General features: G+C 70.9%; 45 protein-coding genes (2 of these 45 only partly in view). 20 read left to right on the top strand and 25 right to left on the bottom strand.

Annotation, left to right across the window (positions count from 1 at the left end; genetic code table 11):
* The 3 genes from ACN469_RS33165 to ACN469_RS33175 all read left to right on the top strand — a co-directional run.
* Window positions 1-3,806, top strand: partial view of an nSTAND1 domain-containing NTPase gene (locus tag ACN469_RS33165; RefSeq protein ID WP_498774532.1) — the 3' portion only. 445 nt of this gene lie to the left of the window's left edge; only the last 3,806 of its 4,251 coding nucleotides appear in the window; its start codon lies off the left edge, out of view; it ends in the stop codon at window positions 3,804-3,806.
* 170 nt (window positions 3,807-3,976) lie between these two features.
* On the top strand, window positions 3,977-5,470 hold the full coding sequence (locus tag ACN469_RS33170; RefSeq protein WP_498774534.1) for an ADYC domain-containing protein: 1,494 nt from the start codon (window positions 3,977-3,979) through the stop codon (window positions 5,468-5,470).
* Between the two features lie 33 nt (window positions 5,471-5,503).
* On the top strand, window positions 5,504-6,583 hold the full coding sequence (locus ACN469_RS33175) for a WD40/YVTN/BNR-like repeat-containing protein (RefSeq protein WP_498774536.1): 1,080 nt from the start codon (window positions 5,504-5,506) through the stop codon (window positions 6,581-6,583).
* On the opposite strand, the gene ACN469_RS33180 is transcribed toward ACN469_RS33175, so the two are convergent.
* The 11 genes from ACN469_RS33180 to ACN469_RS33230 form a co-directional block, all read right to left on the bottom strand.
* Complete coding sequence (locus ACN469_RS33180) at window positions 6,543-7,442, bottom strand: MerR family transcriptional regulator (RefSeq protein WP_498774538.1); 900 nt, start codon at window positions 7,440-7,442, stop codon at window positions 6,543-6,545. The two genes, ACN469_RS33175 and ACN469_RS33180, sit on opposite strands and share 41 nt — an antisense overlap.
* A gap of 12 nt (window positions 7,443-7,454) precedes the next feature.
* Window positions 7,455-8,321 carry a MerR family transcriptional regulator gene (locus ACN469_RS33185; RefSeq protein ID WP_498774540.1) on the bottom strand — a complete coding sequence of 289 codons (867 nt, stop codon included), beginning with the start codon at window positions 8,319-8,321 and terminating at the stop codon, window positions 7,455-7,457.
* Window positions 8,318-8,995 (bottom strand): lysophospholipid acyltransferase family protein, encoded by a 678-nt coding sequence (locus ACN469_RS33190; RefSeq protein WP_498774542.1) that lies wholly within the window; start codon window positions 8,993-8,995, stop codon window positions 8,318-8,320. Before ACN469_RS33190 ends, ACN469_RS33185 begins: the two co-directional genes overlap by 4 nt.
* A complete protein-coding gene (locus ACN469_RS33195) occupies window positions 8,992-9,348 on the bottom strand; it encodes a lycopene cyclase domain-containing protein (protein WP_498774544.1) in 357 nt (118 codons plus the stop codon). Before ACN469_RS33195 ends, ACN469_RS33190 begins: the two co-directional genes overlap by 4 nt.
* Entirely contained in the window at window positions 9,345-9,731 is a 387-nt protein-coding gene (locus tag ACN469_RS33200; protein WP_498774545.1) for a lycopene cyclase domain-containing protein, read from the bottom strand. The genes ACN469_RS33195 and ACN469_RS33200 overlap by 4 nt, the downstream gene beginning before the upstream one ends.
* Entirely contained in the window at window positions 9,728-10,903 is a 1,176-nt protein-coding gene (locus tag ACN469_RS33205) for a glycosyltransferase (RefSeq protein ID WP_498774547.1), read from the bottom strand. The genes ACN469_RS33200 and ACN469_RS33205 overlap by 4 nt, the downstream gene beginning before the upstream one ends.
* Complete coding sequence (locus ACN469_RS33210; protein ID WP_498774549.1) at window positions 10,900-11,826, bottom strand: carotenoid 1,2-hydratase family protein; 927 nt, start codon at window positions 11,824-11,826, stop codon at window positions 10,900-10,902. The genes ACN469_RS33205 and ACN469_RS33210 overlap by 4 nt, the downstream gene beginning before the upstream one ends.
* A complete protein-coding gene (locus ACN469_RS33215) occupies window positions 11,823-13,280 on the bottom strand; it encodes a phytoene desaturase family protein (protein ID WP_498774551.1) in 1,458 nt (485 codons plus the stop codon). Before ACN469_RS33215 ends, ACN469_RS33210 begins: the two co-directional genes overlap by 4 nt.
* Window positions 13,281-13,376: 96 nt before the next feature.
* Entirely contained in the window at window positions 13,377-14,393 is a 1,017-nt protein-coding gene (locus ACN469_RS33220) for a phytoene/squalene synthase family protein (protein WP_498774553.1), read from the bottom strand.
* A complete protein-coding gene (locus ACN469_RS33225; RefSeq protein WP_498774555.1) occupies window positions 14,390-15,946 on the bottom strand; it encodes a phytoene desaturase family protein in 1,557 nt (518 codons plus the stop codon). Before ACN469_RS33225 ends, ACN469_RS33220 begins: the two co-directional genes overlap by 4 nt.
* Window positions 15,947-15,953: 7 nt before the next feature.
* Entirely contained in the window at window positions 15,954-17,033 is a 1,080-nt protein-coding gene (locus ACN469_RS33230) for a polyprenyl synthetase family protein (protein WP_498774557.1), read from the bottom strand.
* Between the two features lie 115 nt (window positions 17,034-17,148).
* On the opposite strand from ACN469_RS33230, the gene ACN469_RS33235 reads away from it, so the two are divergent.
* From ACN469_RS33235 to ACN469_RS33250, 4 genes are all read left to right on the top strand, one after another.
* Window positions 17,149-17,721, top strand: coding sequence for a peroxiredoxin family protein (locus ACN469_RS33235; protein WP_498774559.1), 573 nt, complete (start codon window positions 17,149-17,151; stop codon window positions 17,719-17,721).
* Window positions 17,718-18,623, top strand: coding sequence for a TIGR01777 family oxidoreductase (locus tag ACN469_RS33240; protein ID WP_498774561.1), 906 nt, complete (start codon window positions 17,718-17,720; stop codon window positions 18,621-18,623). Before ACN469_RS33235 ends, ACN469_RS33240 begins: the two co-directional genes overlap by 4 nt.
* A 10-nt stretch (window positions 18,624-18,633) precedes the next feature.
* Window positions 18,634-19,698: an alpha/beta hydrolase-fold protein gene (locus ACN469_RS33245; RefSeq protein ID WP_498774563.1), complete on the top strand. Its 1,065-nt coding sequence runs from the start codon at window positions 18,634-18,636 to the stop codon at window positions 19,696-19,698.
* 167 nt (window positions 19,699-19,865) lie between these two features.
* The gene (locus ACN469_RS33250; protein WP_498774565.1) at window positions 19,866-20,471 is read left to right on the top strand and encodes a hypothetical protein; all 606 of its coding nucleotides are present in this window, start codon (window positions 19,866-19,868) and stop codon (window positions 20,469-20,471) included.
* 48 nt (window positions 20,472-20,519) lie between these two features.
* On the opposite strand, the gene ACN469_RS33255 is transcribed toward ACN469_RS33250, so the two are convergent.
* On the bottom strand, window positions 20,520-21,152 hold the full coding sequence (locus ACN469_RS33255) for a hypothetical protein (protein ID WP_498774567.1): 633 nt from the start codon (window positions 21,150-21,152) through the stop codon (window positions 20,520-20,522).
* Between the two features lie 36 nt (window positions 21,153-21,188).
* Here ACN469_RS33255 and ACN469_RS33260 point away from each other — a divergent pair, with 36 nt between their 5' ends.
* From ACN469_RS33260 to ACN469_RS33270, 3 genes are all read left to right on the top strand, one after another.
* Complete coding sequence (locus ACN469_RS33260) at window positions 21,189-24,125, top strand: aldo/keto reductase (RefSeq protein ID WP_498774569.1); 2,937 nt, start codon at window positions 21,189-21,191, stop codon at window positions 24,123-24,125.
* A 215-nt stretch (window positions 24,126-24,340) separates the two neighbouring features.
* Window positions 24,341-25,759, top strand: coding sequence for a reverse transcriptase family protein (locus tag ACN469_RS33265; RefSeq protein ID WP_498774571.1), 1,419 nt, complete (start codon window positions 24,341-24,343; stop codon window positions 25,757-25,759).
* Window positions 25,756-26,730, top strand: a complete 975-nt coding sequence (locus ACN469_RS33270) for a TIGR02996 domain-containing protein (RefSeq protein WP_498774573.1) — start codon at window positions 25,756-25,758, stop codon at window positions 26,728-26,730. The genes ACN469_RS33265 and ACN469_RS33270 overlap by 4 nt, the downstream gene beginning before the upstream one ends.
* A 53-nt stretch (window positions 26,731-26,783) precedes the next feature.
* Here the strand turns inward: ACN469_RS33270 and ACN469_RS33275 are convergent, their stop codons facing one another.
* On the bottom strand, window positions 26,784-31,151 hold the full coding sequence (locus tag ACN469_RS33275; protein ID WP_498774575.1) for an RCC1 domain-containing protein: 4,368 nt from the start codon (window positions 31,149-31,151) through the stop codon (window positions 26,784-26,786).
* Window positions 31,152-31,402: 251 nt separating this feature from the next.
* Between ACN469_RS33275 and ACN469_RS33280 the strand changes: the two genes are divergently transcribed.
* From ACN469_RS33280 to ACN469_RS33295, 4 genes are all read left to right on the top strand, one after another.
* The gene (locus ACN469_RS33280) at window positions 31,403-32,692 is read left to right on the top strand and encodes a metallophosphoesterase (protein WP_498774577.1); all 1,290 of its coding nucleotides are present in this window, start codon (window positions 31,403-31,405) and stop codon (window positions 32,690-32,692) included.
* A 34-nt stretch (window positions 32,693-32,726) separates the two neighbouring features.
* The gene (sitA6, locus tag ACN469_RS33285) at window positions 32,727-33,398 is read left to right on the top strand and encodes a SitA6 family polymorphic toxin lipoprotein (protein ID WP_498774579.1); all 672 of its coding nucleotides are present in this window, start codon (window positions 32,727-32,729) and stop codon (window positions 33,396-33,398) included.
* A gap of 8 nt (window positions 33,399-33,406) precedes the next feature.
* Window positions 33,407-34,126 (top strand): SitI6 family double-CXXCG motif immunity protein, encoded by a 720-nt coding sequence (gene sitI6 / locus ACN469_RS33290; RefSeq protein ID WP_498774581.1) that lies wholly within the window; start codon window positions 33,407-33,409, stop codon window positions 34,124-34,126.
* 109 nt (window positions 34,127-34,235) lie between these two features.
* Window positions 34,236-34,877 (top strand): TetR/AcrR family transcriptional regulator, encoded by a 642-nt coding sequence (locus ACN469_RS33295; RefSeq protein WP_498774583.1) that lies wholly within the window; start codon window positions 34,236-34,238, stop codon window positions 34,875-34,877.
* Window positions 34,878-34,987: 110 nt separating this feature from the next.
* On the opposite strand, the gene ACN469_RS33300 is transcribed toward ACN469_RS33295, so the two are convergent.
* Window positions 34,988-39,505: a lamin tail domain-containing protein gene (locus tag ACN469_RS33300; protein WP_498774585.1), complete on the bottom strand. Its 4,518-nt coding sequence runs from the start codon at window positions 39,503-39,505 to the stop codon at window positions 34,988-34,990.
* A gap of 209 nt (window positions 39,506-39,714) precedes the next feature.
* Here ACN469_RS33300 and ACN469_RS33305 point away from each other — a divergent pair, with 209 nt between their 5' ends.
* Window positions 39,715-41,334, top strand: a complete 1,620-nt coding sequence (locus ACN469_RS33305) for a serine/threonine-protein kinase (protein WP_498774587.1) — start codon at window positions 39,715-39,717, stop codon at window positions 41,332-41,334.
* Between the two features lie 82 nt (window positions 41,335-41,416).
* Window positions 41,417-42,268: an ATP-grasp domain-containing protein gene (locus ACN469_RS33310; protein WP_498774589.1), complete on the top strand. Its 852-nt coding sequence runs from the start codon at window positions 41,417-41,419 to the stop codon at window positions 42,266-42,268.
* A 4-nt stretch (window positions 42,269-42,272) separates the two neighbouring features.
* Here the strand turns inward: ACN469_RS33310 and ACN469_RS33315 are convergent, their stop codons facing one another.
* Together ACN469_RS33315 and ACN469_RS33320 are read right to left on the bottom strand one after the other, a co-directional pair.
* The gene (locus ACN469_RS33315; protein ID WP_498774591.1) at window positions 42,273-43,697 is read right to left on the bottom strand and encodes an alpha/beta hydrolase; all 1,425 of its coding nucleotides are present in this window, start codon (window positions 43,695-43,697) and stop codon (window positions 42,273-42,275) included.
* A 30-nt stretch (window positions 43,698-43,727) separates the two neighbouring features.
* Window positions 43,728-44,273, bottom strand: coding sequence for a hypothetical protein (locus tag ACN469_RS33320; protein WP_498774593.1), 546 nt, complete (start codon window positions 44,271-44,273; stop codon window positions 43,728-43,730).
* 149 nt (window positions 44,274-44,422) lie between these two features.
* Here ACN469_RS33320 and ACN469_RS33325 point away from each other — a divergent pair, with 149 nt between their 5' ends.
* Window positions 44,423-44,956, top strand: coding sequence for an FHA domain-containing protein (locus ACN469_RS33325; protein WP_498774595.1), 534 nt, complete (start codon window positions 44,423-44,425; stop codon window positions 44,954-44,956).
* 26 nt (window positions 44,957-44,982) lie between these two features.
* On the opposite strand, the gene ACN469_RS33330 is transcribed toward ACN469_RS33325, so the two are convergent.
* From ACN469_RS33330 to ACN469_RS33340, 3 genes are all read right to left on the bottom strand, one after another.
* Window positions 44,983-46,518 carry a serine/threonine-protein kinase gene (locus ACN469_RS33330; RefSeq protein ID WP_498774597.1) on the bottom strand — a complete coding sequence of 512 codons (1,536 nt, stop codon included), beginning with the start codon at window positions 46,516-46,518 and terminating at the stop codon, window positions 44,983-44,985.
* 223 nt (window positions 46,519-46,741) lie between these two features.
* On the bottom strand, window positions 46,742-47,095 hold the full coding sequence (locus ACN469_RS33335; RefSeq protein WP_498774599.1) for a hypothetical protein: 354 nt from the start codon (window positions 47,093-47,095) through the stop codon (window positions 46,742-46,744).
* Window positions 47,096-47,099: 4 nt separating this feature from the next.
* A complete protein-coding gene (locus ACN469_RS33340; protein WP_498774601.1) occupies window positions 47,100-48,299 on the bottom strand; it encodes a PEGA domain-containing protein in 1,200 nt (399 codons plus the stop codon).
* A gap of 192 nt (window positions 48,300-48,491) precedes the next feature.
* Between ACN469_RS33340 and ACN469_RS33345 the strand changes: the two genes are divergently transcribed.
* From ACN469_RS33345 to ACN469_RS33355, 3 genes are all read left to right on the top strand, one after another.
* Complete coding sequence (locus ACN469_RS33345) at window positions 48,492-48,932, top strand: host attachment protein (RefSeq protein WP_498774603.1); 441 nt, start codon at window positions 48,492-48,494, stop codon at window positions 48,930-48,932.
* A gap of 97 nt (window positions 48,933-49,029) precedes the next feature.
* Window positions 49,030-49,629 carry an HAD family hydrolase gene (locus tag ACN469_RS33350; RefSeq protein ID WP_498774605.1) on the top strand — a complete coding sequence of 200 codons (600 nt, stop codon included), beginning with the start codon at window positions 49,030-49,032 and terminating at the stop codon, window positions 49,627-49,629.
* Window positions 49,626-50,450 carry a glycosyltransferase family 2 protein gene (locus ACN469_RS33355; protein ID WP_498774607.1) on the top strand — a complete coding sequence of 275 codons (825 nt, stop codon included), beginning with the start codon at window positions 49,626-49,628 and terminating at the stop codon, window positions 50,448-50,450. Before ACN469_RS33350 ends, ACN469_RS33355 begins: the two co-directional genes overlap by 4 nt.
* A 10-nt stretch (window positions 50,451-50,460) precedes the next feature.
* Here the strand turns inward: ACN469_RS33355 and ACN469_RS33360 are convergent, their stop codons facing one another.
* The 6 genes from ACN469_RS33360 to ACN469_RS33385 all read right to left on the bottom strand — a co-directional run.
* Complete coding sequence (locus tag ACN469_RS33360; protein WP_498774780.1) at window positions 50,461-51,111, bottom strand: glutathione S-transferase family protein; 651 nt, start codon at window positions 51,109-51,111, stop codon at window positions 50,461-50,463.
* 41 nt (window positions 51,112-51,152) lie between these two features.
* A complete protein-coding gene (locus tag ACN469_RS33365) occupies window positions 51,153-51,752 on the bottom strand; it encodes an adenylate/guanylate cyclase domain-containing protein (protein ID WP_498774609.1) in 600 nt (199 codons plus the stop codon).
* A 271-nt stretch (window positions 51,753-52,023) separates the two neighbouring features.
* On the bottom strand, window positions 52,024-52,842 hold the full coding sequence (locus ACN469_RS33370; RefSeq protein ID WP_498774611.1) for a hypothetical protein: 819 nt from the start codon (window positions 52,840-52,842) through the stop codon (window positions 52,024-52,026).
* A gap of 11 nt (window positions 52,843-52,853) precedes the next feature.
* On the bottom strand, window positions 52,854-53,678 hold the full coding sequence (locus ACN469_RS33375) for a hypothetical protein (RefSeq protein ID WP_498774613.1): 825 nt from the start codon (window positions 53,676-53,678) through the stop codon (window positions 52,854-52,856).
* Window positions 53,679-53,731: 53 nt separating this feature from the next.
* The gene (locus tag ACN469_RS33380) at window positions 53,732-55,879 is read right to left on the bottom strand and encodes a serine/threonine-protein kinase (RefSeq protein ID WP_498774615.1); all 2,148 of its coding nucleotides are present in this window, start codon (window positions 55,877-55,879) and stop codon (window positions 53,732-53,734) included.
* Window positions 55,880-56,078: 199 nt separating this feature from the next.
* A protein-coding gene (locus ACN469_RS33385) for a S46 family peptidase (protein ID WP_498774617.1) crosses the window boundary here: on the bottom strand, window positions 56,079-56,976 show its 3' end. Its footprint extends 1,181 nt past the window's final position; the window shows 898 of its 2,079 coding nt (coding positions 1,182-2,079); its start codon lies beyond the right edge, outside the window; its stop codon occupies window positions 56,079-56,081.

Below are 56,976 nucleotides of genomic sequence, written 5' to 3' on the forward strand. Positions count from 1 at the left end.
AAGAGGGCGAGGTGAAGCTGCTCGACTTCGGGCTCGCGGAGTCGTGGACGGAGGAGGACGGTCCGCGCGCGCTGGCGTGGACGGGCGCGACGAGTCCTCGGGAAGTACGTGACTCGGGACGGGAGGCACCGCGCGCTACGCTCGACACGGGGCGAGGAGATGACGCGGAGGGCGCTCGCGGAGTCACCGCGCCGAAGGCACAGGTGCAGACGCGTCCCATGTCGCCATCGGGCGATGCCGCCTCGACCCCTCGGCAGGCAGAGACACGTCCCAGCTCACCTCCTGGCGTTGATGATGTGACGCGCGAGCCACGGGGAGAAACTCATCCCTTCGAGGCACGCGCTGGCGAGGACACTGCGCGAGGGCCACGGGCGGAGACGCGCCCCCTGCCCTCCCCGGGTGACGCAGCGTCCTCCGAGCACGAGGCCAGCAGCGGCGCACCGAATCCACGGACGGGCCCCGGCGAGGTCGCGAGTCCCCGCGATGAATCGGCTCCCGGTGGTGCCTGGGACGGAGTGCCCACCGCGCACCGTGGGGCTGCAACCCTCACGCTCACCGTGCCGGGCACGCCGCTCTATCTCGCGCCCGAGCTCTGGCGCGGTGAGTCCGCCAGTCGGGCCAGCGACATCTACGCGCTGGGCGTGCTCCTCCACGAGCTGTGCACCGGCAGCGCGCCCCACGAGCACGTGCCCCTGTCCGAGCTCAAGCGCGCCGTGCTGGAGCAGCGCCCGCGCCCTCTCGTCGAGCAGGACCTGGACCTTCTTCCTGGACTGGCCGCCGTCGTGGACCGCTGCCTGGCGCTGGCCCCCGAGCAACGCTTCGAGTCTGGAGACGCGCTGCGCGAGGCGCTGGAGGCACTGGCCCACTCGACGCACACCAGTCCCCTGCCCTCCGGCAATCCCTATCGCGGACTGCGCGCCTTCGAGGCCGAGCACCGTGGCGTCTTCTTCGGCCGCGAGGCCGAGCTGCGCGAGGTGATGGACCGGCTGCGCGGCGAGCGCTTCGTCCTGCTCGCGGGTGACTCGGGCGTCGGCAAGTCGTCGCTGTGTCGCGCCGGAGTGCTGCCCACCATCGCCAGCGCGGGACGCGGCGACGACGGCCCCGCGTGGAACATCGTCTCGTGGACTCCTGGGCGACAGCCTCTGGAAGCGCTGGTGGAGGCGCTCGCTCCCGTGCTCGACGAGGGCCCCGATGCGCTCCTCGCGCAGCTCGCCACCGAGGAACCCGGCGCGCTCGCGCGAGCCCTGCGCCGTCGTCCCTCGGGCGCTGCTCCGGTGCTCCTCTTCATCGACCAGCTCGAGGAGCTCGTCACCTTCTCCGAGCCCGCCCAGGCCTCGCGACTCGCCGAGGAGCTGGCCCTGGCGCTGCACCGCGTTCCTCGCATCCGCGTGCTGGCCACCGCGCGCAGCGACTGCCTCACGCGGCTGGTCGCCTTGCCGGGCCTGGGGGACGAGCTTCCTCGCGCGCTGTACCTCGTGCGCGCCCTGTCCGAGCGAGGCCTGCGCGAGGCCGTGGAGGGCCCCGCCCGCGCGCTGGGCGTTCGCTTCGAGTCCCCTGCCCTGGTCGACGCGCTCGTCACGTCCGCCGCGCGCGCCGACGGTGGACTCCCGATGTTGCAGTTCGCGTTGGAAGCGCTGTGGGAAGCCCGCGATGTCGCCCGGGGCGTCATTCCCTCAGAGGCGCTGACTTCACTCGGGGGTGTCGAGGGCGCGCTGGCTCGCCACGCGGACGCGGTGGTGGACAAGCTCCGACCGGAACAACGTCCCCGCGCGCGAGAGCTGCTGTTGGAGCTGGTCACCCCCGAGGGCACGCGCCTGCGCCGCACCCGTGAGGAGCTGCTGCGAGGGCCTCACGATGAAAACGGTCGCGCGGTGCTGGATGGACTGGTGCGCGGTCGACTGCTCACGGCGGGCGAGGCAGAGAGCGGCGAGGGCGTCTACACGCTCGCGCACGAGAGCCTGCTGACGGGCTGGGACACGCTGCGCGGGTGGCTGGGGCAGGACGAGCAGCGCCGCGCCATCCGTCACCGACTCGCTCGCGCCGCCGCGGAGTGGGAGCGACTGGGCCACCCCGCCGAGCTGCTCTACGCGGAGCGGCAGCTCACGGAGACTCGCGTCGCCGGAGTGCTCCCCGAGGGAGCGCGGCAGGAGGACTTCCTCGCCCGCTCGCACCAGACGGTCCGCCGTCGTCGGGCCGGGCGCTGGACGGTGGCCATCGCCGCGCCGCTCGCGCTGCTGGCCGTGGTGGCTGTCACCCGGGTGCAGTCGCGCGCGCAGCTCGAAGCGCGCATCGCCCACCATCTGGACGAGGCACGAAGGCACCGCGACGAGGCGCGCGAGAAGGACTCCACAACACAGCGACTGCGCCAGGAGTCGCTCACCCTCTTCGACACGCCAGGCCCCGAGCGCCGCGAGGCCGCCGAGGCGCTGTGGACGCGCGTCCAGGAGGAAGAGCAGGCGGTGGAGACCCTCTCGCTGCGAGCCCAGGCCGCGCTGGAGACGGCCTGGGGCCTGGACCCGGGGAGCCCTCGGGTGAACGAGCCGCTCGCGGACCTGCTCGCCGAGCGCGCGGAGCGGGCCGACCGACAACGACAGCCCGAGCTTCGCGCCCAGTTGCTCGCACGCCTCGCCGCTTACGACACGTCCGGATTGCGCCAGCGGAAGCTGGTGGCTCCCGCGCGCATCTCCATCATCACCTCGCCGCCCGGTGCACGGGTGCGGCTGCTGAAGGCCACCGCCGGTGACGAGGACGCCGCCGGCCAGCTCCTTGGCCAGACGCACGACACAGCGCGACCCTCCGCATCACCTTCGCCATCGACCAACTCCGGCCAGGACCTGGGCCAGACGCCGCTGCGTGAGGTGGAGCTGGCCGAGGGCTCCCATCTGTTGTTGGTCGAGGCCCCGGGTCGCTTCCCCGTGCGAGCCCCCATCATGGTGCGCACAGGCGAGTCCCTCACGCTGGACCTCGCCCTGCCCGAGGCCTCCGCCGTCCCCGAGGGCTTCGTGTACGTGCCTCCCGGCCGCTTCCTCCAGGGCGCGTCCGAGAGCGAATACCTGCGCCGGGCCTTCTTCTTCTCCCCGCCCCTGCACGAACTGGAGACCGGCGCGTATCTCATCGCCCGGCACGAGGTGACGTTCGGCCAGTACATCGCCTTCCTGGAGACGCTGTCGCCCGAGGAGCGCGCCGCGCGCATGCCGGGCTCACGACGGCGGCTCACCGTGGTGGACCTGAACCGGGAACCGAACGGACGCTGGCGCTTCAACCTGCGGCCCGCCTCCGCCAGCTACAGCGTCCTCAATGGAGAACGGCTGCGCTACGACACACGAGACCGCCGCCGTGAGCAGGACTGGCTGCGCTTCCCGGTGTCCGCCATCTCCTTCGAAGACTCGGAGGCCTACGTGGCCTGGCTGGACCGCACCGGCCAGGTCCCCGGGGCTCGCATCTGCACGGAGCACGAGTGGGAGCGCGCGGCCCGGGGCGCGGACGGACGACGCTACCCGGCGGGTGACTGGCTGTCCCCGGACGACGCCAACCACGACGTGACGTACGGCCGAGAACCCGGAGGCTTCGGGCCCGATGAGGTCGGCAGCCACCCGCGCTCGCGCAGCCCCTTCGGCGTGGACGACCTGGCGGGCAACGTCTGGGAGTGGACCCGCTCCAGCGTGGACCCCTCCAAGCCCTCCGCGCAGGGCGGAAGCTGGTACCAGAGCGACCTCACCGCCCACACCGCCAACCGGGACCGCGTGGAGCCCACACAGCGCGAAGCCCTCATCGGCCTGCGCGTCTGCGCCACGCCGCGCCCCTGAACCGGCAACCCTCGCCGGACCCCGGCAAGTCTTGCCGGCCAGAATCGCCACCTCCCACCGCCACCCGGGGCTTCGCCCACCCTCCACCCGAGGTGTGCGCGGAAGTGTCCGTGGCATACGACATGCTCTAGGGACGCCGGTCTGCCTTGAACGAAACCGAGGTCCCCTTCATGAGCGCCATCTCGCGACTGTTGCAATCGAGTGTCTGTCTCTGTCTCCTCGCCGCATGCGGGCCCCTGGCCCCCGAGGACACGACGTCCCCGCTGGAGTCCCAGGCCTTCCTTGCTGGGAACGACGACTCCCACTCCCAGGGCACGCAACTGCACGGCTCGTCCATCGCGTCCGCCGCCTACACGGGAGCGTCCGTGGTGAACGCCGGCGTCCGCCGCGACGCGACGCTGCGAATCTTTCAGGGCGAGCTGGTCGCCCGCATCAACCTGGAGTTGTCGGGCACCACGCCCAGCCTCTCGCAGTGCATCCCGCGTGGAACAGGCCCCGAGCGAAGCTGTGGCTTCCGCGTGGAGGGCCTGGGCACCTGTTCGCCGAACACGTCGGTCATCATCTCCAGTGGTGAGTGCTCGGGCACGGCGGGGAGCTGCACGGGCCGCCCCATCCTGCGCGTCTGCTCGGGAGAGAAGCCCTGCGAGTTCGAGCAGTCGGGCTACCTGGGCACGGGCGTGGGCGGCGTCGGGCCCGACCTCCAGTGCCTCTCCGGGAGCTGTCCCTCGGTGAAGTTCACCTGCCCCAGGAGCGGCATCTTCACCGTGCTGGCCGGGGCCTATACGACGACCCAGGGCGCCACCGTGTCGGTGCGCGCCAGCGGAGGCCGCTTCCCGACGACGTACAAGGACCTGCGCGGTGAGCAGCTCATCGGCGCGCGGATGTTGAGCTCATCGCCGTCCACCTACGGCGCCGTCATCGAGGTCAAGAACGCGACCAACGCGGCCAACGTCACCATCCCCGAGTCTCCCGGCATCTGGGATGACAGCGGCGACACCTTCCTCTATCGCCTGCAGGTCAGGTCCTCCTCCGGGACGTACTCGGACCTGTGCACGACGGGCGCGGACCCCGCCGTGGGCTGGGCCTGGACGGTGCCCCTGGAGGGCTCCTTCTCGAAGGCGGGCGACCGCACGGAGAGCACCACCCTCTTCACGCTCGCGTGCGACCCGGGCGTGCTCGCCAAGTGCTACCGCTGGGGCTACAAGCCGTGGCTGGATGGCGTCAACCCCGGCTCGGTGACGAAGGCCCACTGGGCCTGCACCCGCATGGCCCGCGCCGACTACTGCGGCAACGGCCAGCCCTTCACCCAGGACGGCACCCTCATCCAGCCGTGGGACGCGCTGACGCCGAACATCATCCCTCCGCCCACCCAGGGCTCCGGCCCGGCGGGAATGCAGTTCGAGGCGGGCTGGAACACCAGCGGTCCGGCGTGTCTGAGCCACTGGCGCTGGAAGCACCTGCAGGCAGGCTGCGTGGAGCTGCAACCGCCCATCGAGGACTCCAACGGCCACGTCACCAACGACTGCCGGGACCCGAACAACGTCGCGGGTCCGTACAAGTGCTCGCGCATCTGCGACAACGCCCAGGAGGCGCGGCAGTTCTACAACAGCTCCGTCTTCAACAACTCCCTGGCCAACGAGCAGCTCGCCAACCCCCAGCCCTGAGCTAGCCTCCCGGGCCGCGAGGAGGACGCGGGCATGATGACGGGAGCCATTGGGTTGGCGACGCTGCTGTCGCTGGGGAACGTGGGCATGAAGTGGGAGCCCCAGGACAGCCACACCACCGTGCGCCTGCGCGGCGTCAGCGCGGTCGACGGGCAGGTGGCCTGGGCCAGCGGGGACAAGGGGACCTTCGTCCGGACTGTTGACGGAGGTCTCACGTGGAAGGCAGGCACCGTGCCTGGCGCGGAGGCCCTGGACTTCCGCGACGTGGATGCCTTCAGCGCCTCCACCGCGTACCTGCTCTCCATCGGCGAGGGCGACAAGTCCCGCATCTACAAGACGGTGGACGGGGGCGAGCGCTGGGCGCTCCAGTTCACCAACGCCACGCCCGGCGCCTTCTTCGACGGCATGGCGTTCTGGGACGAGCAGCACGGCGTGGCCTTCAGCGACCCGGTGGCGGGCCGCCTCCTCGTCATCTCCACGTCCGACGGCGGCGCCACCTGGACTCCGCTCCCCGCCAGCGCGTTTCCTCCCGCGCTCCCCGGCGAGGCGGGCTTCGCGGCCAGCGGCACCAGCATCGCCGTGCGAAAGCCGGGGCAGGCCTGGTTCGGCATGGGAGGCGCCGCGGCGCGCGTGCTCCGCACGAAGGACGGAGGCAAGTCGTGGAGTGCCGCGACGACGCCCCTGTCCAAGGGTGAGGGCGGCGGCGTCTTCTCGCTCGTCTTCTGGAGCGACACCGACGGCATCGCCGTGGGCGGCAACCACCAGCGTCACGACGACGCCACCGGCAACCTGGCCCTCACGCGGGACGGAGGCAAGACGTGGAGCGTGCCCGGAGGCGCGAGGCCCGCGGGCTACCGCTCCTGCGTCGCGCTGGTGCACGGGGCGCCGGGGCCCACGCTCATCACCGTGGGGCCCTCCGGCTCGGAGCTGTCCGTGGACGGCGCGAAGAGCTGGATATCGCTGGGCACCCAGGGCTTCCACGCCGTGTCCACGTCGTCCACCGGCAAGCGCGCGTGGGCCGTCGGAGACGAGGGCCGCATCGCGCTGCTCCAGCGCTCGCGGGCGCCCATCCCTAGTCCTCCAGGAGCTTCGCCCAGTCGTCCCCGCCGCTGAACAGCCGCGCGCCCAGTCGGACGACGATGTCCGAGTGGGCCACCGCCGCCGCGCCGCCCACCCACACGGGCACGTCCCGAGGCAGCGCCCGTACGAGCTGGGACAGCGTGTCGCGGAACGGCCCCTCGCCCCGGTTGTTGATGGCGGACAGGCCCACCAGCTCCGGCTTCAGCTCCGCCACCGCCCGCCCCAAATCCAGCGCGGGCACCCGCTGTCCCAGGAGCGTCACCCGGAAGCCCGCGTGGCGCATGCGCAGCGCCACGCCCAGGAGCCCCAGCTCGTGCTCCTCGTCCGGGAAGCACGCCAGCACCGCGTGGCGCCGTCCGCTGTCCGGCGCCGCGTGCAGCAGGTTCACCAGCCGGGCGCGCACCACCTGCGTCACCAGGTGCTCCTGCGCCACGCTCAACTCGCCCGCGTGCCAGCGCTCGCCCACCTCGCGCTGGAGCGGCGCCAGCACGCCCTCGAACGCCTTGAGCGGGGGCAGCGCGGACAGCACCTCGTCCACCACCGCGGACACGCCGCCCTGGTCATACGCCTGGGCCGCGAGCAGCGCGGCGTCGCGCCAGAACTCCAGGCCCGCGCCGGAGCCCTGGACGTCCTCGGCGGCGGCGGGAGCGGCGTCCAGCTCCGCGAGCAGCTGGGGCAGCATCCTCGCCGCCTCGCTGATGGCGACGCCCTCGTCCGTCAGCTTCTTGAGACGCTTGAGGAGCGCGACGTCCCGCTCGGTGTAGACGCGGTAGCCAGCGGGCGTGCGCAAGGGCTGGAGCACCCCGTACCGACGCTCCCAGGCCCGGATGAGCTCCACCCGAACCCCTGACAGCTCCGCGGCGACATGGATTCGGTAGGTACGCTCGGCCATGGGCGATACGGGTCAGGGGCGATTCTGCGCGGTTCGCACCTGGCTCCAGAGGGCAATCAGCTCCTGAGAAGACTCCGCATACTGCGCGCCCAGCGTGAAGGTGGCCTTCAGGTGCTCCCGAGCGCCGGGCCCTCCTACCACGACGGGCGCGGGGGCGCAGGCTCGCAGCGCATCCGATAGCAGCGTCATGAATTCGTCCGGTTCGCGCCCCTGAACGAAGGACAGCGCCACCATGTCCGGGTGGAGCTGCTCGCAGGCGGAGCGCAGCGCCTCCGCCGGGGTGTCCGCCCCCAGCATCGTCACCCGCCACCCCTTGCGCTTGAGCTGCACGCCCAGGCCCAGGAGGCCCCCTTCGTGGAAGTCCTTGGGCGGGCACGCCAGGAGCGCGCGCGGCCCGTTCGCCGGGCTCTCCAGGCTCGTCATCACCTGCCGCAGCCGCTGGCGGACGAACCCAGACGCCAGGTGCTCACGGGCGACGTCCAGCCGCGCGCTCATCTCCCGCAGGAGCGGCATCAAGAAGCCGTCGCAGTAGGTATCCACGTCCATGGCCTCCTGCGCCTCGTCGAGCACGCGCGACACCTCGTCGCCATCCAGCAGCATGACGGCGGCCCAGAAGCGCTCCTGGAACCGCTCCGCGCGGGGCATCGACTTCACGGGCGTGGCGAGCACCTGGGCGATGGCCTCGCTCACCGCCATGCCGTCCAACTGGATGAGCCGCGTCACGCGGCGGATGGACTCCACCTCCTCGCGCGAATAGACGCGGTAGTTGTTGCCCTCCGAGCGCAGGGGGCGCGGGAAGCCGTAGCGCCGCTCCCACGCGCGCAGCGTCGCCTCGCGGATGCCCGTCAGCCGGGCGATGGTGCGGATGCGCAGCATCATGGCCCCGCACCTCGGGCGGCATCCCAGCGCTCCGCCACGCCCCGCGCGCCGGACACCCTGCGCGAGAAGCCCTCCAGGGTCGTCACCGCCGCGAGCCGGCGCACCACCGACTCCAGTCCCTGCTGGAAGACGGCCAGCGAGCCGGGCGGGTGCGGCGTGCCCACCTCCAGCAGGACGTCCGGACGCTCGTGCTCGAAGAAGGCGTAGCGCACGCCAATGGGCACGCACTCCACCTTGGCCACGCGCGCCAGCAACTCCACGCCGCGCTCCAACCGCAGCGGCAGCTCGCCGAAGGGACGGTGCTCGCCCTCGGGGAAGACATACAGCGCGGCGCGAGGACGCTTGAGCAGGTCCTTCGCGTAGCGCAGCGACTGCACCGACGACACCGCGTCCTTGCGACGGATGCTGAAGGCGCCGATGCGCGCCAGGAAGGGGTAGCGGCGCAGGTTCTCCTCATCCATCAGGCAGTAGGCGTCCCACCCCGCCACCCGAGAGAGCTGGTGCAGCATGAAGCCGTCCCACCAGTTCGCGTGGTTCAGGTACACCAGCCGCCCCGGGCCGGCGGCGGGCAGCTCTCCGCGCACCCAGAGGCCGCGAAACGCCGAGCGGAACTTCCACCCGATGTACGCGTCCAGCGCCCACCCGAAGGGGCCTCCCTTGGCCGCGGGAATCACGACGCCCCGGCCTCCTTCTTCGTCAAGAGCTCCACCAGGCCCGTGAAGAGGGCCAGCCCCAGCGACACGAGCACGCTGGTCAGCAGGAAGAACAGCACCTCCTCCAGGGGAACGAGCCCCAGGTAGATGCCCAGGTGCAGGCCCTCACCGAAGTTCCAGATGCCGGTGGAGATGGCCAGGTGGTCGGCCACCGCCAGGTAGATGCCGATGACGAACGCGGGGAGGAGCACCGCGCGCAGCACCGCGCCGGAGCGCTCCTTGTAGTGGCGCACCAGCACCACCGTCTGGAAGAGGATGAGCGGCAGCGTCCAGCCGAGCAGGTGGATGAGGTAGGCCCAGCGCGTCTCCATCATGACGACACCTCGCTCGGGGACAGGGCGCGCTCGGAGGGAGCCGTGGGCGCCGAGGGAGCGGTCCGCGCGGGCTCCGTCCGGGCCAGTGCGCGGGCGAGTCGGGCCCTCGCCCACAGCCCCACGAGGAGCGTCTGGAGGCCGAAGAACAGGTACTCCTCCAGCGGCAGGTAGCCCAGCTTGATGCCCCAGATGCGGCTCTCATCGAAGCCCCACAGGCCCCACTTCACCGCCAGGTTGTCCCAGGGCGACGTCGCCGCGTAGACGACCACGAGCAGCAGCCCCATGGGCGCCAGGGTGCGCGCCGTGAAGGTGCGGCGGTAGCGCCACAGCAGGAAGACGATGGGCAATACAACGAACAGCCCGAGGAAACGCGCGTAGGTCATCCAGGTCCTCCCGTCAGCTCCGGCGACACCCGGACCATGCGGCCTCCCGGCAGGAGCGCGTACGTGCGCCCCCGCCAGGTCACCATGCCCTGGCGACCCAGGGAGACGATGAAGGCCGTCAGCAACAGCGACTCTCCCAAAAACCAGTCCGTCGAAGCGCGCCCCAGGCCCGCGTCGCGCACGCCCTCCACCCGAGGCGCGCCGAGCACCGCGAGCCGGAGCGCGAGCAACGCGCGCATGCCCACGAGCGACCCCACCGCGACGGACAGCACGGGCGAGCCCAGCAGGGCGGCCAGCACCACCAGCGGCACGGTGGGCGTGAAGAGCAGCGGCACGGTGGGGTACAGCGCGGGGCGGTGACTGGCCAGCACGCGCATCCAGCGCGTGAAGCGGGACAGGGGAACCTCCCACGCGCCGATGTCACCCAGGGGCACCACGGCGGGCGCGTCGCTCAGCGCGACTTCGAGGCCGCGCGCGTGCAGGCGCTTCGACAGCTCCAGGTCCTCGCCGATGTGGTCGGCCAGGGACTTGAGCGACTCCATCGCCACGGGAGACAGCCCCAGCGCCTTGCCACACACGGACTTCGCGCCCGCGCTCATCACGTGCAGCGCGAGGAAGCTGTGATGCGTGTAGCGCAGCAGGCCCGCCATGGCCCGCCCGGCGACGTCGCGCACGTCCACCAGAGTGGGGGCCGCCGTGCTCAGCGCCGCGCCCCGGACCAGCGGCGCCACGAGTCCCTCAACGAGCGCGCCCGTCACCGCGACATCCGCGTCCACGGAGAGGACCACGCGACCCTCGGTGGGGAGCACCTCCAGCGCGTAGAGGATGTGGCCCACCTTCCGGTTGGGCGTGAGCGGGTCGCTCGGCAGCCAGCGCACGCCGGGCGCGAGCCGAGGACGGTAGGGCGACACGACGACCTGCTCCAGCGCGCCCGAGTACTCGATGGGCAGGGCCAGGTTCTCCAGCTCCCGAGGCGTGGGCGCATCGACCGGGCGCAGCAACAACACCGAAGGCCGAGCGTCGCGAGGCTCGACGGACGGCGCCGCGTCGAGCCCCTTCACTGGCCGGGTCCCCGCGCCCCGACGCATGCGAAGCAGGCGCGCGAGCGCGACGCCGCTGAAGCCCGTGGCGAGCACGGCCCAGCCCAGTCCCAGGAGAACCGGGACGCTCATGCCGCCGTCCCCATCCGCGTGCGGAAGTGCGCCATCCAGCGGATGAAGGGCGAGTGGAAGCGGCGGAAGTCCGCCACCTCACCCATGCAGTCCAGCGCGCCCTTGCGAGCCTCCAGTCGCGCATAGAAGGGCGAGGACTCCAGCAGCCGCGCCTCGCCCACCTCCTCGTTGCCCGTCTGGAGTCGCGAGGGCACGCGCAGGCCCCAGCCGGTGATGACCGTGGGCCGCGTCAGTGGTCCCGGGCCACGCTCACAGCGCACGCCCTGCTCACACGCCGTCATCCGCAGCGGCGCCACGCCATCCGGCAGGTGGTAGTCCACCACCGTCGTCGCGTCCTCGCGGTGCGTGCGCGCCCAGTGCCAGCCCGCGAGCCGCTCGCCCAGCAGCTCCTCGCCGTGGTTCGTGTCGTGGTAGCCCAGCCCCTCCGCCTTCACCCCGAGGGAGGACACCTCCAGCCGGGCCCGCGCGCGCGGCGCCAGGGCCTGCCAGTAGTGCGGCAGCTCGGGCATCAACCGCACCACCTCGCCCACCGGCGTCAGCGGCTCCAGCGTGAGGCGCGCGCTCACGGGCCGACCCCAGGGCGCCGTCCAGTCCTCCACGTCCATGCGCACCGTGCCACCCTCTCCGTACGTCAGCGTCGAGCGGCCAATCCGCAGCCGCCCCGCCGACTCCACCTCGGCATGAGGGTACTCACTCAGCACCCACAGGCGGCGCACGCCCTCGTGGTACAGCGCGAAGTTCACCGCGCTGTGCTCCATGGGCCGGCCGCCCCGCCGCGCCGCCACCGAATAGCGCGGCGAGAAGAGCGAGCCCAGCATGAAGATGCACACCGCGCTGTAGGGCCCCGCCGTCACGTCGGCGTAGAACCAACGATAGGCCCCCGCCTTGCTGGGCAGCGTGGGAATGTCTCGCAGGCTGTTCATGCGCCCCTCCGCAGATGCGCGGAGGCCATCTCCGCGGCGAAGCGCCCCGACAGCATCACCAACGGCACCCCACCTCCCGGATGCGTGCCGCCCCCCGCGAAGAACAGGCCCGGCGTGTTGCCCCGGATGCGCGGACGACGAAACGGCCCCAGCTTCCCGTGCGGCAGGAAGCCGTAGATGGAGCCCCCCGGCGCACCCTGCGCGGCCAGGTCCACCGGTGAGCGCTGGCCAATGACTCGCACCCGGCCCTTCAGCTCCGGGAAGTGCGCGAAGAGCTTCTCGAACATCTGCGCCTTCACCCGCTCCGCCTGAAGCTCCCAGGCGCGCGCCGCCGCGTCCGCCTCCTTCGCATCCACCGGCAACGAGGGCGCGTTCACCATGACGAACAGGCCCGTGCGCCCCGAGGGCGACATCGTCGGGTCCGTCGCGGTGGGGTTGCAGAAGTACACCGTCGGGTCCGTCGCCAGCTCCCCGCTGAACAGCTCATCGAACTCGCGCCGATAGTCGCCGCCGAACAGCACCGCGTGGTGAGGCAGCGAGGGACGCCCCTCCACCTCCAACAACAGCACGAACCCGGAGAGCGCGAGCGGCTCGTCCCCGCGCCGCAGCGACTCCAGCGGGTCCGCGTTCACCACCACGCTGTCGAACGCCGAGGAGTCCCCGCCGGGACCCACGCGGTAGCCCTCGCTCGTGTGCGCGAAGCTGGCGCGGGTCTTCAGATGCACCGTGACGCCGAGCCTGCGCACCGCCTGCCCCAGCGCCTCCACGAGCGCACCCACGCCGCCCTGCGCATGGTGGATGCCGTACGCGCGCTCGATGTGCGGAATCAACGCGTAGGCCGCGCTCGCCTCGTACGGAGACGCGCCCGCGTAGGTGGCGAAGCGGCCCACGTACTGCTGCAGGTGCTCGGTGCGCAGGTGCTTCACCGCCAGGCCGTGCAGGGACGACAGCTGCATTCCCGCCATCACCGCGCCAATGCCCCGCCGAGCCACGCGCCCCATGAACCCGGCCATGCCCTCGAAGGGCGCCTCCAGGTACGGCTCACCCGCGGCGCCCCAGATGGCGGCGGCCTCCGCGTAGAACCCGCGGATGCCCTTGCGCTCCACCGGCTTCACCTCACCCGCGCTGTCCGCGGTGCGGTCCATGTCCTTGTACGCGGTGAAGGCGCACCCGTCCGCGAAGCGATAGGTGCACTGCGGCTCCAGCTCGGTGAGCGTCGGCAGGAGGTCGAGCGCGCCCAGCTTCTCGAAGGTGCCGCGCACCAGGTCCGGCAACGTCAACAACGTGGGCCCGGTGTCCAGCGTGATTCCGTCCAGGGTGACGGCCTGCGCCTTGCCACCCAGCGAGGGCCCGCCCTCGAACAGCGTCACCGCGTGGCCTTCCTTCGCCAGCAGGCCCGCCGCGGTGAGGCCACCGATGCCTCCGCCCACCACGGCGACACGAGAGGTGCTCATGACCACTGCCTCCGTCGAGACACCTCGGCGTCCAGGAGCCCGCGCGCGCGTGCTCGTCGAGCCACCCGCTCACCAGCTCCCGCGATGCGCTTCGCGTCACCCATGGCGTTGTCCCCCCACTTCACTCGGCAGCAGCGGCACGCGCGGCTCGGCCGGCAACACGGGCAGCACGGAGTGGGGCCGGAGGAAGGCCGAGGCGGCCAGCGACAGCTTGCGGCGCGTCGTCACATACGCCCGCGCGCTGAACACGTCGTAGTCGCGCGCCTCGATGTCGCGGAGGATGTCGCCGTAGATGGCGCCCATCAGCCGCACCATCCGCTGGCTGCCGAAGCCCGTGAGCGCGGGCACACCCAGGGCCGCGCGCGCGTAGTACGTCCGCGCGCGCTCCACCTGGAAGCGCATGAAGTCGCGCCACCGCGCATCCACCTTGCCCTGTCGCAGGTCCTCCTCGGACAGGCCGAAGGACGCCAGCTCCTGGGAGGGCAGGTACACGCGCCCTCGCTCCAGGTCCTCGCGCACGTCGCGCAGGATGTTGGTGAGCTGCATGCCCCGGCCCAGGTCCGCCGCGGGCTGCAGCGCGCCCTCGTCCGAGCACCCCAGCACCGGCGTCAGCATCAACCCCACCACGCCCGCCACGCGGTAGCAGTAGAGGTCCAGCTCCTCCCACGTGTCGTAGTGGTGCTTCGTCAGGTCCATCTCCATGCCGGAGATGAGGTCCTGGAAGGGCTGCTCGGGAATCCGGTAGTGGCGCACCGTGTGCGCGAGCGCGGCGAACTCCCCCGCGTCCCACGGCGAGCTCGCCGCCACGCCCACCAGCCGTCCGCTCGGCGGCCCCAGCTCCTTCGACGCCAGCTCCGGCATGGGCACGTACAGCTCCGCCACCATGCGCCGCGCCCGCCCCAGCCGCACGGACAGCTCCTCCGTCGCCGCGCCCGCCTCGTCCACCAGGTCATCCAGTCGCCGGCAGAAGGCATACAGCGCGAAGGCCGCCTTGCGACGCTGGCCGAACAGCAGGTACGAGGCGAAGAAGAAGCTCTTCGCGTGGTGACGCGTCACCCGCCGCGCCAGCCAATAGCCCCGGCGCACCAGCGCCCTGTCGTCGGACGCGCTCACGCCGCCGCCTCCACCGCCGTGGACTTCGTCCGGCTTCCGCGCGGCGCCAGCTTCACGCCCTGTTGCCTCGCCCAGTCTCCCAGGCGCTCGGCGACGAGCCGCGCGGAGATGAGCACCGTGGGCAGCCCCGTGCCCGGCTGCGTGGAGGCGCCAACGAAGAAGAGGTTCTTCACCTTCGCGTCCTGGTTGGACGGACGGAAGGGACCAATCTGCATGAAGTTCTGCGCCAGCCCGAAGGCGCTGCCCTTCGCCAGGTTGAACGTGCCCGCCCAGTCATCCGGCGTGAAGACGCGCTCCACCTCGATGTCCGACTCCAGATTGGGGAAGCCCAGCTCCGCCAGCCGCGCGAAGATTTTGGCGCGCAGCTGGGGCCCTTGCGTCTTCCAGTCCAGCGAGGGGTGCTGGTGCGGCACGGGCACCAGCACGTAGAGCGAGTCCTTGCCCTCGGGCGCCAGCGACGCGTCGGTGCGCGTGGGCGCGTTGACGTAGAAGCTCGGGTCCTCCGGCACGCGGAAGCGCTTGAAGATGTCTTCGAACGAGCCCCGGTAGTCGCGCCCGAAGATGACGTTGTGATGCAGCAGCCCCGGCACCTTCCGGCGCATGCCCAGGTAGAGCATGTAGCCGCTGGAGGTGTAGCGCAGCGACTCGCGGCGCTTGAGCGTGGTGGCCTGGGGGTCCAGCAGCTTCTCGTACGCGTAGGGCAGGTCCGCGTTGCACAGCACCGCGTCCGCCTCCAGCACCTCGCCGCCCTCCAGCCGGACTCCGGTGGTGCGGCCTCCGTCCGTGAGGATGCGCTCCACCGGCGTGCCGTAGTGGAAGCGCACGCCCTCCTCGATGGCCAGCCGCTCCAGCGCTTGCGGAATCGCGTACAGCCCGCCCTTGGGGAACCAGATGCCCACGCCCAGCTCGGTGAAGGGCAACAGGCCGTAGACCGCGGGCGACTCGAACGGCGAGACACCCAGGTACATCGTCTGGAACGTCATCGCCGCGCGCAGCCGGTCATCGCGGAAGTAGCGGCTGACGTCCGGGTACATGCGCCGGTGGGCGCGCACCTGGAAGATGCGGGCGAGCACGCGCGGGGACAGGTAGTCGGTGATGCCCGCGTAGTTGCGGCCCACCAGGTGGTCCAGGCTGGTGCGGTACTGGACACGCCCCTGGGCCAGGAAGGCGAGGTAGCGTGCATAGCTGCCGGGCTCCACCCGCTCCAGCTCGCGTCCCATGGCGCACAGCTCGGAGGTGAACGTCACGTCCGAGCCATCCCGGAAGTGCACCCGGTAGTTCGGGTCGCACTTGAGCAACGTCAGGTAGTCCTCGATTCGGCGGCCGAGCGCGCGGAAGGTCTCCTCGAACACCTCCGGCATCAGCACGATGGTGGGACCGATGTCCCAGGTGAAGCCGTCCACTCGCAGCCGGTTGCAGCGCCCGCCAGGGCCCACTGTCTTCTCGACGACCTGGACGTCGAAGCCCTGGTGCGCCAGTCGCGCCGCGGCGGCCAGGCCTCCCACGCCAGCTCCCACCACCACCACGCGTCTGCCTTGTGTCCGCGGGCTCATGTGTTCCTCAGGCCGCGCGATGCGCGAGTCGGGCAATGAGGGCATCCATCAAGTCCCTCACGCCATTGGGGTTGGGCAGCGACAGCAGGGTGCGACGGGCGGCGCGAGAGGCGCGCTCCACCATCCGCTCGCACGCGGCACGTCCGCCATGCGCCTCCACCAGCGCCCGGGCACGCGCCAGGGCGACGGCGTCCTTCTCACACTCGGGCAGCGCCCAGAGTGCCTCCAGCTCCTCGCGTCCCTCCGGCGAGGCGCGCGCGTAGGCCGCGAGCACGGGGAAGGTGCGCTTGCCTTGCGTGAAGTCGCTGGCCGACGACTTGCCCGCGACGCTGGAGTCGCCGAAGAGGCCGATGACGTCATCGCGGAGCTGATAGGCGAGCCCCACCTGACGGCCCACGCGCTCCAGCCCCTCCAGCAGCCCTGGGCTCGCGCCGCCCAGCATGGCGCCACAGACGAGCGGCGCGCAGAAGCCGTAGCGCGCCGTCTTGAGGTAGGCCACGCGCATCACCTGGAACAGCGACACCTCCGCCAGCGGCGCACGCTCCAGCGACAGGTCCAGGTACTGCCCCGCCGCCGTGTGCCGACACACCGCCAGGTAGTAGCGCACCACCCTCGCCACGCCCGGCAGGTCCGACTCCAGCATCGCCTCCAGCGCGCGCGCGAAGAGGTGGTCTCCCACCACCACCGCCAGGTCCTCGCCCGTCCTCCCCGGCGCGAGCAGGTGGTGCAGCGCCGCGCTTCCTCGCCGCATCGCCGCGCGGTCCGCCACGTCGTCATGAATCAGGAGGAAGGTGTGCAACAGCTCCAGCCCCGCGGCGAAGCGCCACAGCTCCGCCGGCACCACCGGCGTGCCCTTGGCCAGGCAGTGCCCCGCCATCACCAGCGCGGGCCTCACCCGCTTGGCAGGCCGCAGCGCGTACATCCGGGCCTCCTCCAGCGCCCGCGTCCACCGAGCGTCCAGGCCCGCCTCGTCCGGCAGCTCGAACAGCTCCGCCAGCGACGCCTCCACCTCCGCGTGCACCAACGTCAGCCACGCCTGCTCCAGGGGGACTTCGCCAGGCTGCGCGGCGGGACGCGGGAGCGCCATGGGTTGATCCTCCGGGTTCACGAGGGTCCTGCTCTCCAGACGTAGCGTTTGCGTCAAGGGCTTGTCAAGGCTATGTACAGGGTTTGTAAGAACCTTGTCCACCGGGGGTCACCTCATGAAGATTTGGATCAGAAGCACACTGACGGCGGCCCTGCTCACCCAGGGCGCGCTGGCTTCCAGCCCAGCAGACGGCCCGCCCGACGCGACGTTACGGAGTTCCAGCGGAGATGAGGTCCGTCTCTCTAAATGGCGTGGAAAACCGGTAATTCTCTTTTATGAGGACAAGGACTCCACGAACCTCAACGCGGGGCTGAAGGAGGAGCTGTTCGCGCGCGGCAAGGAGCGCGACCTGCTGGGCTCCGCCTGGGTGGTGGCGGTGGCCAACCTGCGGAAGTTCGACTTCTTTCCCGCTCGGCAGATTGCCCTCTCCTATGTACGGGATGAGGAGAAGAAGGCGGGCGTCCCCATCCTGGTGGATTTGGACGGGACGATGGGCTCGGCGCCCTGGGGCCTGCCGATGAAGACCTCCAACGTGCTGCTCCTGGATGCCCAGGGCGCGGTGGTCTACCGGCATTCCGGGAAGATGAAGCCGGAGGAGCAGGTGGCGTTCTTCTCGGCTTTGAGCACGCTGGTGGGGGTGGACTTGAACACGCCCGCGGCCCCCAAGGCCCCGGAGGCCACGCCGTGAAGGTGGCCGTCACCGGCGCCACGGGGTTCCTGGGTCCAGGCATTGTCCAGGGTTTGTTGAGCCAGGGACACAGCGTGCACGTGCTGACGCGGGACGTGCCGCGGGCGCTGGAGAAGCTGCCCCCAGGGGTGACGGGCGCGCCCTTCCACGGCCGGGGGACGCTCGCTCCGGAGGTGCTGGCGGGCGCGGACGCGGTCATCCACCTGGCGGGCGAGCCGGTGGCGCAGCGGTGGACCAAGGACGCGAAAATGCGCATCCACGACAGCCGGGTGGTGGGCACGCGGATGTTGGTGGAGGCGATGAAGGCGGCGGGCACGGTGAAGCGCTTCGTGTCCACTTCGGCCATTGGCTACTACGGCGGCGCGCGCGAGGCGGAGGCGCTGACGGAGGAGAGCCCGCCGGGGGACGACTTCCTGGCGCGGGTGTGCGTGGACTGGGAGGCGGAGGCGTTGAACGCGCGCGGCGCGGGCATCGGCACCGCGGTGGTGCGCATGGGCGTGGTGCTGCATCCGGACGGCGGCGCGCTGCACCAGATGCTGCCGCCCTTCCGCCTGGGCGCGGGCGGGACGATTGGCGGCGGCCGACAGTACGTGAGCTGGATTCACCGCGAGGACGCCCAGGCGATGGTGCGCTACGTGCTCGAGCACGCGACGGTGGACGGCCCGGTGAATGCGACGGCCCCGGAGCCGGTGCCGAACGCGGTGTTCGCCAAGGCGATTGGCCATGCGCTGGGCCGGCCGTCGGTGGTGCACATCCCCGCGTTCGTGGTGAAGGCGGCCCTGGGGGAGATGGCGAAGGTCGTCCTGGAGGGCCAGCGCGTGCTTCCCGCGCGTGTCCAGGAGGCGGGCTTCACCTTCCGCTTTCCCGAACTGGAGGGAGCGCTGAGGAATCTACTGTCATAGGTTGACGCGCATGGAAGCCAAGGAGCTGGAAGCGCGAGCGCGAGCTGGGGGCTCGCCCGTCATCATCGGAGACACAGCCACCTTCGTGTGGCGAGGGCGTGGGCCCGTCTTCGTACAGGGTGACTTCCAGGACTGGAGGGGCGAGCCGCTTCCACTCGAGCGCGTGGCGCCGGGGCTGTGGACTCGCTCGCTGGCGCTGCCTCGCGACGCGTACGTCGAATACGCCCTCTTCGATTCACACGGGCAACGACTGAAAGACGACTTCAACGCGCGCGTCTCCGACAACGGCTTCGGCGACGTCAACCACGCCTTCTACATGCCCGACGGCGGACCCTCGCTGTCCCTGCGCCGCCCTCGCGGTGTGTCGCGCGGCCGAGTCACCCGTCACCGCGTGGACATGTCCGACGTGGGCCTGGACGGCCAGCGCACCGTGCACCTCTACGCCCCGCCGACGCCAGGGCCGGTGCCGCTCCTCATCGTCCTCGACGGAGACGACTACCTGCGCCGCGTGCGCCTGCCGGAGCTGGTGGACACGCTGATCGCCGACGGCCGCATGCAGCCCGTCGCCCTCGCGCTCGTCTCCAACGGAGGCCTGACGCGCGGCGTGGAGTACGCGTGCAGCGAGTACACCGTGGCCCTCCTCCTCTGGAAGGTGCTGCCCCTGGCGCGGGAGCAGCTGTCGTTGGTGGACGAACGACACAACCCTGGCGTGCATGGGGTGCTGGGCTCGTCGCTGGGCGGGCTGATGTCGCTCTTCATCGGGCTGCGCGCGCCGGAGACCTTCGGACGGGTGCTTTCGCAGTCGGGGGCGTTCGTCGTGGAAAACCACGAGTTCGTCGTGTTCGACCTGGCGCGGCACGTGCCTCGCCGCCCGCTGGACGTGTGGATGAGCTGTGGCCGCTTCGAGGTGCTGCTGGAGGGCAACCAGCGGCTCGTCCCATTGCTGAAGGCCACCGGGCACCGCGTCGAGTACCGGGAGTACAGCGGAGGGCACAATTACCCGGCCTGGCGGGATGACGTGGTGCGTGGGCTGGAGGCGCTGTTCGCCCCTCGGCTCCCGGCCAAGCGCCGGTAGTTGCTGCACTTCCCTGAGTGTCTTCTGGTGGTCATCAGCGCGGCATGGGTCCGTGTACCACCTCACCTTCGTGCTGGAAGCAACTGGCGCCCGGGGCGTCCGATAACTTCCTTGAGACTTCCCGGAGCCATGCCCGCACCGGCTCGCAGTCTTCCTGGAGCGCACTCATGTCGCGCATTGATGGTGGCAACCGTTCGTCCTCGCCGAAGAGCTCCGCCTCGGAGCGCTCCAGCACGGAGCGGCCGGACTCCGCCTCCAAGGGCGCGCAGCAGAAGCCCGGAAACAAGGAAGTCCAAGCGAACCGCGCGGTGAGCCCGTTTCAGGGCCGCAGCGACTTCGAGCCGGACCGTCGGCCGACGCCGCGCGCCACGCCCGCAATCAACCCCGCGCTGGCGCCCGCCGCCTCGGAGGCTTCGGCCATCGAGGGTGCGGACGCGGAGCTGGAGTTGCTCTCCGAGTTCCCCGACGCCGACGCCCAGGGTGGCATGGCCTCCGCGATGCTGCATGCGCACGCGGACGAGCCCGCGTCACAGGCGCGAATCGTGGAGCGGCTGAAGCAGGACGGCCGGCTGGAGTCGCTGTTCGGCGAGGTGTTTCGCGAGGGCAATCCCTACGTGGAGCAGCCGCACCGCACCGCCGTCGTCCGCGCGCTCGACACCGCGCTGGCGCGAGGCACCGTGACGAGCGACGACCTGCGCACCTTCACTCGGGGCGCCTACGCCCAGGAGTGGCAGCAGATCGGCTCCGAGCTGTCCACGCCGGACGCCCAGTAGCGCTTCCTTCTTCCACCGTCCGCGCCACGCGGTGACGGTGGCCGTGTGTCAGGGGCCGAGCCGTCCGATGAGGGCGCCGCGAACGGCCTGGGCGACGGCGCGTGAGTCGCCGACGAGCTCCTCGGGCAGCCAGTAGTAGAGCAGTCGGCCTCCGGTCTCCACCTGCGCGCGGACGAAGCGCATGCCCTTGGCCTCCGCGCGCTCGGGGCTTCGGGAGAGGCACTGCTTGCACAGACAGGGGAGCTCGGAGCTGTCCTGGTGCGCGGTGAAGTTGATGGGGCCGCCGCCCGCGCTTCCGAGCAGCAGCTCCGCGTCCGCCGAGGTGAGGACGCGAGGCGTCTGGAGGGACATGCCCAGCGCGCCCTTCGCGGCCTGGATGCCCTTGCCGGACTCGAAGCGCAGCGTGGGGATGGCGGAGGTGACGTCGGTGATGGGGATGCGGTTCTTCCGGCCGACCCAGCCCTCGTCATCGGAGGACAGGCCCTCCAGCACGGCGACGAGCCAGAGGGCTTCGTCGGGCGGACGCACGGTGACGAGGAAGAGGCGTCCACCGTCCTCGAGCGGGGCCAGGTGCTTGCTCTGGCTGCGGTAGCGGTCCGTCGGCAACACCTGGCCGGGAGAGAGGCCCGCGGCCTCCTTCTCGAAAATCGCCTTGCTGATGATGGCCAGCATGTCGGGCATGTCCGCAGTGTAGCAGGACGCCTAGAGTCGCCGGCGATGCTCGAACTGGACCTGGCCACCGTGCGGCTGCTCGACGAGGACGTCACGGTGCGGCGCGAGGCGGCCGGCGCGGTCGATGCCTCGGAGCTGGTGGGGCGCTACGCGCTGAGACAGGCCTTGCTCACGGATGAGGACGCGGAGGTGCGCGCCATCGCCGCGCGGCGGCTCGGTGATGCGAGGGATGCGCGCTTCGCGTCCGCGCTGATTGAAGCGATGGACGAGGCCATGCCGCTGGTGCGGGACAGGGCGTGGCGCGCGCTGGCTCGGTTGGGCGTGGCGGCGTTGTTGCCTCATGCGGAGCAAGCCGTGCGGAGGGAGTCCGTGTGGTGGGTGCGCCGAGCGATGGTGCGTGCGTCGGCCTCCGTCGCGGGCTCGGGTGCGGTGGGGGTGTTGCTCACGGCGATGGAGGACCCGTTCTGGCGCGTGCGCCATGCGGCGGTGCAGGCCCTGGCGTGGCTGGGGGCGGGGAACGAGGGACTGCGGGAGCAGGTGCGGCGGGCGGCGGAGGCTCGGGAGCAGGGGCCGATGCGCTCGGCGGTGGCGTGGCTGGAGGGTGAGTGGCGCGCAGTGGCTTCGGAGGGCACCTCGATGGCGGGCCACCGGACAGAGGGCTCGGGCATCGACGATGCGGCGCATTCCCATGCCAGGCCCGCTCCTCAGCCGAGGATGGAAGCGGGACTCACGAGCGAGGACCCCGCGGTCACTACCGCGCGACTGGAGGCGCGACCCGCTGAGTCCCTCTCCGCGCGGGAGCTGGTGGAGTGGCTGGGAGATCCACACGAGCCCCTTCGCGCGCTCGCGCGTCGGCGACTCCGCGAGCGGAAGGACGCGGAAGCGCTGCGCCTCGCGATGCACTGGCTGGACGAGCCTCGTGTGCCGCATGCCCAGGATGAAGCGCGCGCGTTGCTGGAGCGGCTCAACGTGGATGAGGTCGACCTCGCGACCCGCATCCTCGCGGCACCACCTCGTCCTGGTTCGCTGGTCTGGGCCGCGCGTGTCGCGGTGAAGCAGGGACACGAGACACTCCTGGCCAACATGCGTGCGCTGGCGAATCACCCCGAGGCCGCCATCCGCCGCGCGGTGATATCCGCGCTCGTGTTCGACCCGGACAGTCGCGGCCTCGTGCTGAAGACGCTCGATGATGACGACGCCTCCGTGCGCGCCGAGGTCATCGGAGCCTGGGAGCGCAGGCCGCGCTCCGCATCGGCCGTCGAGGACTTCGCCACGGCGCTGGTGGCCTTCGCCCCACGAGCCACCTCGCCCCGAGAGCGTCGAGCCGTCACGACCGCCGCCGCGTTCATCGAAGCCTCCGAGCCGCTCCTCCGTGCATCTCAGGACGAGGACCCCTCCGTGCGCGCGGTGGCACTGCAAGCCCTCGCGTCACTGGACTGGCTGACGGAGACCGAGCGACAGCACGCCGAGTCCCACGAGGACCCGTGGCTGCGCGCCGCCGTGCTGGACGTCGACAGCGCGGCCCGAGTCTGCCTCGATGACCCGGACCCGAGCGTGCGGCGCATGGCCTTGCAGCTCGCCCTCTCCCAGGGTCGCGCGCTCGCATCGGAGGACCCGACCTACCAGTCCACCCTCGCGCTCGGCTGCGCCCTCTCCCCCGACCCGTGGATACGAGCCCGCGCCGCCGAGCAGCTCAGGCCCGAGAACGGTGACGCGGAGCTGCGCGCCCTCCTGCGCCTGTCACGCGACACCGAGCTGATGGTCCGCACGGCGGCGGCTTCTCCACTGGAGGACTGCGACACGCTCGATGCGCGACTGGACGTCCTGTTGCGCCCGTCAACAGATGACCCAGACCTGCGCATCGCAGCCTGGACCTGGCGTCTGCGCCGCGCGGATGACACCGCCTTCACCCTGCTCCGTGACTCGCTGCGCTCCCACACCGAGCCCGCCCGCGTCGTCACGCACCTGCAAGCGCTGTCACTCACCTTCCCCGATGCCCTCTTCACGGCCGAGCCCGAACTCGCGCGCCTCCGCCCCACCTCCGCCCCGCGTCAACGCACCACCCCGTCACCTCGCCTACCACCTCCTCCGCGAGCCTCGTCCCGTCCCCTGGGACGCACGGGCCTGAACGTCTCGCCACTCGTCCTCTCTGGCGCGCACCTCACCTCGCGCGAGCCCTTCTTCGAGGCGCACGAAGCCGGCATCGACACCTTCTTCTGGGAGCCCCGCTACGCCGCGCTGACGCAGTTCCTCCGCAGCGGACGCGGACCTCGCGAGCGCTCCGTCATCGTCGCGGGCACGTACCACTCAGGCCCCGCCGCCCTCCGTCGCGACGTGGAGTCCGCGCTGCGCCGACTCCGCACCTCGTGGCTCGACGTCTTCCTCCTCTTCTGGGTCCGAGCCCCCGAGCGCCTCTCCGACGAGGACTACTCCGCCCTGGAGCGCCTGCGCACCGAAGGCAAGCTGCGCGCCTTCGGCTTCTCCACGCACCTGCGAGACCTCGCCCGCGACGCGCTCACCCGGCACCCGTGGCCCGTCGTGATGACACGCCACAGCGCCGCGCACCCCGGCGCCGAAGCCGCCTTCTTCCCCGAGGCCCAGCGCCAGGGCACCGGCGTGCTCACCTTCACCACCACCTGCTACGGCCGACTCCTGCGCCCCGTCCCCGGCGCGTCGCAGGACACACCCCTCCCCTCCGCGGTGGACTGCTACCGCTACTCGCTCTCGCAACCCGGCGTCAGCGCGAGCCTCACCGCTCCACGCAACCGCCGCGAGCTGCTGCACAACCTCGAGGTGCTGTCCCGCCCGTGGATGGAGCCAGAGGCCCTGTCCGTCATGCGTGCTCACGGCGAGCGCGTGCGCGCCCAGGGCCGACAGCTCGACACCCTGGTGCGTCGGGCGCCCGGAGGGACTCGCGAGGCCCTGCTCGCCCTGCTGGAAGAAGACGGGCCCCTGGAGCTGGACGACCTTCCTTCATCGTGAAGGATGTGGTGAGCTTCGTCCCGCTCCTGGGGCCGCGTGCAGCCAGCCTTTCGTCCGCGATGTCACGTCGCGGCTGCCGATGACACCCATTGAAGGACGACGCGGTACGAGGTCCGCCTGGCGGGCTTCCCCGACCTCGTCCGCCTCTGCCGTGCAGGTGGCGGCGTCCCCAGGAGCTCGCAGTCCCCACCGCGTCGGCGGCCTGGAGCGCCTGAATGGACCTGGTCTCACTCCTCCTCGAGCTCAAGCCCTTGATGGAGGACCCCGAGGCGCACTTCAGCCGCATCGCCGAGCTGCTGGAGCGCCACCAGGGCCTCGCCGAATATGAAGTGGCCCGCTTCTACGTCAGCCGCCACTGGAGCGAGGTCGTCACGAAGCGCCTGGGCAGCGTGGACCCGCGCGAGCGCATCCAGGCGGTGCGCCTCATCCCCCTGCTCTTCCCCCGAGTCATCGCCGCTGGCCACCTGCGCCGCCGCGTGAAGGACGCCGACTCCCGCGTCGCCTCCGCCGCGCGCGCCGCCGTGCGCAAGCTGGGGCTCGCCGACGTGTCGCTGCCCGACAGCCGCGTGGAGCCGCCCCGCCGCCCGAGCCCCCGCGCCCTCGGCGGCTGGAACCCCACGGGCTGGCACTTCGGCCTCTACCCCAAGCTTCGCGACGACGTGGTGAAGCGCAAGCCCTCCGTCACCGCGAAGCTGCCGAAGCTGCAATCCCGCGACGACGTGGCGAAGCTGGTGGGCGTGGACGTCGCGGAGTTGGACACGCTGATGCGTCCCGGCTCCGGCGCGGGCTCCGGCTACGTGGAGTTCGAGACACCCAAGCGCTCCGGCGGCGTGCGCCGCATCTGCGCCCCGCGCGCGAAGCTCAAGGCCGCGCAGCGCGCCCTGCTCGAAGGCCTGCTCACGCACCTGCCCACCCACCCCGCCGTGCACGGCTTCGTGCCCGGCCGCTCCACGGTGACGAACGCGGAGGCTCACGTCGGCGCCAACGTCGTGGTGCGCGTGGACCTGGAGGACTTCTTCCCCACGGTGCACTACCGCCGCGTGAAGGGCTTCTTCGAGGCCCACGGCTACAACGACGAGGTGTCCTCCACCCTCGCGGGCCTCACCACCTGGCGACCCAAGCTCCCGGACGGCACCGTGGTGTGGCCCGGCGTGCTGCCCCAGGGCGCGCCCACCTCTCCCGCCATCGCCAACCTCGTCTGCCGCCGCATGGACGCGCGCCTGCACGCCCTCTCGAGGAAGGCAGGCGCCGCGTACACGCGCTACGCGGATGACCTCTCCTTCTCCTTCGTCAAACCTCCGGAGCGGCTGGGCCGCTTCCTCTGGTGGGTGAACGCCATCCTCCAGCAGGAGGGCTTCTCGGAGAACGCCGCCAAGCGCCGCGTCATGCGCCAGGGAGGACGCCAGCGGGTGACGGGCCTCACCGTCAATCAACGCGTGGCCATCCCCCGCGACGAGCGCCGCCGCTTCAAGGCCATCCTCGCCAACTGCCGCAAGCACGGCGTGGAGTCGCAGGCCCGGGGCCGCCCCAACTTCCCCGCCTGGCTGGAGGGATATGCCGCCTACGTGCACATGGTGCATCCGGAGCTGGGCGCGCGCTGGCAGCGCGAGGTGAAGGAGCTGCTGAACCCATGAGCGACTTCGAGGCACTGCTGGCGAAAGTCGTGGAGGACCCCGCCAACGACGCACCGAGGCTCGCGTGCGCGGAGGCCTTGCAGGCCGTGGACGCCGCGCGCGCCGAGTTCATCCGCGTGCAGCTCGCCCTGCCCGGCCGCATGGACCCGGCCCGGCGCCGCTCGCTGCACCTGCGCGTGCGAGAGCTGATGGAGGCGCATGGCCGCGACTGGCTCAAGCCACTGAGAGACGCGAGCGTGCGCGAGCCTCACTATCACCGAGGCTTCATCGAGGAGCTGAACCTCGCCGAGGACCGGCTCGCCAAGCACGGCCCGGAGCTGTTCGCACTGGAGCCCGTGTCCCGGCTGTGCGTGGACACGCGCGACGGCAAGGGCCTGGAGCGCGCCGCCGAGCAGCCCTGGTTCTCCCAGGTCCGCTGGCTGCGATTGGAGGGCTCGGGGGTCGACGCGGCGACGAAGGCGCTGGCCTCCTCGCCTCGGGCCGGACACCTGACGGGCCTGGTGCTGTCGGGCGCGAAGGACGCGGCCGTCCGCGCCCTGGTGGAGAGCAAGGCCCTGCCCGCGCTGCGCTCCGTCAGCTTCTCCAGCGGCGCGCTGACGGACGCCAGCGCGGGGGTCCTCGCGAAGGCGACCCTCCCGTGGGAACGGCTCTACCTGTCCGGCTCCGGACTGTCCGACGAGGGCGTGGCGACGCTCGCGGGCGCGAAGGGGCTGGGCGCGCTCCAGTGGCTGACACTCAACCGCAACGACTTGAGTGACGAAGCCGCGGAGGCCCTCGCGAAGAGCAAGGGCCTCACCGGCCTGGAGCGGCTGGAGCTGTCGAAGAATGAATTGAGCGAGGAAGGCGCGCTCGCGTTCCGCACCGCCAAGGCCCTGCCGAAGCTGCGGCGCCTGGAGCTGCTGGAGATGGGCCTGGACCGCGACGAGCTGGGTCCGCTCGTCAAGCGACTGGGTGCGGGTCTGCGGCTCTGAGCCTCCGGGGCGACGACGGACGTTGCCGTCATCGCCCCGGTACGAGCAACGGCTCAGGGCAGTGCGACGACGCCCGGCAGCGCGCGCTGGCCTCGAACACCCAGGCCCAGCGTCCCGTGGAAGTTGGTGCCCCAGCTCACCGCCGCCCCGTCACGATTGAGGGCGATGGAGAAGTCCCCTCCGGCGGAGACCTGCTTCGCCCCTCGGAGCCCCTTCACCAACGTCGGCTCCAGTCGGTGGGAGCTGTCCCCCGTGCCCAGCTGTCCGTGCGAGTTGCGCCCCCAGGTCCAGGCGTCTGAGCCCACGGCGAAGGTGTGGTGGGCGCCGGCGCCCAGGAGCTCCACGTCCGCGAGGCCTGGCACGGGCGAAGGGTAGATGCGCGTGGACAGCCCGCCGTCCCCCAACTGCCCATAGGCGTTGTTGCCCCAGGTCCAGACGGTACCGTCGTCTCGCAGCGCCACCGAGTGGTAGCTGCCCGCCGCCATGGTCCTCACCCCTTCGAGCCCCACCACCGGGAAGAGGGTCGTGCGGTTGGTGGCGGTGCCTTCTCCGAGCTGTCCATGAGCGTTGCTGCCACAGGCCCACAGCGTCCCGTCCGCGCGCAGCACCAGCGAGTGGTGCTCTCCGCCCGCCACCGCCACCGCGCCCTGCAGCTGCTTCATGGGCGTGGGAATCCAACGCGCCTCCAGCGTGCCGTCACCGAGCTGCCCGAAGACGTTGTAGCCCCAGCTCCACACGGTGCCATCCTCCGTCACCGCCAGCGAGTGGTAGCTGCCCGCGGCGATGGACACCACGTGGTCCAGGCCCACCACCTGGACGGGCCTCAAGCTCTGCGTGGTGGTGCCGTCACCGAGCTGCCCGAAGACGTTGTTGCCCCACGCCCACACCGAGCCGTCCTCGGCCAGCGCCAGCGTGTGCCACGCACCAGGGGCCACCGCCTGAATCTTCGGCAGCTCCTCCACCGTCGTCGGCAGGGACTCGTCCTCGGTGGTGCCATTGCCGAGCTGCCCGTACCCGTTGCCACCCCACGTCTGCACGGTGCCATCCGCGAGGAGCGCCACCGCGTGCTGGTACCAGGCCCGCAGGGAGACGACGGGCGCCAGGTCCTTCGACGTCGGCAGCTTGACGTCCACCGGCGCCGTCCTCGGCCCCGACTCCACATCTCCGAGCTGGCCATATTCGTGACTGCCCCAGGCGCGGACCCCGCCGTCCTCCAGCAGCGCCAGCGAGTGCTGCTCGCCCGTGGCCACCTCGGTGACCGCCGAAAGCTCCACCACCTGCACCGGCTTGAAGCGCAGGAAGTGGGTGCCATCACCCACCTGCCCATAGCCGTTGTCGCCCCAGCCCCACACAGCGCCATCGTGAAGCACGGCCACCGCGTGATGGGCGCCCGCGGCCACCGCCTTGACGTTCTTCAGCTGCGGCGCCGGCTTCGGCGTTCCCCTCGGGCTGTTGGTGCCATCACCGAGCTGCCCGGAGTCGTTCGCACCCCACGTCCACACCGTGCCGTCATGAAGCACCGCCAGCGAGAAGGCGCGGCCGACACTCACGCTCGCGACAGGCTCCAGCCCCGACACGCGCAGCGGCGTCATGCTCGCGCTCGTGGTGCCATCACCGAGCTGCCCGGAGTCGTTCGCGCCCCAGGCCCACACCGCGCCGTCCTGGCCCACCGCGAGCGCATGGGCCTCGCCCACCACCACGGCGGCGATGCCCGACAGGTACTTCACCTCCATCGGCGTGACCCGGTCCCCCTTGGAGCCATCCCCCAGCTGCCCGCTGTCATTCGCGCCCCACGTCCACACCGAGCCGTCGGCGCGCAGGGCCATGGAGGTATCGCCCCCCGCCGCCACGGCCACCACGCCCCACAGCCCCTCCACCACCGCGGGCGTCAGGCGCGGCTTGACGGTGCCATCGCCGAGCTGCCCGCGCGCATTGGCGCCCCACGTCCACACCGCGCCGTCGCAGGTGAGGACCAGCGAGTGCTGTCCTCCCGTCGCGACGGAGCGGGCACACGGCAGGCCCTGCGCGGCCACGGGCGACGCGCGGTAGGTGGTGGTGCCATCGCCGAGCTGCCCGGAGGCGTTCTGTCCCCACGCGAGCACGGTGCCGTCACCGCGCACGAGCATCGAGTGCGACGTCCCCGCCGCCAGCCGCCGTCCCTGCCCCAGGCCGCGCACCTGCACGGGCACCGCGCTCCAACCCACCGCCCCGAGGCCCAGCTGCCCGAAGCGGTTGAAGCCCCACGCCAGCACCGTGCGGTCCTGACGCACCGCCAGCACATGCAGGTAGCTGCCACCGAGCAGCGTGACGCCGGAGGCCCCGGGCACCACGCCGGGCACCACGCGCGAGGTGACACCGCCATCGCCGAGCTGGCCATAGGAGTTCGAGCCCCAGGCGCGCAGCGTCCCGTCCAGGCCCAGCGCCATGGAGTGGTACAGCCCCCCCGACACGGAGCGCACGCCCGTCAGTCCTGGCACCTGCACGGGACGGAACCGGTCCGCCCACGAGCCATCGCCGAGCTGTCCCTCCGCGTTGTCGCCCCACGCCCACACGGTGCCGTTCTCGAGCACCGCCAGCGCATGCGCCGCGCCCGCGCTCAGGCTCCTCACGCCCGTAAGTCCCAGCACCTGCACCGGCGTCTCGCGCTGGACGCCGCCGCCATCGCCCAGCTGTCCCTCGAAGCCATCGCCCCAGGCCCTCACCGTGCCGTCGGCGAGCAGCGCGAGCGAGAAGTAGGTCCCCGCGGCCACGGCCACCGCCTTCGGGAGCGCCTTCACCAGCACCGGCGTGAGGCGGTCCTTCGTGGAGCCGTCGCCGAGCTGGCCCACGCCGTTGTAGCCCCACGTCCACACCGTGCCGTCGCCGCGCAGCGCCACCACGTGGCTGCCGCCCGCGGCCAGCGCCGTCACGCCACTCAAGCCCACCACCTGCACCGGCATGAGGCGGTCCTTCGTCGTGCCGTCGCCGAGCTGCCCGTTGGCGTTGCGGCCCCAGCCCCACACGGTGCCGTCGGAGCGCAGCGCGAGCGAGTGGTGTCCGGACGCGCTGACGGCGCGCACGTCGCCCAGGCCCAGCACCCGCACGGGCGCGTGACGCTCGGCGGCGGTGCCGTCACCCAGTTGTCCGTAGTAGTTGCGCCCCCAGCTCCACACCGAGCCGTCCGACAGCGCGGCCAGCGAGTGGAAGCTGCCCGAGGCCACGGCCGTGACGCCGGACAGCCGCGTCACCACTTCCGGAGAGAGCAGCCGCTCGGAGCTGCCATGACCGAGCTGGCCGGAGGTGCCGTTGCCCCAGGACCACAGCGTCCCATCGGCGCGCAGCGCCACCGCGTGCTGAGTCCCCGCGGCCAGCGCCGACACCGAGCCCAGCCCTCGCACCAGCACGGGGAAGGTGCTGTCGGTGGTGGTGCCGTCGCCGAGCTGTCCGTTGGTGTTGCGCCCCCAGGTGAACACCGTGCCGTCGTCAATCAGCACCAGCGAGCCGGCGTCCTGCGCGGCCAGGGCCTTCACGCGCGAGAGGCCCGCGACCTGCATCGGGGTGGGGCGGTCCGCCCAGGTCCCATCGCCGAGCTGGCTGGAGGCATTGCTGCCCCACGCCCACACGGTGCCGTCGGAGCGCAACGCGAGCGCGTGGTAGAGGCCCGCGGTCACAGCGGTGATGTTCTTGAGGTCGACCACCTGCGTCGGCGCCAGGCGCTGGGTGAAGGTGCCATTGCCCAGCTGGCCGGAGCCGTTGGCGCCCCAGGCCCACACGGTGCCATCCGCGCGCACGGCCAGGGAGAAGTCGAAGCCGGCGCCCAGGGCCACCACGTTCGTGAGGCCCGTGACTTGGGCCGGCGTGGGCCCCGCCTGGGTGTGGCCCCGGCCGAGCTGGCCATAGAAGTTGCTGCCCCACGCCCACACGGTGCCGTCGGAGCGCAGCGCGAGCGAGTGGAACTCGCCGGACGCCACGCTCACCACGTCGGTGAGCCCGGGCACCTGGCGCGGCGTGGCCCGGTCCACGGTGGTGCCGTCACCCAGCTGACCGGAGGAGTTGCTGCCCCACGTCCACACCGTCCGGTCGGAGCGCAGCGCGAGCGAGTGGGAGTCTCCCGCCGCCACGCCGGTGATGTCCTTCAGACCCGGGACCTGCTGGGCGAGGACCCGTTGGAAGGACATCGTTCCGGTGCCGAGCTGTCCAGCGGCGTTGCCGCCCCAGGCCCACACGGTGCCCAGCGGTGTGAGGTAGAGCGAGTGCTGAGCACCCGCGGCGACCTTGGGGGAAGTCGCCACCGCGAGGGCCTGGGAGCGCGTGGCCCCCGCCTCCGCCGGGACTCCCGCCGCGACGGGCGCAGAGAAGTCATCGCACCCCGCGGCGAGCAGAACGCTCAGCACCAATACCAGCGGGAAACAGGGCCCCGCCTTCAGGTTGTCCATCCGCATCACTTCGCCTCCAGCGCGAGAAGCGGCCGTCCATACCTCGTGTCCTTGGCGGATGAGAAGCGTCGTGCACAGGCACGCTTGCCAGGAGGAGGACGGCGCGTCGGGAAGACCCCGCCCAGGGCAACGGAGTCACACCCGTCCCAGGAGCTTCCTCCACGAGCAGGCAGGCGGAACACACTCGCTGGGTGATTCACGTTTCTTCACGAGGAATGCGTTGCGGTGCGTCGAGAGCGGGAGAGGATTGGGAGCCCATGGACTCACCAGCGCGCTTCATCATCTTCGCGGTCCTCACGAGCCTCATCACCGTGGGGGTCCACATCTACCTGTATCGACGCCTGTTCGCGGACACGTCGGAGGACCGCCGGTGGCGCCGGGTGGGCATGGGGGTGATGACGGTGCTGGGCACGCTGCTGGTGCTGTCCTGGTCCGTGACGCGCTTCCTGCCGCTGGATGCGACGTTCGCCGTGGCCACGGCCGTGTGGATGTGGATGGGCGCGGCGATGTACCTGCTGTTCGCGCTGTGGGGCATTGGCGGTGTGCGCGTCCTGTCGCGGCGGCTGGGGCGACGGGCCTCGGTGGTCCGGGCGGAGGACGTGGGCCTCGTCACGTCACTGGCGGGCACGGGCGCCGTGGCGATGACGCAGGGTGCTGACGGCCCTGGCGACGTGAGCCTGTCCGGTGGCGGCGAGGTGCCGGAGGTGAACGTGGAGCGGCGGCGGTTCCTCGCGCGTGCCACGGCGGGGGGCGCGCTGCTCGCGTCGGGGAGCCTGACGGGTTACGGGATGTGGAACGCGTTCCATCCCCCGGTGGTGAACGAGGTCGCGGTGCGGCTTGCGGGGCTGCCTCGGGTGTTGGATGGCTTCACCATCGTCCACTTGAGTGACATCCACGTGGGCCCTGTCATCCAGCGCAAGTTCATGGACGAGCTGGTGGCGCGGTGCAATGCCTTGCGCCCGGACCTGGTGGCCATCACCGGAGACCTGGTGGATGGCAAGGTCGCGTCGTTGGGGCCCTCGGTGGCGGCGCTGCGGGAGCTGCGCTCCGGGCACGGCACGTACTTCGTGACGGGAAACCACGAGTACTACTGGGACCACGCCGCGTGGTCGGGGGCGTTGGAGGGGATGGGGGTGCAGGTGCTGCGCAATCGGCATGTGCGGATTGGAGACGCGGGGGCTTCGTTCGACCTGGTGGGCGTGGATGACTGGTCGGCGGGGCACACGGGCGCGAAGCAGGGTTACGATTTGGCGGCGGCGGTGGCGGGACGGGAGCCGGAGCGGGCGGCGGTGTTGCTCGCGCACCAGCCGTCGAACTGGCGTGTGGCGGCGGAGACGGGGATGGGCTTGCAGCTCTCCGGACACACGCACGGGGGACAGTTTTTTCCGTTCACGCTCGCGGTGTCCGCCATCTGGGAGCACGACGCGGGACACTTCGAGGAGGGCGGCAAGCACCTCTACGTCAGCCGGGGCACGGGCTTCTGGGGGCCGCCCCTGCGCGTGGGAGCGCCTCCGGAAATCGTCAAGGTGACGCTGCTGGCTGCCTGAAGACAGACGGGCCGGGGCGATAGCCTCCGGGGTCATGAGGAATCTCTTCGCGGTGTGGCTGTCGTTGGCCGTCGTGTCATGGCTGGGCTGTTCCGCTGTCGGAAAACCGCCGGTGCAGGAGGCGTGGGAAGCAGCGGAGCAGGAGTGCGACGACCCTGGGGAAGACCAGTGCGTCGCCCTGCTGTGCCTGGAGGACGCCTGCGGCTTCTACCGCTGCGAGGACGTGCCGGGAGAGATTGAGTTGGCGCGCTTTCCTCCCGCGCGCCCGCCCGCGGCCGCCGCTGCACCGGGAAGTGGCCCTCGGAGGAACTGGGGTGGGGCACAGAAGCTTCCTCCTGGTGCCGTCATGACGTTCCCCAACTGGAACGGCGCGCCCACGGAGGTCATCCCGCCGTCACGTCAGCTCACAGCGGGACGATGGGAGAAGCACCACATCTTCCCGCAGCAGAGGGAGCTCAAGGAGTGGTTCGAACGCCAGGGCGTCAAAATCCACCACTACACCATGCCCATTCCACGTGACCTCCATTACCGGATTCACAATGTAGGAGGCCAAGGTGGCCAGTGGAACCAGGCCTGGCGCGACTTCAAGGACGCGAACCCATTGGCCGCGCCCATCGAGATCTACAAACACGCGGGGGAACTCATCCATCGCTTCCAGCTCATTGGCGGCCCCGTTCAGCCGTACTATTCCCGACCCGGAGCGTGAGTGAGTCCATGAGTCGATTCTTCTGGATGCGGGAAGACAGGGCAGTAGCGAACCAATACGGCGGGGAGGCCCACGGCTCGCACAAGTGGGGCTTGCCCGGCGCGAGTTGCTCCACGTGCGGTGTGACCTGGAGCGGAGCCGGGCATTACTTCCCGAGCTTGGACCTGTCGCAATTGCCAGAGCACCGCGAGTTCGAAAAGGCCCGCCCCGAGTCTTTCGCGGAGTTCGTGCGCCTGCGCGAACTGGTACGCCCCCTGGTGGCTTCGGATGCGCAACTTCCACCCGGGACAGGCTTCGGCCCGCTCGTTGGAACCGCCTTCGGAAAGTTCCCTGCCTTCGGATGGATCATCGACGTGCTGCTCGTTCACCAGGAGGTGGTGGAACAGCTCCAGGCGGAGAACCTACGAGGCGTCCTTGCGTGCCCGACAGCCCTGCGGTTCCGCCAGAAGAGCCCACCAGCACTATCGGAGCTTCAGATAGCGGCCCGTGGTCGCCTGCATCCAGATTGCGTCCCCCTGGACGTGCCACCACCGTGCCCGACCTGCGGCCGACACGCGTTCAGGAGACCCGAAGAGCCCATCCTGGACGCGGCCTCCCTTCCTCCCGACCTGGACCTGTTCCGGGTGGGCAACTTCGCGACGATGGTCATCGGCACGGAGCGCTTCATGGAGGCCGTGCACCGCCTGGAGCTCACCGGCATCACCTTCCACGAGCTGCCGACACGCTAGAACGTCGTCCAGGTGACGCGGCTGGCACGAAGCCCTCTCGTCTGGAGTTCCTCCGTCCAGAGAACGAACCCAGGTGTGGCCACCGGCCTGGGGTATGGTTTTCGGCGCCATGAACAAGGAACCGGCGAAGAGAGAGCTGAAGCAGGAACGCTCGGCACGCACGCGCGTGGACATCCTCGAAGCCGCCATCACCCTGTTCGCGAAGCGGGGCTTCCTGGCGACGACGATGGCCGACCTGGCTCGCGCCATCCGGATGACGCCTGGCGCGCTGTACTGGCACTTCCCCACGAAGGAGGACCTGCTGCTCGCCGCCATTGATGAACTGCACCAGCGCTACGTCGATGCCTTCGTGGACGTCATCAGTGAGTACCGCAGCCTGTCCGCGCGCGAGCAACTCCAGGCCTTCACCCGCCGCACGCACCACTTCCTGGGCGAGCATCGCGAGTACGGCATCTTCTTCGGCATGCTCGCGGCCGAAGCGGCGGACTCGAATGAGCGGGTGGCCGAGGCCATCCGCGAGAAGCTGGGCCTGTACGCCAAGATTCTGAGCGGCATCCTCCGCCACGGCCAGAAGACCGGCGAGTTCCGCCAGGACATCGACACCGAGAAAGCCGCCCATGGCGTCTTCGGCAGCTACCTGGGCGCGCTGATGTACCAGAACCTCTTCCGAGCCACGCTCGGCTACGACCCGATGGCCTCCGCGCTGGACCTCCTGCTGACGGACGGCACCCTGGCGCGCACCAAGCCGTAGCGCCCACCAGCACAACACCACGTCGCCGCGACCTCCAGAAACGACTCGGGCGGCCCCCCATCTCCGCGGGAGCCGCCCAAGTCCTGTCTCACCCTGTCACGCGGTCCGAATCACGGAGCCGCGGGGAACTCGTTCTTCCGTCCCGGGGTGAGGAGGGTGGTGAACCGGAAGTCATCCAGGTTGTCGTTCGTGTCGGCGCTCTCCGGGCTGCGCGACAGCGAGCCCTCCACCGTGTCGACGTCAATCAGCGCCGACGTGCTCCTCGGCCCCTCCAGCAGGTCGAACCGCTTCGTGTTCGCCACGCCGCTGATGGTGGCCTGCAGCACCGACCCCTCGTAGGCGAGCGAGTCGATGAGGGTCTCCGTCGCTCCGTCGAAGAGCCCGACAGCGTCCGCCGAGGGGCTGGCGTTGGTGCCACCGTTCTGGAGGGCGGTCGTCGACAGCAACGTCTTCACGCCCGTCTGACCCGCGAGCGGGTCGATGACCAGCGCGGGGCCCACCACCAGGTACTCCCCCGCCGCCAACGAGCCGACGCTCGACAAATCAATCTTCGCGTAGCTCGCCGGCGTCGCGCTGGCGCCATTGACGTAGACCAGGAACACGCCGCTCAGGGAGAGCGGACCCGCCGTGGGGTTGTAGAGCTCCACGAACTCCTTCGTGTCCGTGCCGCGCTGGTCGTAGTCCACCTCGTTGATGACCAGGTGGTTGATGGCCGGACGCGGCACCGTGGTGATGGCAGCCGTCTTCGTCACGCCCTCGTACGTCGCGGACATCGACCCGGTCAGCGCCTCGGTCCCCGCCGTGAAGAGCACCTGCGCGCTCGTCTGGCCTTCCGCCACCGTCACCGTGGCCCCGGGCAGCGTCCCCAGGCCGGTGGCCGGCGTCAGCGCCAGGTTGACGACCGCGCCACCGACGCCAGCCCTGCGGTCCAGCGTCACCGTGAAGGTCTGCTTCGCGCCCATGTAGACCGACACCGTCGCGGGCGTCAGCGTGGCGAGCTGCGCGGGCGGCGGCGTCACCGTGACGGCCGTCGACCGCTGCACACCGAGCAGCGACGCGGACACCGTGCCCGCGCCCTCACCCTGCGCATCCGCGGTGAAGAGGAACGTGGCCTCCGTCTGGCCCGCGAGCACCGTCACCGTGGCCGGCACCGTGCCGAAGCGCGTGACTCCAGCGCCAGGAGTCGCAGCCAGCGCCACCGCGAGGTCCGCCGTCGGCGCCGAGGTCAACGTCAACCGGAACTCCTGCGTCAGCCCGTAGCGGACCTCCACCGGCCCGGGGGGCGTCATCGTCAGCAACCTCGGAGAGACCAGGTCCACCGTCACCGTGGAGCTGTCAGTGCTCGCGCCCAGCTCCGCCGTCACGGTGCCCGTGGGGCCCGTGGCCGCTTCGTCGACGGTGAGGGTGAACGACGCCTGCATCGCGTTCGTCGCCACCGCCAGCGTCCCGCCCGGCGTCAGCGTGCCGAAGCCCGTCGTCGGATTCACGCCCAGGCCGATGCTCGTGCCCGCGGGGGCCGGACGGTCCAGGTCCACCGTGAAGGTGACCGAGCCCCCCGGCACCACCGTCGTATCGGACGGCGTCAGCCCCACAATCGCGGGCTGCTCCGTCGCGCCCAGCACCCGGAACGATGCCTGGCGCGTGGTGCCTCGCAGCGACGCGGTCAGCGTCACGTTCGCCGCCGCGGCCAGCGGCTCCACCTTCACCTCCACCGCGCTCTGGCCCACCGGCACCGTCACCTTCCCGTCGACCACGCGCAGCGCGCTGCTGTCGCTGGAGGTGATGATGACGTCGAGCGCCTCCGTATAGGTGCCCGACAGCGTCACCGTCAGCGCCTGCGGGAAGGTGCTCACCGAGCCCGTCTCGCCCAGGCGCACGTACCCGCCCGGCCCGAAGCCCGCCAGCGACGGCATGGGCGGCTTCATGTCCGCCACGTTGCGCGGCAGGATTTTGGAGTCGTTGAAGTTGAACGTCAGCACGCCGCGCAGCACACCGAACCGCGTGCCCAGCGTCGGGTCCGCGTAGGTGTACGCCATGTCGTCCACCATCAGCCCGGTCTGGGACGTATTGCCGCTCTCGTTGACGAAGAACTGCTTGAAGGTGTCCACCGTGCTCGTGGTGCTGACGTCGTACACCTCCACCAGCACGCCCTCGAGCGCCTCGGCCCTGGGGCCGCCCGTGCGGACGTGCGCCGTGGTGACGGGCACCGGCGCCGGCAGCGCGTTGCCCGTGCTGCGCCGGACGTACTTCACGTCCACCAGCTCCGGCAGCCCGTTGTAGACGGTCAGCGTCGCGGTGGTGATGTCCAGCCGGTCTCCCACCGCCAGGTCTCCCTTGGGCGAGTACACGTAGACGCCCGAGTTCTCCACGCTCGTGCCCGAGGGCAGCGGGTGCACCTGCAGCCAGTAGCCCTCCACCGTCGCGGCGCCCTTCACCACGCCCGTGACGATGACGTCCGTCAGCGACACCGGCCGACCCTCCAGCGGCAGGCGCCCATCCTCCCGAGTCTTCAGCGCATGGATGGTGGACGGGCAGCCCAGGTAGCCCGGGTTCGGCGTCGCGGCGCACACGTCGCAGACATCGCCCTTGCCGTCCCCATCCTGGTCCGCCTGGTCCTGGTTCGACATGAACGGGCAGTTGTCCTGCCACGTCGGGAACCCATCCTGGTCGTCATCGCCCACGACGACATGCGTGCACGCGGAGGTGTTCGCCGCCAGCGGGCACGGGTCGCACGCGTCGCCCACGCCGTCGTTGTCGGAGTCGGCCTGCTTGCCGTTGTCCATGGGACGGATGGGGTTGAAGATGTTGGGGCAGTTGTCGATGGAGTTGCGCAGACCGTCACCGTCCGGGTCATCCACCTTGCTCTCACCGGAGTAGACGTTCGAGCCGCGCACCGACGCCGGATAGTCCGGGTTGTTGGAGATGCGGCGGGGCACGCACACCGGCTCGCCCTGCGGGACGCCGCAGGCGAACAGCGGGTAGCCCACGGGGTTGGCGGTCTTCAGCGCCTCCAGGTTCTTGCCAATCTCCGACTGGAGACAGACGGACTTGGCGGTGCCGCACACGTCCATCGCGTCACAGGCCTCCGCGCTCGCCTTCAGCGCGCCCACCAGCGTCTGGTCACCGTAGAGGGCCTTGCCAGCGCGCATCGTCAGCACGACGTCCGCGGGCTCGGCGGTGATGACCGCGCGGTGCGGCGAGGTGGCGTGGGTGCGCAGCGAGTAGATGGCCACGTCGCCCAGCTTGCCCGGCGCCAGGCGGCCCACGCGGCCCTGGATATCCACCGCCTCCGCGGCGTTGGCCGTCGTCATCTTCCAGAGGTCCACGTCGCTGAACGTCCGGGCGAACTGCGCGGTGTTGAGCGTGTCCGCGCACTTCAGCTCGCGCAGCATGTTCATCGAGCCGGACTGCGCCCAGTCGGTGCTCAGCGAGATGCTCACGCCCATCCGCTTGTACGCGGACACCATCGCGGTGTCGCCGTACAGCGTGAGGTTGGAGCGCGGCGACCAGATGAGCGCCGTGCCCCGGTCCGCCATCAGCGCGATTTCGCGCGCCGTCATCGCGATGCCGTGGATGAGCGTCGTGCGCGGCTGCAGCACGTCATTGGGCGCCACCGACACGCAGCGAATCTCGTTGTAGGCCTCGGCGTTGATGCCCTCGCCCAGGTGCGGCAGGTAGGCGGCGACCTTGGACAGGCTCGAGGTCCTCGGCATCCTCGCGTAGGTACAATCCTCCGTCCGCAGGTCCGCCTCCTGGTCCCCCAGCGGATAGGTGTCATTGACGGCGATCCACGCGTCCAGGCCCTCCTGACGCGTCGCCGGGACCTGGTCCAGGTTGCGCAGGAGGCCCGCGGCGCCGCCCACGCCCGCGATGGACGTGGTGCCCGCGAGCAGGTGGCGCAGCTCGATGAAGCCCACCGAGTCCGCCGCGGAACGGGTGCTGTTGGCGACGCGCGTGTGGTTGCGCAGGCCCCGGTACCAGTCCAGCCGGTGCTCGAAGCGCTCGTCCGTCCACGCGTAGGGACCATTCTGGAAGGTGATGTGCTCGTGCGGGTTGATGAGGCCCGGGGAGATGACACCCGTGGGGCACGAGATGTGGGTGGCCTCGGCCGCGCCGTCCTCGGCGGAGCAGTCACACGCCGAGCAGGTGATGACGCCCTGGGGGTTCACCAGCACCTGGCCGCCCATCAGCGTCTCGCCGTCCTTCAACACCACGCCCGTGAAGAGGCGCCCGTTGTCGCCGGCCTTCGTCACCGCGCACGTGGCCCCATCCGCGAGCGGGGGGACGTCCGCCGCCGCGCAGCGGGTCAGCGTCAGCGAGCAGTTCGCCTGACAGCCGTCACCGTCCGTCGCGTTGCCGTCGTCGCACGTCTCCACGGCCTCCAGCTTGCCGTTGCCACAGACGGGCTGCTCCACCGTGGGCGTCGTCGTACAGTCCGCGTCGCAGCCGTCGCCGCTGACCCTGTTGCCGTCGTCGCACTGCTCGCCGTCTTCCTTCGCGTTGTTGCCGCAGACAGCGGGGGCGACGCAGCTCGCACCCTCACATTCCGGCTCATCGCGCGAGCAACCAACGTGGGACAACAACACCGCGGCGAGCGCGGCCAGCAGCAAGCGAGGGGACTTTCGCATCTCGTGGGTCTCCCGGGGACACAGGCCTGGGGTGTGACGGCTGGTCCTCGACACGCGCGGAGAGTAGCCCGTGAAACATTTCAGCGACAGGAGACCCCAGGGCCCCTCCCCAAAATCCTGTGGTCAAGCCGACCCCACGAGGGGGATGCGGGCTGGCAGGCTTGGGAGGACGTGTCGGGTTCCCAGGTTTTTGTAGAGTGGGACAACCGATGACCGTGCACACCTTGACGAGCCCCGTCTCCCGCTTCCTCGACGGCCACCTACGACGCGATGCGCAGGCCCGGGAGCTGTCGGTGGCGCGCTTCATGGCGGGCCTGTCGGGCGCCTCGGTGCTGGTGGCCGCGGCGCTGGGGCCCTCCATTGGCTGGGGGCTGACGCAGGCGCTGATGGGGTTGTCCGCGGTGCTGGCGCTCTACTACACGGCGCTGTGGCGGGTGCTGCGCTCGGGCGCGTTCCATCCGGCGATTCCGTGGCTCAACGTGGCCATTGAGGTCAGCATCCCCGCGGTGGTGCTGGCGTTCGACTTGCGCTTCCAGGGGCCCATCTACGCGCTCACCGCGCCCACGCTGGTCATCTGGCCCACGCTGATTACGCTCGCGACGCTGCGCAGCAACCCCCGGCTGGCGCTGGCGGCGGGCCTCCTCGTGGCGGCCGAGTACCTGGGCATCTACTTCCTCTTCGTCCAGCCGCTCTTGCCGGAGTCGGCGCTCATCACGCTGACGCCGCGCTTCATCGCCACGCGGGCGTTCTTCTTCGTGGCCGCGGGCGTCTTCACGGCGACGCTGGCGCGGCACTTCCTCCAGCTCACGCGCGGGGCGCTGTCGGCGCTGCGCGAGCAGGAGGTCATGGGCAAGTACGTGCTGCACGAGCGCGTGGGCGCGGGCGGCATGGCGGAGGTGTACCGGGCCACGTACTGCCCGGAGGGTGGCTTCCAGAAGCAGGTGGCCCTCAAGCGCATCCTCCCCTCGTTCGCGGACGACGACGAGTTCGTCACCATGTTCCGCAGGGAGGCGGAGCTGTGCTCGTCGCTCAACCACCCCAACATCGTCCAGGTGTTCGACCTGGGGCGGCATGGCGGCACGTACTTCCTGGCAATGGAGTTCGTGGACGGGATGCCGCTCAGCACGCTGATGCGGGGGCTGGCGCGCAGGCCGCTGCCGGTGGCGGCGGTGACGTTCCTGGGCGCGGAGCTGGCGTCGGCGCTCGACTACCTGCACCGCCGCACGGGCCCGGACGGACAGCCGCTGCGGCTGGTGCACCGGGACCTCAACCCGCCCAACGTGCTGGTGTCGCGCTTCGGTGACGTGAAGCTGTCGGACTTCGGGATTGCGCGGGACTCGGCGCGCTCGCAGCTCACCGCCGCGGGGAGTGTGCGCGGCAAGCTGGGCTACATGGCGCCCGAGCAGGCGGCGGGCCGGCCGTTCGATGGGCGCGCGGACCTCTTCGCGCTGGGGCTGACGCTGCACGAGGCCCTCACGGGGCGGCGTGCGTTGCAGGGCTCCACGCAGGAGGCGCTGCTGCGCGCGACGCTGGACCAGGAGCTGGCGCCGCCCTCGCACTTCAACCCGGAGGTGTCACCGGCGCTGGACGCGGCGGTGATGGGGTTGCTCGAGAAGCGGCCGGAGCAACGCACCGCCAGCGGCGCGCTCCTGCGACAGCAGCTGCTCGCGGTGGACGGCGAGGGCGCGCCGTATCCCCGAGGCCAGGCGCTGCTCGCGAACGCGCTGCGCGAGGCCCAGGCGCGCAACCTTCAGGACAAGGCGGACAAGGCCGGAGAGGCCTCCGGACAGGCGCCTCCACGGGCACCCGCCACCGCTCGTCCGGCCTGACGCGCGGCCCCCTCGAAACCCCTGCGCCCGTGACGCCTTCGCGCTAATCAGGGCGCGCACGCCTCACCGGGAGCGACACACCATGGACGTGGCCGTCCTCACCTTTGCCGACCTGCCGGAGCTGGACGCCTACGACGCTCCCCTGCTCCCCGCGCTCAAGGCGCTGGGATTGGATGCGCGGCCCGTCGTCTGGGACGACCCGACGGTGGACTTCCGCACCGTGCGCCTGGCCGTCGTGCGCACCACCTGGGACAGCCACCTGCGCCGCGACACCTTCGTCGCCTGGGCCCAGAAGGTGGGCCGCCTCACGAAGCTCCACAACCCCGCCGACGTGCTGCGCTGGAACACGCACAAGTTCTACCTGCGCGAGCTGGAGGCCAAGGGCATCCCCGTGACGCCCACCGTCTGGGTGGAGCGCGGCGGCACCCTGGACGTCGCTGCCCTCATGAGGTCGCGCGGCTGGGACACCGTCGTCCTCAAGCCCGCCGTGTCCGCGGGCGCGCTCAAGACGCACATCCTCCCGCGCTCGGAAGCAGCCACCGCCACGGCCCTGGTGACGGAGCTGGCCGCCGGGTGCGAGCTGATGGTGCAGCCCTACCTCACCGCCTTCGAGACGGAGGGCGAGCGCAGCTACATCTCCTTCGACGGCGCCTTCAGCCACGCGGTGCGCAGGCCGCCCACGCTCAAGTCCGCGCCCCGAGGCTTCGCGCAGCCCACCGTCTTCACACCCGACAACCGCGAGGAAAGCCGACTGGCGGAGCGCGTGCTCGAGGCCATGGGCCCACCGCTGCTCTACGCGCGCGTGGACGTGGCCACGGACAACGAGGGCGTCACGCGCCTGCAGGAAGTGGAAGTCACCGAGCCCTCCCTCTTCCTGTCCCTGGACACCGAGGCCCCGGGCCGACTGGCCCGCGCCATCGCCTCCAAGCTGTGAAGCCCTAGAGGCCGCACTCCTTCGTGTCGGTGTTGCGGAACACGCACAGCAGCTTCGGCAGGCGCTTCTTCCAGAAGAACCAGTCGTGCTGCCCGCTCGGCTCATGGACGTGGGCCACGTCGTAGCCCCGGCTCTTCAGCGCCGCGAGGAACTGGAGGTTGGACTGACAGTCGTCGGAGCCCTGCTCTCCGTCGCCCGTGCAGCCCGTCGCGGGCGAGCCGTGGTCCACGTAGAAGCGCACCGGCACCACCGGCTCCTGCCCCGCGCGCACCACCATGGCGTTGCCGTCGTCCCGGTCCACCTCGCCGTCGTGCGGCCAGAACAGCGTCCCCGACTGCGTGCCCACGAAGCCGAACTTCTCCGGGGACTGGAAGCCCGCGTACACGGAGATGAGCCCACCCAGGGACGCGCCGAAGATGCCCGTGTCTTGCGGCCCCTTCTTCACCCGGAGACCCGCCTCCACGCGCGGCATCAAGTCGTCCTTCAGGAAGGCCAGGTACTCGTCGCCCTTGGGCACAGGCCAGCCCGGCGCTCGCGCGGGCGAGAAGGTGTACTGCGCCAGCCGCACGTCCTGGTTGGGCAGCGCCACGAAGACGAGCACCGCCGCGTCCTGGGGCCGCGCCTTGTAGTGCGCGTCCGCCGCGTCCACGAAGGACTCGCGGGTGATGCTCTCGTTGCCGTCGTGCACGTACATCACCGGCAGCGTCGGGCACTCCGGGCCGTCATACGACGGCGGGGTGTAGACGAACACGTCGCGCGCATCATCGAGCACCGTGGCATGCACGCCGTACCAGGCAGTGAGCCGGCCCTTCGTCGCGTCCTGCGCATCCGGATAGACGAGCGAGTTGAACTGGCCCACCGCGTTGCGGTTGAGGCGGTCCCACACCACGTTCTTCGCGCGCGGGTCCTCGACGAAGCTGCCGCCCTTCACCAGCTTGTAGGGATGCGGCCCCGTGCGCGGGATTTCCACCTCCGCGACGAACAGGTCCGTGTCGCGCACCTGCGTCAGCTGCGTGGCGGTAGGGGACCACTCGTTGAAGTCGCCGGCCACGAACGTGTCGCGCGCGGCGTCGCCCCGGACGAAGAAGACCACCCGCTGCCGGCCGGAGCTCGCGTCGCTTACCAGCGGCGTGCCGCCTTGCGCCTGCACATCCGCGACGAACTGGTCGATGGCCGCCGTGCGGACCTCGGGCGAGGTGGCGCGGCTCATCGCGAGCTGCAGGCCCACCCACAGGGAGATGGGCGCGCCGCGCACCACGGACGAGCGCTGACAGGCCCAGCTCTCCGGTCCCGAGCCGGCATCCGGTGAGACGCCCCCATCCGGATACGACTGGGTGAAGGGAGGGGGCCGCACGTACACCGAGCCCTCGGAGTCATCACACGCGGACAGCAGCGTCGCGCACAGCAGGACGGCGGACAGACGGCGCATCAACGTCTCCAGGGACTGGACGAATCGGCGTCAGGGCTGCGGCTTGGCGGCGGTGGCGGCGCCGGGCGCCGTGAACTCGCGGCCCCACAGCCGGACCTTCGCGACCTTGTCGGCCTCGCCGTCGAAGAAGACGCTCGCCTTCACCTTCACCGAGGGCGGCACCTTGATGGAGTCCGCCGCCTGCCCCGGAGAGCGCGCCTGGAGCGGCGTGGCGAAGCCGTCCTTGTCCAGCAACTGCGCGCCTCCTCCCTCCTGGAGTCCGAGCAGGTGCAGCGGCTCCGCCGTCTTGTTCGTCACGGCCAGCACCACCTCCACCCCGCCCCCGCTGGACGCCTTCACCTCCAGCACGGACAGCTCCGTGTTGGCGTGGACCTCGTCGGCCGCGGACAGCGTGCGCGAGCCATCCGTGCTCACCGCGCCCTTGCGGCCTTCCTTCATGCCCTCCACCACGCCACTGCCGGCGCCCTTGGCGACCTCCACCGTCTTGCCCACCACCGCGGCCGTGACGTCCTTCGCGGTTTCGCCCTTGCAAGCAGGGACGAGGAGCAACAACGGAGCGAGCAGCAGGCGGCGCATGGGACCTCCAGACGAATGTGGGCGCGGGTGTACTACAGGCCCCCGCCCGGGCGCGAGAGGGGCCTCCCCCGCCTGGCTTCCGACCATTCGTGGACACCTGGACGCACCTTCTCGCGCCCGCCGGGCTCCGAAGAGGTTATGAGTCACCCATGGCTCGCGCTCTGCTGCTCTCGCTGCTGGTGAGGCAGCACATGGCTCTGAAGGAAAAGTTTCGCGCCAAGTACCCACACCCCTGGTTGGTGTGGGAGGCAGGCGCGTGGAACGTCCCCGAGACGACGGGAGGGGACGTGGGTACCACCCGACTGCCCCTGACGGACTTGAGGGACTGCCTGCCCGCCGGAGACGCCATGTGCTTCGAATTGGTGGCCCTGGCGGAGCGAGGCCCCATGAGGTTGGGCCGCGCCTCGAACAACACGCTGGTGGTCAATGACGCCACCGTGTCGAGGGAGCAGCTCATCCTCACGCCCCTGCCCCACGCGGGCTGGCATGTGGCGCGGGTGGCGGACGCCCGGCCGGTGAAGCTCGACGGCCAGGACCTCGCCGAGGAGGGCTCGGAGTTGAGCCCGGGCGCGAAGCTGGAGGTGGGCGACGTGCGCCTCACCTTCCACGACGCGGCCGGCTTCGACGAGCGCATCTCCCGCATCGCCGCGCAGGTGCTGGCGCAGACGGCCGCCTCGCGCTGAGCCGCGAGCAGCGCGGCGGCCTGCTCCTACCGTGAGGCCGGGTCGGCGCTCGCCGCGCGCGTGCCCTTGCGCGGCGGGGGCGCGTTCCGGGTGCCCTTCTTCGCGCTCGTCTTCGCGGTGAGGGACTTGGCCAGCGGCACTTCCAGCTCGGCGTGAGCGTCCAGCCGCACCGAGCGCTCCGACGACACGTACCCCGCCAGCTCCACCCGAAGGCTCAACGGCACCTCGCGGCGCGGCAGCTCACGCACCAGCGGGGTGATGCCCAGCACCTCGCCCGTGTCCGAGCGCACCACCTGCGCGCCCTCCGGGAAGGAGTGCACGGTGAGCGTGACCGCGGGCTGCGGGGGCACGGGCAGCAACGGCTCCGCCTGCTGGACCTCGGCCTCACGCTGAGGCGCGACGACAGACACCGGCGCGCGCGCCAGCAGGGGCTCGTCCACCGAGCCCACGGAGCTCGTCGAACCCGTCGAGCGCGTCCCGCTCCACAGCAGCGCGCCCGTCAGCAGCGCCAGCGCGGCTCCACCCGCGGCCATCACCGCGCGACGACGCGCCGCTCCGACGACGGCCATCCGCCGCGTCGGCCGCTCCGAGGCCTCCAGCGCCGCCACGGCCTCCGGAGACGTGGGTGTCTGGAGGGGCATCAGCAACAACCCCGTCGTCACCTCCGCGAGCGTCTGGGGCCGAGCCTCCGGCTCCTTCGCCAGGCAGCGCATCACCAGCGCCTCGAGCTGGGGCGGCAGCGGCTCGCCAGAAGGCAGGTGCGAGGGCAGCGGCGGCGGCGGCTGGGTGATGATCTGCACCACCAGCTGACCGAAGGCCTCCGCCTGGAACGGCGGATGGCCGCTGAGCATCTCGTAGAAGATGTTGCCCACCGCGTAGATGTCCGAGCGCGGGTCCACCGAGAGTCCCGCGGCCTGCTCCGGAGACATGTACGCCGGCGTGCCGATGATGGTGCCGTCCAACGTGCCGGTGGGAGCGCTCTCGGCGGACAGGTGCTTGGCCACGCCGAAGTCCAGCACCTTCACGAAGTCCGCCTGGCCCGCGCGCTGGGTGAGGAAGAGGTTGTCCGGCTTGATATCCCGGTGCACCACGCCCACGTGGTGGGCCGCGCCCAGCGCCGCGCACACCTGCACGGCGATGCGTTGGATTCGCGCGAGCGACAGCGGCTCCTGCTTCAAGAGCGCGCCCAGCCCGTGGCCGCGCAAGAGCTCCATGACGCAGTAGACGTGGCCGCCCTCGCCCTCGTCCACGAAGTCGAAGATCTCCACGATGTGCTCGTGGTTGATCTGATTCACGGTGCGGGCTTCCTGGAAGAAGCGCTGCACGAAGCCGCTGTCCCGAGCGTGCTCCGGCTTCAGCACCTTCAGGGCCACCTGCCGTCCCAGCCGCACGTGACGCGCCTGGAACACCCGTCCCATGGAGCCTTCACCCAGGAACGTCTCCAGCTGGTAGCTGCCCAGCACGGAGCCTTCCCGCAGCTCCACGCCAAGCCGGGGCTCTCCACTCATGGAGCCTCCACGACCGGACAGCAGGGTCTGCGCGAAGAGGTCATCGTTGCCCATGGTGTGGAGAACTCTCCATGATCGCGCCCAACGGCAACCCACGCCGGGCCCTCTGTCTTCCACGCAACGTCAGCGCCGTACCCTCCGTGCGCCACCTCGGACACGGAGGTCCACGAAGACCCCGCACTCCACGCGGGGGATGCCAGCCCGCACGCACCCCACCACGCTCCGTCCGCCGTCCACCCACGGACGAGCGTACCCGCCTGTCGCCGGTGCCGTGGCGTCAGGGAGTCCCCGCGAGGTCCTGGCAAATGCCCCCCAAACAGCTCTGCTCGCCGGGGCAGACGTTGCCGCAGGCGCCGCAGTTCAACCGGTCCCTCTGCCGGTTGATGCCCTCGTCGATTCGGCCATCGCAGTTGTCGTCCACGTTGTTGCACTTCTCCTCGGACTCCGGGAGGCAGCAGTACTTGGGCCCGTCGTTGGGCAGCGACGTGCACACGTACCCCTCCCCACCGCAGTCGGCCTCCACCTCGCAGGTGTAGGGAGAGTCCTTGGGGAAATCCACCGCGCAGCCCGCCGCGCCGGACACCAGCAGCAGGGCGGCGAAGGCTCGCAGCCAGCAATTGAAGGTCTTCATGAGTTCAGAAACTCCCGCCGACGACGACGTGGACCGCCGTGGCCGCGCCCGCGCTGACCGTCCCCGTGGGCGCCGGCGCCTCGCTGCGCGAGGGCACCACCAGCAACCACGTCACGCTGCCCGCCGTCACCGCGCCACCGCCGATGAGCAGCGCCGTGGCCAGGTTGGCCTGGGACTGCGCGTCCAGCCGCTCCTTGCGCGTCACGTCGATCATCCCGTCTCCATCCGCATCCGTCGCCCGGGACTCCACGTCCTTGGCGCTCTTGCCAATCACCGCGCCCACGCCCACCGCCACCAGGCCCACCAGCGCCGTGTAGAGCGCCGGCCGCTTGTAGATGGGCGTGCCGCCCGAGCTCTTCGCCGCCTTCCGGGCCACCGCGTCCTCCGGACCTTCCGGCGCCGGGCCGGAGATCTCCATCCGGACGTCCACTTCCTCGCGCCCACCGGGCTTGAGCGTCAGCGTCCGGGTGACGGGCGCGTACTCCTCCGCGGACACCTCCAACTGCACGGTGCCCGGCGCCAGGCGCGCCTCCACATTGCCCACGCCGAGGATGCGCTCGCCCACCTTCACCACCGCGGTGGAGACGTTGACGCTCACCTTCAGCACCGCGCGCGGACGGCCCAGCGCCATCATCCGGCTGCCCAGCTTGCTGGCCGCTTCCTTCTGGAAGGCCGCGTCCTTCGGGTTGCGCCCCGACACCACGTCCTCGTGCACCACGCCGCGGTCCCTGTCGTACGTCCAGGCGCGCAGCGTCCAGCCCGCGTCCTCCAGCGACAGCCGCGCCGTGGTGAGCAGGTCCGCGTCCAGCGCCTCCGCCGGCTCCGCCAGACACGACACCTGCGTGCAGCGCAGCGTCGCGTCGTAGCGGTTCTCCAGTCGCTCGCGCACCTCACGAGGGCTCGCGCCGAAGGCCACCATGCCGGAGGACACCGCGCCCTTGGCCAGCTCCCGCAGCCACACCGACGCCTGCTGCGCGCCCGCGCGCTCCGGCGTATCCAGGCCCACGAGGATGAAGCGCGGTGTCAGCGACACGCCCTCGTCCTCGGGTCTCAGGTCCAACCCCATGCCCGGCTGCTCCTGGGCATCCTGGGAAGACGAATCGGAGCTGAGGTCCAGCCCCAGTCCCTGCTCCTGGGCCCGCGCGGGACGGGCCAGCAGCACGAGCGCCAGCATGGCGACAGGCAGAACGACGGGAATGCGCATGCCGTCGTTCTACTCCTTTGCCATTCCCAACGGAATGATCGGTCGGGTTCCGGACACCGGAGGTCGGCGTGTGGGTGTCAACCCTGTACGACATGGCCGCCTGCCCTGCGCACGAAGGGGGAGCGGCTCGTGGCTGGAAGCTTGCCGGGTGCCTCGTGGGTCCTCATCTCCCTTCATAAGGAGGCGTGACACATGGCGGACGCAAAGCTCTGGATTCTTGTGGGGAACGCGAGCCGGGCAAGGCTCTTCGCGACAGACGCGAAGGCGGAGAAGGAGTGGAGTCTGGTCGAGGAGTTCCATCACGAGGAGAGCCGCGCCAAGAGCGAACAGCTGCGCGACCAGCCGGACAACCCCAACGCTGGCACCCTGCATGGCCTGCCGGGTGAGAACGAGCCCAACGGCCGCCGGGAGCTGGAGCATGAGCGCTTCGCCCGGGAGCTGTCCGGCGTCCTGGACAAGGGACATGACCGCCAGGCCTTCGACAAGCTCGTCATCGCCGCGCCTCCGGAATTCCTCGGCAAGCTGCGCAAGGCGCTGAGCAACCGGGTGCGACAGCGCGTCCTGCTGGACGTGGGTTCGGACTACTCCACGGTGCCCGCCCGCGATTTGCCTGAGCGCGTCCCCCTCCTCTAGCGTGGCCTTTTCCGGGATTTCTGGAAGCGGCAGTCCGGGCGCCAGCGGTGGGGCGGGCGCCCGGGTCCGCGCGGGTCGCGCGGCACGAGGAGCATGAATGGCGGCGGTGAAGGCGGTCCTCCTGGACCTGGGCAACGTCCTCGTCTTCCACGACAACGCGTTGCTCTTCTCCAGACTGGGAGCGTGTGCCCGGATGCAGGCGCACGAAGTCTCCCAGCGGCTGATGGGCGCCGGGTGGACCGCGGCCAACAAGGGCCTGCTGGACGCGGAGGGCATCCGCCGCAGCGTGTGCGGAGCGCTCCAGGTGGAGCTGCCCATGGCGGAGTTCGCACCCCTGTGGAGCAGCCACTTCACCACCCACGACGCGGTGCTGCCCCGGGTGGAGTCCCTCGTCGGCCGGGTGAAGCTGGTGCTGGTGTCCAACACCAACGCGCTGCACGCGGCCTACCTGCGGCCCCGGGTGCCGCTGCTCCAGCGCTTCGACGCGCTGGTGATGAGCTGCGAGGTGGGCAGCGTCAAGCCGGAGCCGGACATCTACCGCATCGCCCTGGAGCGCGCGGGCTGCGAGCCCGAGGAGGCCGCCTTCTTCGACGACCTGCCGGAGTTCGTGGACGCCGCCAACGCGCTGGGCCTGCGCGGGCAGCTGTTCACCACCGCCGCCGCCTTCGACGCGCAGCTCCAGGCGCTGGGTCTATGAGGCTCGGCGGCTACGTCCTCCACCGCGACAACCGGGACACGCTGGAGCCCTGCCTGCGCGGCCTGCTGGCCCTCTGCGATGACGTGGTGGCCATGGACTCCGGCTCCACGGATGGCTCGGCCCAGCTGGCGGCCTCGCTGGGCGCGCGCTCGCTGTCACACGCCTGGCGGGGCTACGGCGCCGCGCGCGTGGCGGCGGTGAACGCGCTGGCGCCGTGTGACTACGTCTTCTACCTGGACTCGGACGAGTCGCTGGAGCCCGGCGCGCTGGACACGCTGCGCGCGTGGAAGGGCTCCTCGCCCGACGCCGACGTCTACCGGCTGCCCCGGCGCGACTGGGCGGAGCTGGAGGGCCGCCGCTTCCTCTTCCGCACCCAGTGGCGCGCGCGACTGGTGCGGCGGGAGAAGGCCGTGTGGCACGCGCGGCACATCGTCCACGAGGCCCTGCCGAAGATGCGGGGCGGGCGCGTGCAGGCGCCCATCGACCACCGCTTCGCCACCTCGGTGGCGCGCCGCAGCGCCAAGGAGGAGCGCTACGCCCTGCTCTGGGCCCTGCGCGCCCACTTCGAGCAGCGCCGGCTCAAGCCCGTGGCCCTCCAGCGCCTGGCGGCGTGGGTGCGCGACGGCGTGCTCAACGGCGCCGTCTTCCGGGGTGGAGCGGATGCCTCCCGGCTGGCGTGGGGCGTGGCCGGCTACCACTCCATCAAGTACGCGTACCTGCGCGAGCTGCGCCAGGGCCGCTACGCGGAGCTGGCGCGCATCTATTCGGAGGAACGCTACGACGAGCTGTTCGCCCGCGTGCGCGAGGGCCGGCTGGACTGAGGGCGGCGGCTCACTCGTACTTCGCCACGGGCGGCTCGTGCAGCCCGGCCTCCGCCCACTTCTGGAAGGCGGGCTGGGACAGCAGCGTGTCGCGGTACGCGGCGCTCACCGGCTCCAGCGCCACGTCGTAGGTGACGAAGCGCGTGGCCACCGGCGTGAAGAAGGCATCCGCGATGGTGAAGTGGCCGCCGAAGAGGAACGGCCCGCCCTGCCCGAAGCGGGCGCGGCAGTCGGTCCACAGCGCCTGGATGCGGGCGATGTCCTCGGCGACGCCCGGCACCCGGCCCTGCCCCGGCCGGCGCGCGCGCAGGTTCATCCCCATGTGCTCGCGCAGCTTCGTGAAGCTGGAGTGCATCTCCGCCGTCACCGAACGCGCCACCGCGCGGGCCTCGCGCTCCTGGGGCCACAGGCGGGCCTCCGGAAACGTCTCCGCCAGGTACTCGCAGATGGCCAGCGAGTCCCAGATGGACAAGTCGCCGTGCTTGAGCAGCGGCAGGCGGCCGCTGGGCGAGTGCCGTGCGATGAGCTCCCGCGTGTCCGGGGTGTCCAGGGGGATGACCACCTCCTGGAACGGCTGCCCGGTGTGGGCCAGCGCCAGATACGGCCGAAGCGACCACGAGGAGTAGTTCTTCGAGGCAACGACGAGGGTGAGCGGGGGCATGGCGCGCACCGTAGCGCTCCATGCGGCGGGATGCCCGTGGTTCAGTTCGCCGGGGTGTTGCGGCCCAGGAGCGAGCGCACGCGCGACAACCACGGCTGACGACGGCGGTGCTCCGGCGGGTCGATGCGATACACGGCCACTGGCAGGCGGATGTTCTTCATCTCGCCCCGACCCAGCCGCACCGGCGGGGACTCGAGCTGGCCTTCCACCTGCCGCGCCACCGTCTCGCTGACGTAGAGGGTGCCGGGCCGAGCCAGCGCCTCGATGCGCGCGGCCAGGTTGACGCCCTCGCCGAAGACGTCGCCATCGCGGTGCACGACGACGCCCAGGTGCACGCCCACGCGCATGACGACGCGGCGCTCGGCGGCCACCAGCCCGTTGTGCACCTTGAGCGCCTGCTGAAGCTCCAGCCCGAAGTCCACGGCGGCGAGTCCGCCCTCGAACTCCAGCAGGAAGCCATCCTCCAGGCGCTTCACCTCGCGGCCACCGTGACGCGGCAACAGCTCGCGGACCAGCACGGCGTGCTCGTCGCGCACCACCTGCTGGAGCGCTTCGTCACGCCAGGACTGACGGCCCGCGGCTTCGATGCCCGTGAACAGGATGGCCGACAGTCTCCCCAGCTCGGGTTCCTCCACCACCATCGCTCATCTCCCCTCCCCCCGATGCCAATTGTCCGAAACGTTACTCCAGGACGAGGTCCCCGGTCCCAGCCGGGCCCCCCGCGACGGCTGGGACCGGGCCCCGGATGACCCCTCGCCCTGGGAGGGCGTGGCCATGCTGCTTGACTCCATCAGGATAATTCATCACTGACGCGGCGCACAAACCTCCCAGGAGGTCGGACTTGAGGGGTGTCCGACCACCAACGCAGCGAGTCAGGAGGGAGTTCTTCTCAGGACAGGTGAGGGGTGCGCCTCACAGGTCGTCGCAGGGGGTTCCCAGGCGCGCGCCGGTGTAGACGCCCAGCTCGTTGTAGATGAGCGCCAGGTTCTCGGAGACGGGCACCTGCCGCAGCTTGCGGCGGGCCTTCTTCTCCACCCAGACGGAGGGCAGCTCGCGGTCCAGCAGCAGTTGGAGCTCGCCCTTCTTCGTGGAGAAAATCTCTCCCTTCGAGTCGGAGACGACGTTGACCATCTGCTGGGGCTTCATCCGGCCGCGCGGGCCGATGAAGACGCGGAAGCTCTTCTGCTCCGCTTCGGCACGGCCCCGCTCCACCAGGAAGTAGACGCCCTTGGTGTCGCGCAGCAGGGCGTACGGCTCGTACTTCATGGGGCTGGGGTTGTAGGCCGCCTTGCGCAGCAGCTCGCGCGCGGGCTCCGGCGCCATCAACGTGAGGGGCGTCTCGCGCTGGCCGCAGCGCACCGAGCAGGTGCCCGCCTTCGGGTCCACCTGGACGACGGAGTACGCGCGCGCGTCCACGCCATTCGCGTTGGCCTCCAGGTCCGGGTTCCAGAAGCGGGGCTCGAAGAAGGAGCCGCTGGAGAGCCGGACGACGTTGGGGGCGATGGGCATCTCGGTGAAGGTGGCGCCGTCTCCGTAGAAGTGCTGACGCTGCGAGCTGTCGAAGACCTCCGTCGAGGAGACGTAGTGCCCCTTGCCGTCGGTGCAGACGGAGGTGCGCTCCAGGAGGATGCGCTTGCGCAGCGAGTCCTCGCGTCCCCAGGGGGGCTCATGGGCGAGGACGGCGGAGGAGGACAGCGTCAGGAGCAGCGCGAGGCGGCGGGTCAGGGTCATGGGAGCGGGCCTCACAGGTGGTCCAGGAAGAAGTCGGCGTAGGAGGAGGTGTCCATGCCGCCGCTGGCGGGGGCGACGGTCCACTGGAGCGTGCCGCTCTCGACCTTGCCGCCGTAGCTGGCGCCGTTGCGGCACTCCATGCGCAGCAGCGCGCGCTTCACCGTCTTCCGAGCCTCCTCCGAGTCCTGGCACAGGTTGCGGAGGGCCTCCAGCGGTCCGGCGCAGTACGCGCCGATGGGGTGCTCGCGCAGCTCCTTGTCGGAGACGGTGTCCCAGGCCACCTGGACCGGGAAGCTCGCTCCGCACTTCTCGTGGGTCTCCTTCACGACCTTGGCGAGGTCTCGCTCCTCGGAGGCGGCCCAGAACGCCTTGTCGAACGCGGCCGCGCGCTCGAGCGTGCCGTCCGCGAGCTGCCGCTGGTACAGCTCCACCACGTCGTCGACGTCCACCTTCTTGGAGCGCTCGTCGCTGACGTAGAGGGCGACGGGGTCCGCCTTGTCGAAGCGGTTGAGGGTGTTCCTCCCGTTGGACTTCTTGGACGGGGCCAGGCGCACCAGGCGCAGACGCTTGCCGCGCCAGTCCGTCCAATAGGAGTTGTCGTCGCTGATGCTGTGGAGCGCGACCTTCCCGTCCAGGTCATCGCCTGGGGCGTGGAACTGGACCAGGGCCTTGCGGGAGCCCTCGGGCAGCAGCGGGACGATGGTGATGACGTCACCGCCCTCGGACGTGAAGACCGACGCCTGCCCTTCCGGCTTGGGGGATTCCCCCGTGGGGCGCGCGTTTCGCGAACAGCCGAGCGCGACGACCACGACACTCAACGCCAACAAGACTCTCAAGCAACTCCCCCTGGGTGTGGAGCCCTGTGTGGACGCCCGTCACGGGCGCCGCGTCACAGGGCGATGTCGTACTGCTTGCAGTATTGGCGCACCTTCGTGCGCTCCGCGGCGGGCACGCGAAGCCAGACGGTGCGCGCGTTGGACAAATCCTTCTGGCGGCAGTGGACGCGCGTCAGCAGCGCGAAGGAGGCGCCCGTGACTTGCGTGCGCTGACTGCGGCGCACCAGGTGGAGGGCCTCGTTCGGGTCTCCGCGCTCCAGCGCCTTCTCCGCCAGCTCGAGGTCCGCGAGCGCGCCTTCCTGGATGAGCTCCAGGCCGCGTCGACGCTCCGCCTCGGGCGTCGGGCGCGAGGTGCCCACGGGGTTTCGCGCCGAATCATTGGGCGGCGTCCCGTTACCTCGGGGCTTTGCCTTCAGCTTCACGCTCGTCTCCGCGGTCGAGGGCACCGCGTCGGGGGGACTGATGGCGAGCGCATCATCCGGCTTCGCCTTCTCCATCGGCGAGTCCTCGCGCGGCGCTTCCGCGGGCGCGTCCTGTCCCACGGTCGGCGGGTTCGCCTGCGTCAGGGCCGAAGGAGGCGGGGCATCGCCGGGCGCCGCGGGGGGAGCCTCGCGCGCCGGTCCAGGCGGAGCCGGGGGGTTCGAGGCGGACATGGAGTCGTCTCGAGACGCGAAGGGCAGGACGCGCGAGAGTCCCAGGCCCACGGCGATGAGCACGACCGCGGCCAGCGCCACTCGCACCAGGAGCTTGCGCGAGCCGACGGCAGCGACACCTCGCGAGGCGGAGCGAATCGTCGGAGGCTCAGGCACCGAGTCGTCGGACTCCGAGGGGGCCGGGCTCACCGGCGCGGCCTTCGACGGCCTCCACACTTCGAGCGGAGCCGCCGCCACGGCCTCGGGCACGGGAGGACGTGACGCCACGGCCTCGGGCACGGGAGGACGTGACGCCACGGGCTCGGCCACGGGAGGCGAGGAGGGGCCGGCCTTCGGCGACGACACGCGCACCGACTTCCCGACGAGGCCCGAGGACGCCGAAGGACGTGAGGCATCGCCCTGCGCCGAGCGCCGGGCCGCCTCCGCGACATGCGAGGACTCACCGGGTGCGGCGCGCCGCGCGGACTCTGGAGCCTGAAGGGGCTCACCCTGCGCGGAGCGGCGGGACGAGGCGTGCTGGGACGGACGGCGGGGCGAGGCGACCACCGTGGCGGGCTTCGACAGGGGCGACGACGCGATGGGCCGGGGCTGCACGGTCGCCGTGGGCACCTGCGCGGCCGGGGCGACGACGGGCGGCGGCGGCGCGTCCGCGGACGGCGTCACGGTGCGCAGCGGCGTCCCGGTCAGCGCGGCGATGAAGGCGCTCACGTCCGGGAAGCGGTCCTCCGGGCGCTTGGCCAGCGCCTTCTCGATGGCGCGGATGACGTGCTCGGGCGTCTCCGGGGCCACTTCGGCCAAGGGCTCCGGTGGATCATAAACGATGCGGTAGATGAGCTCCGGGAGGATGCCCCCGTCCTTGAACGGCAGCTTGCGGGCCAGCATCTCGTAGACCATGCACCCGAACGAGAAGATGTCCGTGCGCAGGTCCACGTCCTTGTTCTTCCCCGTCGCCTGCTCCGGGGCCATGTACTGCGGCGTGCCCAGCAGGATGGCGTCCTGCGTCTGCACCGTCTTCGAGTCCAGAATCTTCGAGATGCCGAAGTCGAGCAGCTTCACGTGCTCCACCGACATGCCCGCGACCTCCATGGGCACCAGGAACACGTTGCCGGGCTTCAAGTCCCGGTGGATGACGCCCGCGCCGTGCGCCGCCTGGAGCGCGGAGCCCATCTGCCGGGCGATGGAGAACACCTCCGGCAGCGTCAGCGGCGCGCCCTTGCGCATCCGCCGCGACAGCGGCATCCCGCGCAGGTGCTCCATCACCAGGAACGGCGAGCCGTCCTCCAGCGTGTCGAAGTCGATGACCTCCACGATGTTCGGATGGCCCAGCCGCGACGCAATCTCCGCCTCGCGCCGGAAGCGCAGGTAGACGTCCTTCCCCAGGCTCGCGTCGGGCCGCAGCACCTTGATGGCCACCTGCCGACCCGGCAGCCGCAGATGACGCGCCAGGAAGACGGTGCCCATGCCGCCTCGGCCGAGCACGCCGGAAATCTCGTACGTGTCCCGTAGGACGGTGCCGAGTGGAATGTCGTGTGCTGCCGAGGAACTCATGGAAGACCGGCCTTCACTCCGGAAGCCGCATTCTATCCTGGAGCCCCTGACACGCCTTGGCCAGTCATCTGGCCTTGCTACACGTCCCCGCCGGATTTCCGCAAGGACACTGCACGCCGGCACGCCTCGACTCGGGCGTACCGGCTATCGACTTCTCACAGCTTGAGGATTGGGTGGATGCGGGAAATCCGCACCCAACCTACCTGGCGGGTGGGCTCGCCGCTTCACTGGCCGCGTGCAGCTCCTTCACCACGCGCGTGGCGCCGTAGACGTGCTCCAGGGCGGCGAGGATGCCGTCCCCATGCACCGCCACCGCGCGGTTCGTCTCGGGGACGTACGCATACCGGCCGCCGAGCGAGTGCAGGTTGCCGTCGAAGATGAGTCCGACGACGCGCCCATCGCGGTCCACGACGGGAGAGCCGGAGTTGCCGCCGATGATGTCGTTGGTGGAGGCCATGTCGAGCGGCGTCGCGTCCGGCACCTTGCCCTTCGCCTTCATCCAGGTGTCCGGCAGCTTGAAGGGGTCCTTGCCGGTGTGCCGCGCGTACGCGCCACCGAACGTCGTCAGCGCCGGCACCGCGCGGCCATTCTCGTCCCAGCCCTTCACCTGGCCGGCGTTGAGGCGCAGCGTGAAGGTGGCGTCGGGATAGCCGGAGGTGCCGTACACGGCGAGGTGCGCCTTGGCCAGCCGCTCTCCGTTGCGCTTGAGCACCGCCTCCACCGTGTCCTCGTAGCGCTTGCGCACCGCGCGCGCCTCCGCGTCCACCTTGCGCGCGAAGAGCAGCATCGGGTCCTTCGACGCGTCCACCGCCGCCTTGCCGCCGTCCAGCAGCGCCTGCCGCGTCGTCACGTCACCCAGCTTCGTGCCACGCACCAGCGAGCGGGCCAGCACCTCGGGAGCCTCCGCGCCGAGCACCTGCCGCACGAAGGGGTCATCCGCGCCCAGCGTCTCGCGCAGGCGGCCCAGGCCGAACGAGAGCACCGCCTCGTCGAGTTCCAAGGTGATGGGCGCGCCGCGCAATAGGTTCTGACGCAGCGAGGGGAGCTGCGCGTCGGTGTACTCGCGCAGGCGCTCCGCGTTGGCCTTGGGCTGCTCG

It is taken from the genome of Corallococcus terminator, assembly GCF_049194865.1.
Lineage (GTDB): Bacteria > Myxococcota > Myxococcia > Myxococcales > Myxococcaceae > Myxococcus > Myxococcus terminator_A.

What these genes read in the sequence shown, in the direction of transcription:
- ACN469_RS33270 (WP_498774573.1), top strand. Translation starts at nt 25,756, where the DNA reads ATGAGCGACTTCGAGGCACTGCTGGCGAAAGTCGTGGAGGACCCCGCC.
- ACN469_RS33335 (WP_498774599.1), bottom strand. Translation starts at nt 47,095, where the DNA reads ATGAAGACCTTCAATTGCTGGCTGCGAGCCTTCGCCGCCCTGCTGCTG.
- ACN469_RS33210 (WP_498774549.1), bottom strand. Translation starts at nt 11,826, where the DNA reads ATGAACAGCCTGCGAGACATTCCCACGCTGCCCAGCAAGGCGGGGGCC.
- ACN469_RS33200 (WP_498774545.1), bottom strand. Translation starts at nt 9,731, where the DNA reads ATGACCTACGCGCGTTTCCTCGGGCTGTTCGTTGTATTGCCCATCGTC.
- ACN469_RS33195 (WP_498774544.1), bottom strand. Translation starts at nt 9,348, where the DNA reads ATGATGGAGACGCGCTGGGCCTACCTCATCCACCTGCTCGGCTGGACG.
- ACN469_RS33235 (WP_498774559.1), top strand. Translation starts at nt 17,149, where the DNA reads ATGAAGATTTGGATCAGAAGCACACTGACGGCGGCCCTGCTCACCCAG.
- ACN469_RS33255 (WP_498774567.1), bottom strand. Translation starts at nt 21,152, where the DNA reads ATGCCCGACATGCTGGCCATCATCAGCAAGGCGATTTTCGAGAAGGAG.
- ACN469_RS33340 (WP_498774601.1), bottom strand. Translation starts at nt 48,299, where the DNA reads ATGCGCATTCCCGTCGTTCTGCCTGTCGCCATGCTGGCGCTCGTGCTG.
- ACN469_RS33350 (WP_498774605.1), top strand. Translation starts at nt 49,030, where the DNA reads ATGGCGGCGGTGAAGGCGGTCCTCCTGGACCTGGGCAACGTCCTCGTC.
- ACN469_RS33320 (WP_498774593.1), bottom strand. Translation starts at nt 44,273, where the DNA reads ATGCGCCGCCTGCTGCTCGCTCCGTTGTTGCTCCTCGTCCCTGCTTGC.
- ACN469_RS33225 (WP_498774555.1), bottom strand. Translation starts at nt 15,946, where the DNA reads ATGAGCCCGCGGACACAAGGCAGACGCGTGGTGGTGGTGGGAGCTGGC.
- ACN469_RS33305 (WP_498774587.1), top strand. Translation starts at nt 39,715, where the DNA reads ATGACCGTGCACACCTTGACGAGCCCCGTCTCCCGCTTCCTCGACGGC.
- ACN469_RS33175 (WP_498774536.1), top strand. Translation starts at nt 5,504, where the DNA reads ATGATGACGGGAGCCATTGGGTTGGCGACGCTGCTGTCGCTGGGGAAC.
- ACN469_RS33260 (WP_498774569.1), top strand. Translation starts at nt 21,189, where the DNA reads ATGCTCGAACTGGACCTGGCCACCGTGCGGCTGCTCGACGAGGACGTC.
- ACN469_RS33180 (WP_498774538.1), bottom strand. Translation starts at nt 7,442, where the DNA reads ATGGCCGAGCGTACCTACCGAATCCATGTCGCCGCGGAGCTGTCAGGG.
- ACN469_RS33280 (WP_498774577.1), top strand. Translation starts at nt 31,403, where the DNA reads ATGGACTCACCAGCGCGCTTCATCATCTTCGCGGTCCTCACGAGCCTC.
- ACN469_RS33365 (WP_498774609.1), bottom strand. Translation starts at nt 51,752, where the DNA reads ATGGTGGTGGAGGAACCCGAGCTGGGGAGACTGTCGGCCATCCTGTTC.
- ACN469_RS33345 (WP_498774603.1), top strand. Translation starts at nt 48,492, where the DNA reads ATGGCGGACGCAAAGCTCTGGATTCTTGTGGGGAACGCGAGCCGGGCA.
- ACN469_RS33310 (WP_498774589.1), top strand. Translation starts at nt 41,417, where the DNA reads ATGGACGTGGCCGTCCTCACCTTTGCCGACCTGCCGGAGCTGGACGCC.
- ACN469_RS33325 (WP_498774595.1), top strand. Translation starts at nt 44,423, where the DNA reads ATGGCTCGCGCTCTGCTGCTCTCGCTGCTGGTGAGGCAGCACATGGCT.
- sitI6 (WP_498774581.1), top strand. Translation starts at nt 33,407, where the DNA reads ATGAGTCGATTCTTCTGGATGCGGGAAGACAGGGCAGTAGCGAACCAA.
- ACN469_RS33250 (WP_498774565.1), top strand. Translation starts at nt 19,866, where the DNA reads ATGTCGCGCATTGATGGTGGCAACCGTTCGTCCTCGCCGAAGAGCTCC.
- ACN469_RS33330 (WP_498774597.1), bottom strand. Translation starts at nt 46,518, where the DNA reads ATGGGCAACGATGACCTCTTCGCGCAGACCCTGCTGTCCGGTCGTGGA.
- ACN469_RS33300 (WP_498774585.1), bottom strand. Translation starts at nt 39,505, where the DNA reads ATGCGAAAGTCCCCTCGCTTGCTGCTGGCCGCGCTCGCCGCGGTGTTG.
- ACN469_RS33370 (WP_498774611.1), bottom strand. Translation starts at nt 52,842, where the DNA reads ATGACCCTGACCCGCCGCCTCGCGCTGCTCCTGACGCTGTCCTCCTCC.
- sitA6 (WP_498774579.1), top strand. Translation starts at nt 32,727, where the DNA reads ATGAGGAATCTCTTCGCGGTGTGGCTGTCGTTGGCCGTCGTGTCATGG.
- ACN469_RS33215 (WP_498774551.1), bottom strand. Translation starts at nt 13,280, where the DNA reads ATGAGCACCTCTCGTGTCGCCGTGGTGGGCGGAGGCATCGGTGGCCTC.
- ACN469_RS33360 (WP_498774780.1), bottom strand. Translation starts at nt 51,111, where the DNA reads ATGCCCCCGCTCACCCTCGTCGTTGCCTCGAAGAACTACTCCTCGTGG.
- ACN469_RS33185 (WP_498774540.1), bottom strand. Translation starts at nt 8,321, where the DNA reads ATGATGCTGCGCATCCGCACCATCGCCCGGCTGACGGGCATCCGCGAG.
- ACN469_RS33315 (WP_498774591.1), bottom strand. Translation starts at nt 43,697, where the DNA reads ATGCGCCGTCTGTCCGCCGTCCTGCTGTGCGCGACGCTGCTGTCCGCG.
- ACN469_RS33170 (WP_498774534.1), top strand. Translation starts at nt 3,977, where the DNA reads ATGAGCGCCATCTCGCGACTGTTGCAATCGAGTGTCTGTCTCTGTCTC.
- ACN469_RS33205 (WP_498774547.1), bottom strand. Translation starts at nt 10,903, where the DNA reads ATGAGCGTCCCGGTTCTCCTGGGACTGGGCTGGGCCGTGCTCGCCACG.
- ACN469_RS33275 (WP_498774575.1), bottom strand. Translation starts at nt 31,151, where the DNA reads ATGCGGATGGACAACCTGAAGGCGGGGCCCTGTTTCCCGCTGGTATTG.
- ACN469_RS33355 (WP_498774607.1), top strand. Translation starts at nt 49,626, where the DNA reads ATGAGGCTCGGCGGCTACGTCCTCCACCGCGACAACCGGGACACGCTG.
- ACN469_RS33295 (WP_498774583.1), top strand. Translation starts at nt 34,236, where the DNA reads ATGAACAAGGAACCGGCGAAGAGAGAGCTGAAGCAGGAACGCTCGGCA.
- ACN469_RS33230 (WP_498774557.1), bottom strand. Translation starts at nt 17,033, where the DNA reads ATGGCGCTCCCGCGTCCCGCCGCGCAGCCTGGCGAAGTCCCCCTGGAG.
- ACN469_RS33265 (WP_498774571.1), top strand. Translation starts at nt 24,341, where the DNA reads ATGGACCTGGTCTCACTCCTCCTCGAGCTCAAGCCCTTGATGGAGGAC.
- ACN469_RS33380 (WP_498774615.1), bottom strand. Translation starts at nt 55,879, where the DNA reads ATGAGTTCCTCGGCAGCACACGACATTCCACTCGGCACCGTCCTACGG.
- ACN469_RS33245 (WP_498774563.1), top strand. Translation starts at nt 18,634, where the DNA reads ATGGAAGCCAAGGAGCTGGAAGCGCGAGCGCGAGCTGGGGGCTCGCCC.